The 57,671-nt window shown below is 49.6% G+C and carries 52 protein-coding genes and 1 tRNA gene (2 of these 53 cut by a window edge); 25 read left to right on the top strand and 28 right to left on the bottom strand.

The window, feature by feature from the left end; translation table 11 throughout:
- The 12 genes from METH5_RS14880 to METH5_RS0108760 form a co-directional block, all read right to left on the bottom strand.
- Positions 1 to 1,410, bottom strand: the 5' portion of a protein-coding gene (locus METH5_RS14880; protein WP_051412911.1) for a DEAD/DEAH box helicase. Its footprint begins 84 nt before the window's first position; the window shows 1,410 of its 1,494 coding nt (coding positions 1-1,410); it begins with the start codon at positions 1,408 to 1,410; the stop codon falls past the left edge of the window.
- Positions 1,411 to 1,656: 246 nt separating this feature from the next.
- A complete protein-coding gene (locus METH5_RS0108810) occupies positions 1,657 to 3,855 on the bottom strand; it encodes an OsmC domain/YcaO domain-containing protein (protein WP_029148159.1) in 2,199 nt (732 codons plus the stop codon).
- Between the two features lie 71 nt (positions 3,856 to 3,926).
- Positions 3,927 to 4,826 (bottom strand): 23S rRNA (adenine(1618)-N(6))-methyltransferase RlmF, encoded by a 900-nt coding sequence (rlmF, locus tag METH5_RS0108805; RefSeq protein ID WP_029148158.1) that lies wholly within the window; start codon positions 4,824 to 4,826, stop codon positions 3,927 to 3,929.
- Positions 4,827 to 4,896: 70 nt separating this feature from the next.
- Complete coding sequence (locus tag METH5_RS0108800) at positions 4,897 to 6,657, bottom strand: monovalent cation:proton antiporter-2 (CPA2) family protein (RefSeq protein WP_029148157.1); 1,761 nt, start codon at positions 6,655 to 6,657, stop codon at positions 4,897 to 4,899.
- A 333-nt stretch (positions 6,658 to 6,990) separates the two neighbouring features.
- Complete coding sequence (locus tag METH5_RS0108795) at positions 6,991 to 7,635, bottom strand: PEP-CTERM sorting domain-containing protein (protein WP_157381507.1); 645 nt, start codon at positions 7,633 to 7,635, stop codon at positions 6,991 to 6,993.
- A 212-nt stretch (positions 7,636 to 7,847) separates the two neighbouring features.
- On the bottom strand, positions 7,848 to 8,492 hold the full coding sequence (locus METH5_RS0108790) for a PEP-CTERM sorting domain-containing protein (protein ID WP_036307749.1): 645 nt from the start codon (positions 8,490 to 8,492) through the stop codon (positions 7,848 to 7,850).
- Positions 8,493 to 8,717: 225 nt separating this feature from the next.
- Positions 8,718 to 9,605 carry a DUF4394 domain-containing protein gene (locus tag METH5_RS0108785; RefSeq protein WP_029148154.1) on the bottom strand — a complete coding sequence of 296 codons (888 nt, stop codon included), beginning with the start codon at positions 9,603 to 9,605 and terminating at the stop codon, positions 8,718 to 8,720.
- Between the two features lie 440 nt (positions 9,606 to 10,045).
- Positions 10,046 to 11,152 (bottom strand): YheT family hydrolase, encoded by a 1,107-nt coding sequence (locus tag METH5_RS14875; RefSeq protein ID WP_088177787.1) that lies wholly within the window; start codon positions 11,150 to 11,152, stop codon positions 10,046 to 10,048.
- Between the two features lie 20 nt (positions 11,153 to 11,172).
- Complete coding sequence (locus METH5_RS15220; protein WP_157381506.1) at positions 11,173 to 11,622, bottom strand: cupin domain-containing protein; 450 nt, start codon at positions 11,620 to 11,622, stop codon at positions 11,173 to 11,175.
- Positions 11,619 to 12,167, bottom strand: a complete 549-nt coding sequence (locus tag METH5_RS0108770) for an RNA polymerase sigma factor (protein WP_029148153.1) — start codon at positions 12,165 to 12,167, stop codon at positions 11,619 to 11,621. Before METH5_RS0108770 ends, METH5_RS15220 begins: the two co-directional genes overlap by 4 nt.
- A gap of 470 nt (positions 12,168 to 12,637) precedes the next feature.
- Positions 12,638 to 13,798 (bottom strand): hypothetical protein, encoded by a 1,161-nt coding sequence (locus METH5_RS0108765; RefSeq protein ID WP_029148152.1) that lies wholly within the window; start codon positions 13,796 to 13,798, stop codon positions 12,638 to 12,640.
- A 146-nt stretch (positions 13,799 to 13,944) separates the two neighbouring features.
- On the bottom strand, positions 13,945 to 14,850 hold the full coding sequence (locus METH5_RS0108760; RefSeq protein WP_232410993.1) for a LysR family transcriptional regulator: 906 nt from the start codon (positions 14,848 to 14,850) through the stop codon (positions 13,945 to 13,947).
- Positions 14,851 to 14,970: 120 nt separating this feature from the next.
- On the opposite strand from METH5_RS0108760, the gene METH5_RS0108755 reads away from it, so the two are divergent.
- Positions 14,971 to 15,810 carry an oxidoreductase gene (locus METH5_RS0108755; RefSeq protein WP_029148150.1) on the top strand — a complete coding sequence of 280 codons (840 nt, stop codon included), beginning with the start codon at positions 14,971 to 14,973 and terminating at the stop codon, positions 15,808 to 15,810.
- Positions 15,811 to 16,129: 319 nt separating this feature from the next.
- Here METH5_RS0108755 and METH5_RS0108750 read toward each other — a convergent pair whose 3' ends face one another.
- Both METH5_RS0108750 and METH5_RS0108745 read right to left on the bottom strand, forming a co-directional pair.
- Positions 16,130 to 16,501, bottom strand: a complete 372-nt coding sequence (locus METH5_RS0108750) for a hypothetical protein (RefSeq protein ID WP_029148149.1) — start codon at positions 16,499 to 16,501, stop codon at positions 16,130 to 16,132.
- Between the two features lie 16 nt (positions 16,502 to 16,517).
- Positions 16,518 to 17,135, bottom strand: coding sequence for a nucleotidyltransferase domain-containing protein (locus METH5_RS0108745; protein WP_029148148.1), 618 nt, complete (start codon positions 17,133 to 17,135; stop codon positions 16,518 to 16,520).
- 455 nt (positions 17,136 to 17,590) lie between these two features.
- Between METH5_RS0108745 and METH5_RS0108735 the strand changes: the two genes are divergently transcribed.
- Positions 17,591 to 18,628 carry a hypothetical protein gene (locus METH5_RS0108735; protein WP_029148146.1) on the top strand — a complete coding sequence of 346 codons (1,038 nt, stop codon included), beginning with the start codon at positions 17,591 to 17,593 and terminating at the stop codon, positions 18,626 to 18,628.
- A gap of 126 nt (positions 18,629 to 18,754) precedes the next feature.
- Here METH5_RS0108735 and METH5_RS0108730 read toward each other — a convergent pair.
- Both METH5_RS0108730 and ffh read right to left on the bottom strand, forming a co-directional pair.
- A tRNA-Lys gene (locus METH5_RS0108730) sits at positions 18,755 to 18,830 on the bottom strand.
- Positions 18,831 to 18,967: 137 nt separating this feature from the next.
- Positions 18,968 to 20,329 (bottom strand): signal recognition particle protein, encoded by a 1,362-nt coding sequence (gene ffh, locus METH5_RS0108725; RefSeq protein WP_029148145.1) that lies wholly within the window; start codon positions 20,327 to 20,329, stop codon positions 18,968 to 18,970.
- Between the two features lie 141 nt (positions 20,330 to 20,470).
- On the opposite strand from ffh, the gene METH5_RS0108720 reads away from it, so the two are divergent.
- On the top strand, positions 20,471 to 21,304 hold the full coding sequence (locus METH5_RS0108720; protein WP_029148144.1) for an inner membrane protein YpjD: 834 nt from the start codon (positions 20,471 to 20,473) through the stop codon (positions 21,302 to 21,304).
- A 132-nt stretch (positions 21,305 to 21,436) separates the two neighbouring features.
- Positions 21,437 to 22,543: a porin gene (locus METH5_RS0108715; protein WP_029148143.1), complete on the top strand. Its 1,107-nt coding sequence runs from the start codon at positions 21,437 to 21,439 to the stop codon at positions 22,541 to 22,543.
- Positions 22,544 to 22,561: 18 nt separating this feature from the next.
- Here the strand turns inward: METH5_RS0108715 and METH5_RS0108710 are convergent, their stop codons facing one another.
- The 4 genes from METH5_RS0108710 to pssA form a co-directional block, all read right to left on the bottom strand.
- Positions 22,562 to 23,230: an HAD family phosphatase gene (locus METH5_RS0108710; protein ID WP_029148142.1), complete on the bottom strand. Its 669-nt coding sequence runs from the start codon at positions 23,228 to 23,230 to the stop codon at positions 22,562 to 22,564.
- 39 nt (positions 23,231 to 23,269) lie between these two features.
- Entirely contained in the window at positions 23,270 to 24,163 is an 894-nt protein-coding gene (gene yedA / locus METH5_RS0108705; protein WP_029148141.1) for a drug/metabolite exporter YedA, read from the bottom strand.
- Positions 24,164 to 24,258: 95 nt separating this feature from the next.
- Complete coding sequence (locus tag METH5_RS0108700; RefSeq protein ID WP_029148140.1) at positions 24,259 to 25,791, bottom strand: 2-isopropylmalate synthase; 1,533 nt, start codon at positions 25,789 to 25,791, stop codon at positions 24,259 to 24,261.
- A 117-nt stretch (positions 25,792 to 25,908) separates the two neighbouring features.
- On the bottom strand, positions 25,909 to 26,697 hold the full coding sequence (gene pssA, locus METH5_RS0108695) for a CDP-diacylglycerol--serine O-phosphatidyltransferase (protein WP_029148139.1): 789 nt from the start codon (positions 26,695 to 26,697) through the stop codon (positions 25,909 to 25,911).
- A gap of 158 nt (positions 26,698 to 26,855) precedes the next feature.
- Between pssA and tgt the strand changes: the two genes are divergently transcribed.
- Positions 26,856 to 28,046, top strand: a complete 1,191-nt coding sequence (tgt, locus tag METH5_RS0108685; protein WP_029148138.1) for a tRNA guanosine(34) transglycosylase Tgt — start codon at positions 26,856 to 26,858, stop codon at positions 28,044 to 28,046.
- Between the two features lie 837 nt (positions 28,047 to 28,883).
- Here the strand turns inward: tgt and METH5_RS0108680 are convergent.
- Entirely contained in the window at positions 28,884 to 29,531 is a 648-nt protein-coding gene (locus tag METH5_RS0108680) for a PEP-CTERM sorting domain-containing protein (protein ID WP_232410992.1), read from the bottom strand.
- A 194-nt stretch (positions 29,532 to 29,725) separates the two neighbouring features.
- Here METH5_RS0108680 and yajC point away from each other — a divergent pair, with 194 nt between their 5' ends.
- From yajC to METH5_RS0108620, 11 genes are all read left to right on the top strand, one after another.
- The gene (gene yajC, locus METH5_RS0108675) at positions 29,726 to 30,040 is read left to right on the top strand and encodes a preprotein translocase subunit YajC (RefSeq protein ID WP_029148136.1); all 315 of its coding nucleotides are present in this window, start codon (positions 29,726 to 29,728) and stop codon (positions 30,038 to 30,040) included.
- A gap of 45 nt (positions 30,041 to 30,085) precedes the next feature.
- Positions 30,086 to 31,915 carry a protein translocase subunit SecD gene (secD, locus tag METH5_RS0108670; protein ID WP_029148135.1) on the top strand — a complete coding sequence of 610 codons (1,830 nt, stop codon included), beginning with the start codon at positions 30,086 to 30,088 and terminating at the stop codon, positions 31,913 to 31,915.
- Between the two features lie 42 nt (positions 31,916 to 31,957).
- Entirely contained in the window at positions 31,958 to 32,902 is a 945-nt protein-coding gene (gene secF / locus METH5_RS0108665) for a protein translocase subunit SecF (protein WP_029148134.1), read from the top strand.
- Positions 32,903 to 33,023: 121 nt separating this feature from the next.
- A complete protein-coding gene (locus tag METH5_RS0108660) occupies positions 33,024 to 34,295 on the top strand; it encodes an HlyC/CorC family transporter (protein ID WP_029148133.1) in 1,272 nt (423 codons plus the stop codon).
- 82 nt (positions 34,296 to 34,377) lie between these two features.
- Positions 34,378 to 34,689 (top strand): ATP-dependent Clp protease adapter ClpS, encoded by a 312-nt coding sequence (gene clpS, locus METH5_RS0108655; protein WP_029148132.1) that lies wholly within the window; start codon positions 34,378 to 34,380, stop codon positions 34,687 to 34,689.
- A 305-nt stretch (positions 34,690 to 34,994) separates the two neighbouring features.
- Entirely contained in the window at positions 34,995 to 37,250 is a 2,256-nt protein-coding gene (gene clpA / locus METH5_RS0108645) for an ATP-dependent Clp protease ATP-binding subunit ClpA (protein WP_029148130.1), read from the top strand.
- Positions 37,251 to 37,456: 206 nt separating this feature from the next.
- Positions 37,457 to 37,792, top strand: coding sequence for a hypothetical protein (locus METH5_RS0108640; protein WP_029148129.1), 336 nt, complete (start codon positions 37,457 to 37,459; stop codon positions 37,790 to 37,792).
- 159 nt (positions 37,793 to 37,951) lie between these two features.
- Positions 37,952 to 39,145: a TolC family protein gene (locus tag METH5_RS0108635; RefSeq protein WP_232410991.1), complete on the top strand. Its 1,194-nt coding sequence runs from the start codon at positions 37,952 to 37,954 to the stop codon at positions 39,143 to 39,145.
- A gap of 10 nt (positions 39,146 to 39,155) precedes the next feature.
- Entirely contained in the window at positions 39,156 to 40,307 is a 1,152-nt protein-coding gene (locus tag METH5_RS0108630) for an efflux RND transporter periplasmic adaptor subunit (RefSeq protein WP_029148127.1), read from the top strand.
- Positions 40,308 to 40,310: 3 nt separating this feature from the next.
- Positions 40,311 to 43,412, top strand: a complete 3,102-nt coding sequence (locus tag METH5_RS0108625; protein WP_029148126.1) for an efflux RND transporter permease subunit — start codon at positions 40,311 to 40,313, stop codon at positions 43,410 to 43,412.
- Positions 43,413 to 43,450: 38 nt separating this feature from the next.
- Positions 43,451 to 43,783: a P-II family nitrogen regulator gene (locus tag METH5_RS0108620; protein WP_029148125.1), complete on the top strand. Its 333-nt coding sequence runs from the start codon at positions 43,451 to 43,453 to the stop codon at positions 43,781 to 43,783.
- Between the two features lie 4 nt (positions 43,784 to 43,787).
- Here the strand turns inward: METH5_RS0108620 and METH5_RS0108615 are convergent, their stop codons facing one another.
- Genes METH5_RS0108615 through dapA form a run of 3 tightly spaced genes read right to left on the bottom strand, consistent with a single transcriptional unit; the run spans position 43,788 to position 46,742 of the window.
- The gene (locus tag METH5_RS0108615) at positions 43,788 to 44,555 is read right to left on the bottom strand and encodes an MBL fold metallo-hydrolase (protein ID WP_029148124.1); all 768 of its coding nucleotides are present in this window, start codon (positions 44,553 to 44,555) and stop codon (positions 43,788 to 43,790) included.
- Positions 44,556 to 44,567: 12 nt separating this feature from the next.
- Positions 44,568 to 45,824 carry an outer membrane protein assembly factor BamC gene (gene bamC, locus METH5_RS0108610; RefSeq protein ID WP_029148123.1) on the bottom strand — a complete coding sequence of 419 codons (1,257 nt, stop codon included), beginning with the start codon at positions 45,822 to 45,824 and terminating at the stop codon, positions 44,568 to 44,570.
- Positions 45,825 to 45,863: 39 nt separating this feature from the next.
- On the bottom strand, positions 45,864 to 46,742 hold the full coding sequence (gene dapA, locus METH5_RS0108605; RefSeq protein WP_029148122.1) for a 4-hydroxy-tetrahydrodipicolinate synthase: 879 nt from the start codon (positions 46,740 to 46,742) through the stop codon (positions 45,864 to 45,866).
- A gap of 170 nt (positions 46,743 to 46,912) precedes the next feature.
- Between dapA and METH5_RS0108600 the strand changes: the two genes are divergently transcribed.
- From METH5_RS0108600 to METH5_RS0108590, 3 genes are read left to right on the top strand one after another with little or no spacing between them, the layout of a single operon-like run.
- On the top strand, positions 46,913 to 47,662 hold the full coding sequence (locus tag METH5_RS0108600) for an RnfABCDGE type electron transport complex subunit B (protein WP_081726720.1): 750 nt from the start codon (positions 46,913 to 46,915) through the stop codon (positions 47,660 to 47,662).
- A 22-nt stretch (positions 47,663 to 47,684) separates the two neighbouring features.
- Positions 47,685 to 48,344 carry an endonuclease III gene (gene nth / locus METH5_RS0108595; protein WP_029148120.1) on the top strand — a complete coding sequence of 220 codons (660 nt, stop codon included), beginning with the start codon at positions 47,685 to 47,687 and terminating at the stop codon, positions 48,342 to 48,344.
- A gap of 2 nt (positions 48,345 to 48,346) precedes the next feature.
- Positions 48,347 to 48,799: a DUF1841 family protein gene (locus METH5_RS0108590; RefSeq protein WP_029148119.1), complete on the top strand. Its 453-nt coding sequence runs from the start codon at positions 48,347 to 48,349 to the stop codon at positions 48,797 to 48,799.
- A gap of 138 nt (positions 48,800 to 48,937) precedes the next feature.
- Here the strand turns inward: METH5_RS0108590 and METH5_RS0108585 are convergent, their stop codons facing one another.
- Positions 48,938 to 49,984, bottom strand: coding sequence for an AI-2E family transporter (locus METH5_RS0108585; protein WP_029148118.1), 1,047 nt, complete (start codon positions 49,982 to 49,984; stop codon positions 48,938 to 48,940).
- A 188-nt stretch (positions 49,985 to 50,172) separates the two neighbouring features.
- Here METH5_RS0108585 and METH5_RS0108580 point away from each other — a divergent pair, with 188 nt between their 5' ends.
- From METH5_RS0108580 to METH5_RS0108555, 6 genes are all read left to right on the top strand, one after another.
- Complete coding sequence (locus tag METH5_RS0108580; RefSeq protein ID WP_029148117.1) at positions 50,173 to 50,715, top strand: sigma-70 family RNA polymerase sigma factor; 543 nt, start codon at positions 50,173 to 50,175, stop codon at positions 50,713 to 50,715.
- A 16-nt stretch (positions 50,716 to 50,731) separates the two neighbouring features.
- Positions 50,732 to 50,980 carry a zf-HC2 domain-containing protein gene (locus tag METH5_RS0108575; protein WP_029148116.1) on the top strand — a complete coding sequence of 83 codons (249 nt, stop codon included), beginning with the start codon at positions 50,732 to 50,734 and terminating at the stop codon, positions 50,978 to 50,980.
- A 37-nt stretch (positions 50,981 to 51,017) separates the two neighbouring features.
- Entirely contained in the window at positions 51,018 to 51,362 is a 345-nt protein-coding gene (locus METH5_RS0108570) for a hypothetical protein (RefSeq protein WP_029148115.1), read from the top strand.
- A gap of 18 nt (positions 51,363 to 51,380) precedes the next feature.
- On the top strand, positions 51,381 to 52,259 hold the full coding sequence (locus tag METH5_RS0108565; protein ID WP_029148114.1) for a DUF692 domain-containing protein: 879 nt from the start codon (positions 51,381 to 51,383) through the stop codon (positions 52,257 to 52,259).
- Positions 52,259 to 53,044 (top strand): DUF2063 domain-containing protein, encoded by a 786-nt coding sequence (locus tag METH5_RS0108560; RefSeq protein ID WP_029148113.1) that lies wholly within the window; start codon positions 52,259 to 52,261, stop codon positions 53,042 to 53,044. The genes METH5_RS0108565 and METH5_RS0108560 overlap by 1 nt, the downstream gene beginning before the upstream one ends.
- A 187-nt stretch (positions 53,045 to 53,231) precedes the next feature.
- Positions 53,232 to 53,699: a MarR family winged helix-turn-helix transcriptional regulator gene (locus METH5_RS0108555; RefSeq protein ID WP_036307747.1), complete on the top strand. Its 468-nt coding sequence runs from the start codon at positions 53,232 to 53,234 to the stop codon at positions 53,697 to 53,699.
- 76 nt (positions 53,700 to 53,775) lie between these two features.
- Here METH5_RS0108555 and METH5_RS0108550 read toward each other — a convergent pair whose 3' ends face one another.
- The 3 genes from METH5_RS0108550 to METH5_RS0108540 form a co-directional block, all read right to left on the bottom strand.
- A complete protein-coding gene (locus METH5_RS0108550; protein WP_029148111.1) occupies positions 53,776 to 53,961 on the bottom strand; it encodes a DUF1289 domain-containing protein in 186 nt (61 codons plus the stop codon).
- Positions 53,962 to 53,984: 23 nt separating this feature from the next.
- Positions 53,985 to 56,708, bottom strand: coding sequence for a preprotein translocase subunit SecA (gene secA, locus METH5_RS0108545; protein WP_029148110.1), 2,724 nt, complete (start codon positions 56,706 to 56,708; stop codon positions 53,985 to 53,987).
- A gap of 136 nt (positions 56,709 to 56,844) precedes the next feature.
- Positions 56,845 to 57,671, bottom strand: the 3' portion of a protein-coding gene (locus tag METH5_RS0108540; protein ID WP_036307743.1) for a M23 family metallopeptidase. Its footprint extends 91 nt past the window's final position; the window shows 827 of its 918 coding nt (coding positions 92-918); its start codon lies beyond the right edge, outside the window — the gene reads right to left on this strand; its stop codon occupies positions 56,845 to 56,847.

Genomic DNA, 57,671 nt, shown 5'->3' with positions numbered 1-57,671 from the left:
ATTAGCACTCGCATGCCCAGACTTTTGCTGGTTGGGCTGAGCTTGCCCCTGCTTGTTTTGTCCAGGTTTACCGTGGCCCGCCTGGCCTTGTGCCGAGCGCGGGTGATTCGCTTGCGACTGACGAGGCTGTGCTTGCCCTTGCTTGCTTGCAGCAGGCTTGTGCTGTTTACCTTGAGCTTGCCCCTGGCGCTGACGCCCTTGGTTTTGCCCACGAGGTGGCCGGTCTGGCTCTTCGCTGCCTTTTTCCGGTGCCACAAAGCCCTCTACCGGCACTCTGGGGATCTCGCGTTTAATCAGTTTTTCAATGTCTTTCAACATTCCCAGCTCTTCGCGATCGACCAGTGAAATCGCCGCACCGCTGGCACCTGCACGCCCGGTACGCCCAATACGATGCACATAATCTTCTGGCACATTGGGTAGCTCAAAATTGACCACTTGCGGCAATTGGTCAATATCCAGCCCACGGGCAGCAATGTCGGTCGCCACCAGTGCCGGAATCGTGCCTGCTTTAAACTGGGCCAGGGCCGCCGTGCGCGCATTCTGGCTCTTGTTGCCATGAATCGCCATCGCCGGAATGCCATCTTTCACCAGTTTTTCTGCCAATCGGTTAGCCCCATGCTTGGTGCGCGTAAAAATCAGCACTTGTTGCCACTGATGATGCTTGATCAGATAGCTGACCATTTCACGCTTGTGGGCTTGCGGCACCATGTGCACGCTTTGCTCAATCAGTGCATTTGAGGTGTTGCGGCGCGCCACTTCCACCAGGTCTGGCGTATTGAGCAGGTTATCTGCCAACCGCTTGATTTCATTCGAAAAAGTGGCCGAAAACAGCAGGTTTTGGCGTTTTTTTGGCAACATGGCCAACACTTTTTTAATGTCATGGATAAAGCCCATGTCCAGCATACGGTCAGCTTCGTCCAGCACCAGAATTTCAATGCCAGACAAATCGAGCGCCTTTTGCTGCACCAGGTCGAGCAGGCGGCCCGGGGTTGCTACCAGAATATCCACTGGTTTGCTTAAGCGGTTGATTTGCGGATTAATGCTCACGCCACCAAACACCACCATACTTTTGAGTGGCAAATATTTGCCGTAAGTGGTCACTGACTCGCCAATTTGCGCTGCCAGCTCACGCGTTGGTGACAAAATCAAACAACGTGGCTTGCCCTTAACGGCCTGCGCCAAGGGCGACTCAGACAAACGATGCAAAATCGGCAAAGTAAAGCCGGCCGTTTTACCGGTGCCGGTTTGCGCACCAGCCAGCAAATCGCCGCCGCGCAGTACATAAGGAATCGCCTGCGCCTGAATCGGCGTTGGCGAGGTGTAGCCGGCATCGGCAATCGCGCGCTGCACTGGCTCGCATAAATTTAAATCAGCAAACGTCAGGTTTGCAGGGGTGTTTTCTAATGACAAATTAATTCAACTTTTAAAGGTTGCATGGCATGCCGCCATGCAAAATTAATAGGCGTTGGTCTGTTGCAAGTGGCAACACCAATCTGGACAAACGAGATAATACTGATGAAGTATGACAGAGCCGCTACGTTGATTGGTTGACCGTAGGGTGCTGGCATTATACGCGCTATTCGCCAATATTCTAATCTATTGAATATATTTGAATTTTTCGCGCCTGCACAGCCCCATCACCCGCAAAGCACGCGGTTAAGTGCTCGCCACCATGGCGCGTGCCGCATGCAATTTTTTGTAGCTGTCGATCAGGCGGTGGTGCCTGTCTAGCCCCTCCAGTTTCATGCTGGTAGGCGTCAAGCCGTAAAAGCACACGCTGCCGTCCACCGAGCCTAAAACAGCATCCATCCGTGCATCACCAAACATTTTGCGAAAGTTGACTGCGTAATCGTCTAGCGCCAAGTCGTCATCCAGCACCACTTCTAACACCACATTCAAGGCCTGATAAAACAAGCCGCGCGCGGCCGAGTTGTCGTTATATTGCAAAAAGGCCCCCACTAGCTCATGCGCCTCTTCAAATTGCTGCAAGGCTAGATTGATCAGCAGTTTCAACTCCAATACGGTGAGCTGGCCCCAGTCCGTATTCTCGTCAAAGGCAATACCGATCAAGGTGGCGATGTCACCGTAATCATCCAGCTCGTTATTCTCCAAGCGCTCAAGCAGGGCTTCCAGGCCGTCATCGTCCAGTGTATGCAAAGTCAAAATATCTTCACGGAACAACAATGCCTTGTTGGTGTTATCCCACACTAAATCTTCTACAGGATACACTTCAGAATAGCCAGGCACCAAAATGCGGCAGGCCGTGGCGCCTAGCTGGTCAACCACCGCCACGTACACTTCTTTGCCCATGTCTGCCAGCATGCCAAACATGGTCGCAGCCTCTTCGGCACTGGCATGTTCACCTTCACCGGAAAAATCCCACGCGACAAACTCGTAATCTGACTTGGCACTGAAAAAGCGCCACGACACAATGCCGCTAGAATCAATAAAGTGCTCAACAAAGTTGTTTGGCTCAGTCACCGCTTCACTGGCAAACGTCGGTTGCGGCAAATCATTCAAGCCCTCAAAACTGCGGCCTTGCAGCAACTCGGTCAGGCTGCGTTCCAGCGCGACTTCTAATGTTGGGTGCGCGCCGAACGAAGCAAACACACCACCGGTGCGCGGGTTCATGAGGGTCACACACATCACCGGATATTGCCCGCCCAGTGAGGCATCTTTCACCAGCACCGGGAAGCCTTGCTCTTCCAGGCCCTTAATTCCGGCCACAATGCCAGGGTATTTTGCCAGCACGGCTTGCGGCACGTCTGGCAAGGCAATTTCGCCCTCGATGATTTCGCGTTTCACCGCGCGCTCAAAAATCTCCGATAAACATTGCACTTGCGCCTCGACCAACGTATTGCCTGCGCTCATGCCATTGCTCACGTACAGGTTTTCAATCAGGTTAGACGGAAAATAAACAATCTCGCCATCTGACTGCCGCACAAACGGCAGCGAACAGATACCGCGCTCAGCATTACCAGAATTAGTATCTATCAGATGCGACCCACGCAACTCGCCGTCCGGGTTGTATATCTCCAGGCAGTAGTCATCCAAAATTTCCTTTGGCAACGCATCTTTGCGGCCTGGTTTGAACCAGCGCTCATTCGGATAATGCACAAACGCGGCATTGGCGATCTCTTCGCCCCAATATGACCCGGCATAAAAATGGTTGTTACTCAGCCGCTCAATATACTCACCCAAGGCTGACGCCAGCGCGCTTTCTTTGGTGGCACCTTTTCCGTTAGTGAAGCACATCGGCGAATGCGCATCGCGAATATGCAGCGACCACACATTGGGCACAATATTGCGCCAAGAGGCAATTTCAATTTTGATGCCCAACCTGGCCAGCACGGCTGACATATTGGCAATAGTTTGTTCTAACGGCAGGTCTTTGCCGGCAATATAAGTGAGCGCATCACCAGTGGTATCCATCGTCAGCAAAGCTTGCGCATCGGCATCCAGGTTTGCCACTTCTTCAATGATAAACTCAGGGCCGGCTTGCACCACTTTTTTCACCGTGCAGCGATCTATCGAACGCAAAATACCGACACGGTCTTTTTCTGAAAGATCGGTCGGCAATTCAATCTGGATTTTAAAAATCTGCTTGTAGCGGTCTTCGGGGTCGACGATATTGTTGTGCGACAGACGGATATTATCGGTAGGGATATTGCGCGTGCTGCAGTACAGCTTTACAAAATAAGCAGCACATAAGGCAGAAGATGCCAGAAAGTAATCGAACGGGCCAGGCGCCGAGCCATCGCCTTTATAGCGGATAGGCTGATCAGCAATCACCGTGAAGTCATCGAACTTGGCCTCAAGACGTAGCTTATCGAGAAAGTTGACTTTGACTTCCATAATGAGACTCCAAATACTGCAAAAAAGATAAGGGCGCTATTATCTCCCACAATGCCAGTGCCGTGTAATGCCTATTTCGCCGGAGGTTGAAACGTCCATGCCACAAAACGGCTCTGCTTTTGCCCCTGCGCCATCTCCACCGTTTTCACCGTCACCGCCTGCACCTTGTTTAATTGACGATAGACCAACGGCAAATTAGCCGCCTTGGAGACTAGCGTGGTAAACCACACACACTGTTTGGCAAACAATTTACTTTCACTAATCATGGCGCTTAAAAACGCTGCTTCGCCACCAGCACACACCAGCTCATTCGATTGTCCGCCAAAATTAAGCGCCTGTGGCGGTTGCTTGCCCAAGCCGCGCCATTTACGCTGCGTGCCCGCCTGCGCCTCTGCGGCCGAGGCATGAAAAGGTGGATTACACACCGTGAGCATAAACTGCTCGCCAGGCAAAATCACCCCTTTAAAAATAGAGGTCGGCTGAGCCTGTTGACGCACACTAATCTGCTGCTGCAAACCATTCGCCTCAATCATCTGCTGTGCATTACGCAGGGCTTTTAGATCAATATCCACGCCCACACACTGCCAGCCATACGCATGCGCCGCAATCAGCGGATACACCAGATTGGCACCGGTGCCAATATCCAGCATGCGCACTGGTTGAGTATTGCCAGTGCTCGTCGCCAACAAATCTGCCAGATAATGCACATAATCTGCCCGGCCAGGGATGGGTGGACATAAGTAATTCTTTGGAATATCCCACTCCGCCACGCCGTAATACTGCTTAAGTAACGCCTGGTTCAACGCCTTCACCGCTTGCGGATTAGCAAAATCTATCGACGCATCGCCATAGGCATTGGGGCGCACAAAGGCGGATAACGCCGGCTGCGCTTGCACCAGCACAACAAAGTCATAGCCAGCGCGATGCAGGTTACGCGGATGCAAGGTAGAAGAAGAGTGATCAGGTTTCATGACAGATTCAATAACAACAACGCTGACTAGGGTAGCAGACCAAGCACTGTTTAAAAAAAACAAGGCTAGATCAAACCGCCGGATTCTCTAACTCGAGCAAGGTTTTGAGGTCTTCTCGCCCTTGCTCCATCACGCTGGATAACGCTTTGCGGTCATGCCTGATCTTGCGTGTTGCTTCCAGTTGTTCAATATCGTGCTTTTCAAATTGCTTGATGATTTTTGCGGCGGCGCTGGCGGTTTCGCCAATGGCCATCAATGCTTGCCTGGCGGCCTCTAATGACGAATAAAAAGTCTCCCTCACCGGGTTTAGCTCTAAATCACGCAACTCAAAAGCGTCTGACCGGCTTCTGGCTCTAACCACAATATTGACATGCGGCCAGCGTTGTTTGACTAACTTAGCCATCTCTACTGTGGCTGCCGCATCATTAACAGCAATCACAAACAATTTGGCTTCAGCAATGCCGGCTTCTTCTAGCACGTCCAGTCGCGACGCATCGCCGTAATAGCATCGCCAGCCAAATTGGCGCGTTAAATCGACCTGATTTGGGTCGTTATCAATCAAGGTAACGGCAATGCCTTTGGCCATTAATACGCGGCCTACAATTTGCCCAAAACGCCCAAACCCGGCGATGATGACTGCGTTATTTTCAGTGATGGCGTCTTTGGGCGGCTCACCACACTGCATCGTCAAAAAGCGGTCATACAGCAATAGCAACACCGGCGTGATCAACATAGAAACAGCGACAATCGCATTGAGGATATTGTAGGTGTCGCGTGAAATAGAGTCTTGCGTTAAGGCCACGCCAAAAATCACAAACGCAAACTCACCGACTTGTGAAATGGCAACGCCGAATAATAATTTGTCACGCAGCGGATAATGAAACAGTGCACCTAAACCAACCAGCACCAACAGCTTCACAGCAACAATAAGCAACGCAAAGCCAAAAATCAAGCCAGGCTGGTTCGCCACTAAAGACAAATCGACCGTCATACCGACCGAAATAAAAAACAGGCCCAGCAACAAGCCCTTCACCGGCTCAATGTCTAACCGTAACTCGTAGCGATACTCTGAGTCAGCCAGCAACACCCCGGCCAAAAAGGTCCCCAGCGCCATCGACAAGCCTACAGACGCCATTGCTAACGACACGCCGATCACCAGCAATAATGAAAACGCGACAAACACCTCACGTATGCCGGTTTGCGCCACGATGCGCATAATGGGCCGCAAGATGGTTTTGCTCGCCAGAACAATGGCCAAAATCACTGCAATCGACTGCGTTACCGCCCACAAATCGAACCCCGATGCGGTTTTGTGCGGCGCAATAAATGCCAGCACCATAAACAACGGAATCACTGATAAGTCTTGAAACAGCAAGGTCGCAAAAGCCGCCTGCCCACCTTGCGTGCGCAACTGTTTTTTTTCAATTAATGCTGTCAAGCCAATCGCTGTGGAAGACATCGCCACCCCCATGCCAATAATCAGCGCTTCGGGCCACGAAAAATGTAATAAATGCGCCACCACAGTCACCAGCGCAATCGTCAGCGTCACCTGCATGCCACCCAGCCCAAACAGCAGCTTGCGCAACTCCCACACCTTTTGTGACTCAAGCTCTAAGCCGATGAGAAACAACATCAACACCACGCCAAACTCAGCAAAATGCAACATATGCTCCGGGTCTGCAATGAGCTTTAATGCATAAGGGCCGATCAAAATACCGGCAATCAAATAGCCAAGCACCGAGCCCAGGCCGAGTCGTTTAAACAGCGGCACTAACAGAATGGCAGATGAGAGATAGATTGCGGCTTGAACAAGAAAACTAGAGGAATCCATGGTGTGCCTTTGTGTGGCTACTGAAAGGAAAAGATTGCGTTGCAAAAGAGATATTATAAATCTGCTGTATCAAACTGCTTTTTTAAAAGCTATAAATCCACAACAAATAACGCTACATTCTAACGCATAAATCAACCATGTTTTTAGCGCCAGAGACGTCACTGAGAGGCCTATCATTAAGGTCTTGTCAGTATTTAAGTGCCAGCTAAAGCCCAGCTTACCCGAATTAAAGACATCAGCATTCACCAATGCTTAACCGTCAATGCCATAAGAATATCAATAAAAAGGCCGACAATTTAGTCGGCCCTTTACTACCCCATCAGAATCGCCTAATTATTGACGACTACGTCTGACAACAAATGCGGTCAACAGCAAACCAGCTAACAACATGCCGTAACTTTCTGGCTCAGGCACAGGCGCAGCAACAGCAGGCCCGACTGATAAATTATCTAAAGCAGGATAAGGTTGCCCGGTAATCTTCAGTGTGTTGAACGCTGTCGTAGAAACTGCACCAAAGAAAGCATAAGCAGTATTACCAGTCAGCGTGAAAGAGTCGCCATTGCCCAGTGTCACTGTGAAAGGCTGTACATCACCGTAGAGCTGGCCAAAATTAAAACCAATCGCATTTGTATAAGAGGCGAAAGTAATCGTCAGCGTGCTTGCGGAGCCTGCATTTTGCCATTCCAGATAATTTGATTTGTGATAAGCAGCATCGTAATTCAGGTTTTTATTAACACCAAAGATCTGACCATACGTCTCCAGTGTGTAGGTAATTCCACCTAAAGTGGTGCTTGTTCCATAATCAACATAATTCAAACCACCGCCAGTAAAGTCGTAGCCGTTATAGGTTTCAGTGGTGATCAGGCCAGAGACATCATCAGACCAGCTTGAGAAGTCCGAATACTCAACCGTCGCAGCCAATACAGAGTTGGCAAATAACGATAGCAAGCCTGCCATAAAGATTGATTTAATGCTCATATAAGCCTCATTAGTATTAAAGGAAAGAATTTTTTATAGAATACGTAGATTATCAGTGGCATCCCCCCCATCAATAGCCATTACGGGCTACGGCGGATGACTGAAGACGAACCAAAATGCGTCAATGATAGACTCGGCAATAGGCAGGCGACCGCCAATAAAAAAGTCACGCTAAAATATTAGCGTGACTTTTTCCCAGCCTAATAAAACGCTTAAGCTGTGTTTTTGCGACGTGCAACCAAGCCCATCAAGCCAAAACCAGCCAGCATCAACGCATAAGTATCAGCTTCTGGCACGGTGGCGACGTTTGAAGTCAAGAATTCAACACGCAAGCCAGTTGGGTTGCCAAAATCCTGTGCCTGATTAGTGACAACAAATGACAAAGTGTTTACACCTGCCACAAAGTTACCCGCAGTGGCTGAAAATGTGCTCCATGATGAAAAGCCACTTGAAGTGCCAATCTGATTGCCATTCAGGTAAACGATGGCAGAGTTATCCGCAGCAAATTGCGCATTAAAGCTGGCTGAGGCTGCGTCATAACCGGTCAGATCAAATGTGGTCGTCCAAGTGTAGAGACCATCAACGGAAGGGTCCAATGTCTCACCCTGGCTTGCAGTCGGTGTTAACCATGAAGAAGTGGCCGTGTTAGCCAGCCAGTTACCTGCAAGTGGAAATGAACCATTTGCAGTCACATAACCATTTGAACCCACAGTAGTAGTCGTGCTTGATAATGCGTAGTTAGTATCTTGTGCGCCTGCTGAAAAGCTAGCGCCAGTATTGTATAAGCCAACAATATCAACCGCGTATGCGTTGACTGAGGCCAAACCCATTGCTGCAACTAAAACTAAATTTTTCATCGCTACCCCCTGTTTATTAATTAACATTTACCAACGTCTTATAAATCATAAATACTACATACGATAATCATTCTAGTATCAAACTATTATCGTGTCGTTAGCCTGTTTGGGTCAATCGCTTAAGATGAAAATGATGCGCCATTCACCCGCATCACAGCGATTGCAAAAAAGGCCAATGTTGAGCAACACCAGCCTGTGAGTATGACATCACTATTTAGTAGGTACTTATTGGCGTTGACGAGACTGACGTCTTGCCGCACCGGCCATCAGACCCAAACCAACCAATACCAGTGCATAGCTTTCAGGTTCTGGCACTGTCGCTACGCCAGTCAGACCGTTGAAGGTACCATCCAGTGTCGTGAGATAAGTCGCGGTGCCCGTCGCCAGATTAATCGAAAACAACTGTGAATCCAGAGTGCCATCATCCAGGTTAAACAAGGCATAGGCATTGCCGTTACCTAAAACATCAAAGCCACCGGCAGACAGCGCATTGACACCCAGTGAGCCAACCAACTGAATGCCACCTGCACCAGCAGGGTTGTTAAACCCGGATGCCAAAAAATGTAGCAAGTCGCTGTTGGTATTCACGTAATACAATCCGGTGCTGGCTGGCGCCATACCAGGCATTGAATTGATATAGGAAACTGCCGTGTAACCACTGCCAATATTTGCACCGGCGGCATTTCCCACCACGCCTGTATTCGCGTTTACCGCATAGTTGTTGCCTGTGCCTGTAATGACACGTAGCGAAGCATTACCGGCAAAATCAGCCACTGGATTAAAATCAATCCCAATCGACTGCCCCGCCACAGAAGTCCCGCTAAGGGTGCTCTTGAATGTGGCTGCACCAGTCGTCGTGTCTAGGGTATACAGCCTATTCTGGCTGGTCAGACCATAGACCAAACCATCCGTCGGCCTGAGATCAACGCCAAGTAAGCGCTCGCCAGCAGATAAGCCTGAAATATTGATATAAGAAACCGCACCCAGATTCAATGAATCGATCACAGCAATCTTGCTACTGTTGAATCCATACAACGTATCTGCATTGACCTGGGCAGCCCCTGCCAGCAAACTGGCACCTAATACCGTGCTATAAAAAAAACCAATCTTCATGTTAAACCTCTCTTCAAAATGACTATTTAGTTATTAAAATCACATCAAAAAATTGTGATTTAGACGCGCGTTAACCGTCCGCGATGACCAGCCTCACAATCAACGTTCCCTGTCGTCCACCACAAACAATCCGTTTTATTACCAGCCTTCAACGGTTTATCTCTATATTGCATTGATCAAAAAAATACTTAGATCAACATTAATTACCGCCTTAACTAATGGCCTTAATGACGCATACATTGGCCTAATTTTGCGGCTGCTACTGAGAGCAATAAACTTCTCTCATTACATATACGTAACGGATTTGAAATTGGATGCACTAAACATACGATTGCTTATGCGCTGTGCAAAAAACCTGAAATTGCCCGATGATGGGAGGTGCTATTTTTTGAATACTTGCAGAAGAATGAGCGCCAAAAGAATGGCTTAACACCTAGGGATTATTGATAAATAGAAGAAGGATGAAAATAAATAAGCGGATCAACAACAGCGTCTAGTTGTACATGCCGTGCCATATCAAAGAAGTTGAATATTCGCTCAGCAAGCCATGGGGATTCTTGGTCACCATCGCCATAAAAACCCGCATGCCCGCCCTCCTCCTGATAATCAAGATGGACAGTGCCTGATACCTCCGTCTTTGAGGGTAAACTTTCAAAAGGAACAAATGGATCATTTTTTGCGTTTAAAATGACTGTCTCGGTTTGTATCGCCGACAACCATGGTTTAGAAGCGTTGATGTCATAGTATTCGTCGGCATTCTTTGCGCCGAACAACACCGAGGTCACCGCGTCATCCATCTCCTGCACAGTGCTGGCTACCTGAATACGTTTTGCATCTAAGTAATCAGGAAACCGCTCAGCCATTTGCAACGCTTTTGGTTTCATCGAGGCGACGAAGTGCTTGCTATATAGCAAATAGTTGAGGCCTTTATCAAGACTGTGCGCCGTCTCTTTCAAAGCAATGGGGGCTGAGATGGCAGCCGCCGCTTTGACTAATCGCCGCGCATCATTCGGATATTGCCCCAGCCACTTCAAAAGTGCGTTGCCACCCAATGACACGCCTGCCGCATAAATCACATTGTCGGGGAGTTTTTGATGAATGATTGAAATAAACGTATTGATCTCATCAGCATCCCCGGCATAGTACACACGCGGCAGTCGATTCGGTTCGCCTGAGCAGCCCCGAAAATGCACCACCACGCCCAGCCATCCACGTTGCCTTGCAGAGGCCATCATCACCCGGGCATAATGACTTTGAGAGTTCCCCTCTAAGCCGTGGAACAGCACTAACACAGGTTTATTTTGCGTGTTATCCAAACGTTCGGGCGATTCGGTCCAATCTACATCGACAAAATCTCCATCGGCTAACTCCCAACGCTCTCTAACATACGCTTGCTTTGCTACTTGCGGAAAAAGAGAAGGAATGATCGTTTGCATATGCCCGCCAACTTGCCAAACCGGCGCTTTAAAATCGTTCACTGCAAAACATGTTGATGCAGACAAAAGTGTGGATGCTGTCATGATCAAAACAAAATAAATAACTTTCATTTTTATAGGCTGATGACGAATCAATAAGTCTTGATCAACAGCGTACAACCGCTTTCGGTACGGATTTCTTTATGAAACGTTCCCGCACCGGCAAAGTGATAATCACCGTTTTTACAATGAATGCCATCGAGCCAGACCTCGCCATCAATCACAAAAGTTTCTTCATTTTTTTGATGGTCGTGATACGGAATAATGGTGTTTTGTTCGAGCTTAAGCAGAAATGATTTAGCTTGGTCATCACTTTTCAAGATTTTCACCTGAATCCCGTGGTTCATTGATTTCCAGTGACCTTGCTCTGAAAATACAAAAAACTGTGCGTCCCGGCTTTGTGCAACGCGTTGCATTAATTTAGTCTTGATATGATTTTTTGCATCGGGAGCAGGCTCCAGCGCTGGCGTTGCCTCAAACAGCTCGATAAATAAATCAAAATCTAAAGACTCAGGTTTGTTGGTTGTCATCTCTTTATTCAAAACTGTTCACCTTTGAGCTTCTCTCTTAATAATTTTTGCGCTCTATTAATCGTTGATTTCACAGAGCCAAGCGGCATATTCATGACATGAGATATTTCTTGATGCGTTAATCCATAATAAAAAACGTGGTGCAATAGTTGCCGCTGCAAGGGTTTAATTTCTGATAATGCTTTAACCACGGCGAGCGACGCCTGCTTGCCCTGTAACATATCGTCTACAGATAGGTCTGCAGACTCTATCGCCCAATCATCATTAACCACCATCTCAGGGATTGCATTCCGTTTCCTCACCGCGTCAATCGCACGGGAGCGGCAAATGACTAAGATCCAGCGAGACAAAGGACACTTATTGAAATCGTAGCGATAAATTTCCTGCCATATCTGGTAATACGTATCTTCGACCACCTCTTCAGAAGTACTTGAGTCTTTTGTAATCTTTAAAGCCAAACTATAGACCTTACTAAAAGTAGCTTCATACAACTCGTTAAAAGCATCCTCATCCTTGTCTATTATTCGAGCCACCAAATCCTCGATGTCATCTCTCACAATTCATTCCAGGTTTTCTTTTAAAATTGATATTGTCATTTGCATTGCGCTTAACGCTATATACGGTAAATGTAATGAATTAGATGCAGATTTCACAAAATATAAATAAGATTACATCTTGGTGAGTAGTCCAACGAAAACGCATCATTACTTAATAAACAGGCGCGCGCGCCACTCATTACCTGTTCTCTTTTGTCTACCGATAGAGCACTCACATCGCCACAAGCGATGATCAGTTTACCCCACCTCAAAACAAAAAGACCCAAGGCCTGATGAACTGACCTCCATGCGCCGAACACATTAGCAGGGGGTATGAATCAGGCACACTCAGTCAATGTTCGGAATTGACCACAAAAAAACGGCCCACATTGCTGCGAGCCGTTCTTTTATAGGTTGATAGTGTGTGTGGCGATAAACCCCACGACAAACAGATTATGCATTTAGGCCTATCTGCCATTAAACACCACCCATCAATGCCCTTGTCCATTCTGAAGAATATTGGTGTTAAAACCAAACACCTTACCCGCCCAGATAAACACTACCCACACCAGCACGCCAAAAGGCAAATAGCCTGCAAAGCCCAGTAGTGGCATTTCAGCATGAATATGAATCACATTCACATAAGGAATATCGTATACCCAGTAATTCGGGTTGGTTACAGGTAATGCAGGATGCGCACTGCCGTAGTTCCAAACCTCCCAGAAAAATCCGTTAAATAATGAGCTGAGCGCCATCAAAAGTACCGGACTCCAATTGCCGTTGGCAACATCGGTAAATGGTGTCCAGATCCCACGCATCATCAAGATACCAGCGATGCCTATCAGCGGCGCGATCCACATTGCCCAGAACAAAGGGTAAGGCCAGAACGGCACGGCGGCAAACAACACAAAACTTAAATACAACATCGGCTTTGCCGGCAGCGCCAGCTTGGGGCCTTGTGCATATCGCCCGGCAATTTTAGGAAAAGCATTCAGCAAGGTATACCACTCAAAAATGGCAGGCCAAACGGTGCTGTAGGCAAAAATAAAGATCCACACAATCGTGGTATGGCTTAAACCAGGGATCTCGGTATTAGGGTAGTACCAGTTACCTAGCGCAAAATAATCAAAATACTCAAAGAAATACCAGCCGCCAATCGACACAACCGCACTGATCAGAAATGTTTTGGGGCGGCTGGCAAACAGTGAGTAGCCATTAGAATAACGGAATGTCAGGCCATCAAGCACAAAGATAAACCCCCACCACATAGGCGTAAAAGCGTAATACACCAAATCACCAAACGGTGTCGTGCGCGTCCACATCAACCACCAAAAAAACAGTGTGACAACCGCCCCTGCCCAAAACCACCAAGGCAAGGCACGCAGTGCCGGCCGCGGAGATGGCGCGGGCGGCTTAAAGCCAAACCATTGCGGGAATATTAAAAAAACAGCAAATGCTGCTTCGAGCAGGGCAACCCCAATAAAAACAATCAGATTAAACCCTGGCGGGTCTGCCACAAACTGTGGCGGGAAAACACCAAAGCCTGGAGGCAGATGCGTGGATGGATAAGCAAACCAGGACGCTATTAACGGAATCAATAACATCGCCACAATGGTCATCACCAACACAGAACGTGTTGTCGTTTTAAACATAGATTACCCCTTATTGAGTTATAAACACTTATTACCCAATGATGAGCCCTTAACTTCACCGCCTATCTCTTTAGCAGAAGGACATAAGAGCTCTTGCTTGCGCTTTTGTGACATGTGCTATATCTCAGCGCCCCCAAACAAAAAACTCAATGTGACTGATTATTATTGGTCATTTTTGACATACAAAAGTCAATAAATTGTCTTACTCGGATGGGTATCTTGGTGCGCTCGGAGTAATACATGTATATGCCCAGTCTTGGCACCCGCCCCTCTGGAATAATTTTTATCAGCTCACCACTTTCTAATTCATCTTTAATCAGATATTCGCTAAGCTGCCCAATACCCATCGCTCGTTTAACCGCGTCAATCTCGGCTTCTATATTGTTGAATCTAGCGACTGAAGGCACATGGATGTAGCTGACTTCGCCATTCACATTGATTTCCCACGGAAGCTCTTTGCCGGTTTGGGGATGCAAGAAGCCAGTACATCGATGTGTTTGAAGGTCATTTAAGTCGAGAGGCAATCCATGCTTTTCAATATATTTGGGTGATGCACAGATCACAGAAACAATGTCACCCAGTTTGCGAGAAATCACATTTTTGTCTGGTGACTTGCCTGCCCTAAAACCAATATCAATTCTAAGCGTGACGATGTCTACAAACTCATCACTCAGCATTAGATCAAAGTGCACGTCTGGATTTATTGACTGAAACTCGTCTATTAAGGGCAATAAAATTCGATTGCCTAACGCTAATGGGGCAGCTAACCTGATGACGCCCGCCATGCCCTGTTTACTTTGTTCGAGCCCAACGATTGCATCCGTTAAAAGCTGCATTCCTTGATTAGCACTTTGAAATAGTTGCTCGCCGTCCTCCGTCAAACTCAAGTGCCTTGTCGTTCGATGAAGCAGCTTCAAACCAAGATGCATCTCAAGTTGTTTGACTGCCTTACTGACGGCTTGAGGAGACACTCCCTGGTCAATAGCAGCCTTTCTAAAACTCATGGCATTAGCCACAGCAAGAAACATCGTTAAAGGTCTGATCATCTGCATATAGGCAACTTTAAGTTGATAATAAATCAATTATATTGAATATTTTATTACTTTTGAATACTCATTATGATGGCCTCCATGTTCTGCATATCGCGGTTCATTTAATTAAAGGAGATTGTCATGAGCACCAAGTCGAAAGTATGGTTTATCACCGGCGCATCAAGAGGTTTTGGCGCCTTAATCGCAAAAGATGCATTGGAACGTGGCGATAAAGTCGTTGCAACCGCACGCAATCCAACAACAGTGATTGAGGCATTGGGCAATCATCCCAACCTGCTTGCCTTGAAACTTGATGTGACAGATGAGGCGGCATCCATTCAGGCTGCTAAAGATGCGATTACCCAATTCTCACAAATTGACATCCTTGTGAATAATTCCGGTTATGGCTTACTGGGGGCCGTTGAAGAGTCTGGCGACAAAGAAGTCAAAGACCTCTTCAATACCAATGTATTCGGCTTACTAAATGTTATTCGTGCGGTAGTGCCTTATATGCGTAAACAGAACAGCGGCCACATCATTAACATTTCCTCAATCGGTGGTTATGCCTCTTATCCAGGATGGGGAGCCTATTGCGCAACCAAATTTGCTGTAGAAGCTTTGACTGAATCACTGGCATATGAACTGCAACCTTTCGGAATCAAAGCCACAACAGTTGAACCTGGCTTTTTCCGTACAGACTTTCTCGACAGTACTTCGCTGGTTTCCACCGAGAAATCTTTCCCGGAATACGCTGCGACAGTGGGAGCGATGCGAGAGTTTGCTGCGTCAGCCAATCATGCGCAACCTGGAGACCCTACTAAGCTATCCAAAGCAATCTTGGCGTTGGTCGATAGTGAAGAGCCACCTCTGAGATTGCCATTAGGCTCAGACACCGTACATAAGATCACGGAAAAAAATCAATTCGTACAGAAAGAATTAGATGCCTGGAAAGACCTGGCAGTTTCTACTGATTATGTTTGATGATAAACCCCTAGCACTCCTTGCTGGGGATACTCTTGCCGATTCAAGTAAACAAAGACATAACAAGAGATAACTATGAAAACAGGCAGCAGTATTTTGAAATGCTAAAAAGAAAAACGGCTCACATTTCTGCGAGCCGTCTTTTATATTTTGGTAGGGTGTGTGGGGATCGAACCCACGACAAACGGATTAAAAAAAGCACTAAAAAAAATATTTATTTATCAATCACTTGGAAAAAATCCCCAAGGTGTTTCCTAGTGTTTTTCAATCCAAATTCAGCCTGCTTTAAAGCAATTAGTTACATTTTAGAGACAGTGTTTTAAATGCCAAGATCTTTACGATTTTCTCTAATCCATGTTTCTAGGTGATTGAGCAAATAGTCAGCCTGCTTAATGCATTCAGTGACAGCCTCATCGCTTATAGGGTCACCCTCGTAATCACTTACGTTCCTTTGCTTACGCAAGGCATCTAAAATAATCACTACCGATTTTTCAACGCCTAGCGTCGTTGATAGTGATTGAATCGCCGTTTGATGATGTCCAGGTTGGCTTGTAGAGGTGCGATAACCATTCAACCATAATCCCAGCATAGCACTCTGCATAATCGCTTTATAAGCTGCATCAAAACGGGTTTCACCACTCACAACTTCAACCTGTGAGTCTTCAATATTGCGCTTGATTGCATCTAACAAACGAAGCAGCGCATCGTTAGTCGGATGATGTAATTAAAGCAGCTTGATTTTCAGTAAGTTGTCTAAGCTCATATTCGGTGCCGATTATAAATAACTTCGGCTTATTTAAAACTGCTTGTATAAACGAGTCATTTTTTTCAACACGACTTTTAAAACTAGCCATCGAGTACACGACCGGGTTAATTTCACGCTTTAAAATAGCTTGGCTATCGTGCAGCAAAGTGACCACATCACCAAAACCAATATCGCCAATCACCATCACATCAATATCACTATTCGCCTGCTGCTCACCACGCGCGACAGAGCCAAACACAATTGCAAACTGAATCTGATTTTTAACACTGGATAAAGCCCCCGCAATCACATCAACCAAACCCGAAGTTTTGCGAAAAATACTCGCAAGCTCTTCAAAAATTGGGCACTGTACATTTGCGCTATAGTGCTGCTGATTACCCACCCTTTTACCCTGCAGAATCCCAGCATCCGATAACTTGCTCAGCTCTTTATGCAAGGTTCCCGCACTCGTATGAGTCAGCCTGGCCAGCTCACGCACGTGATAACTTTGCTCGGGATGCAATAAAAGCAACCCCAAGATACGCTTTCTATACTCACTAAACAATACATCAGACAACATAAATGTTTTCTTTTAAGCTACGAATGTAGCAAACAATGCTACATTTTAAACAAAAAATCAAGTGTTCTCTGTATGTATGAAGATGGTCTAATGCACCTTTTTTTGCCATTATTACGGCTTAAAGGTGTCTAGTACATTAGTGGCGATTCAAGCTTCTCCGCATGGACATATCCAATTCCACACCAAGCCAACATAAAGGCCAACGATCTAAGTCGGGATTACCCGACATCGGCCAGCCACTGTTTGCAAGCCTAAGGCTCAAGATACGTGAATATGGGTATGATATGAGGCTACAGTGTATGCATTTCGGAGCGAGCGGGAATATGGTAGTCGCAAAGCTAAAAACTGAGATAGCATCTTTAGGAACAGAGTTCAGGGGCTATGATTTACAGTAGTGGACGCAGCAAATTAACTAACTCTAAATTAAGAAACTCATTGAAGGAGAATTAATAATCATGGGTGAGGCACGGAGAAGAGGGGCATTTGATATTCGCAAAAAAAGTGCTATCAAAAGAAATAAAGAGAAATTACTAAGTCAGCTGAGCGAAAGAAATGAGCGGCCACCCATGTGGTTCGGTCCCGTTCTAATAACCACGGATGAAAATGGTTATCCTGACATTGCTGCCAGTGTTTCTAACTCGTCCATGAAGCAGGAGGCCTATCGTGATAAAGCTCACATGGAGACTGATCATATTACTCACTTTAAAAACCTATTAAACATTCAATTACCAGAACATGACTTTCGAATTCTAGGCGCAGAAAAGAATGATCCTCCAGATTTCTGGATTGAGAGAAACGGTGAGACTATAGGTTTAGAACTAACCATGTTCATGTTTCAAGACTTGCGGCAAGAGGTGAAATTTTTTGATGAAATTCAAAATAAAATCCTCGATAGATATATAAGTGGTGAAATAGCTGATATCCAGGGCATTGAGATTGAATTGTGGTTTGGAAAAAATGGTGCTAATCGTCCTCGTAAAATCGAGCCGGATGAACTAGAGCAGTTAATCACTCAATTGAATAATTTAGCATCCCGACCTTTTGGTCAGCCCGGGCCCTTATTTGATGATCCAGCTCATGGTTTAAAAGCTACTCCATTTCCTTACCCAAGTGAAGAGGAAGGCTCTGTAGGGGATGGTTTTATAAGCTGGAGAGTAATTAATGTTGGCTATACCCCCACTAAAACCAATCTAGGAAGAATTGCTGGATTTGAGATTTCCCATACATTGAAATCTTATCGAAAGACCGATTTTTTCAATCGCCTACAAGCAACCATTAATGCCAAAGATAAAGAGAAAAATAAAGGGCACGAACTATTGATTTCGGTTGGAATGAAGGATATGGATGGCTGGATCACTTCAGTAGAGTCAGTGTGCTTAGCAATAATTCTTGATGAGTGGCTGACAATCCAGAAAGAACCTAAATTTCTGAGTAAAATTTATCTAGACTGCTGGAGAACAGCAACACTAAAAGTACTTTATGACAGACACTAGCTTGGAAACCGGAATAGGATATTGCAACTAAAAACTACTTTATGTGAAAAGCTGGAATTCTGAAACGCTGTTCAGTATAGAGAAAAGAAAAACGGCTCACATTTCTGCGAGCCGTCTTTTATATTTTGGTAGGGTGTGCGGGGATCGAACCCACGACAAACGGATTAAAAGTCCGCTGCTCTACCAGCTGAGCTAACACCCCTCTGTTTCTTGTCTGCCGCTTGTTTTGCGTCAAATTTGAAAGAACGCGATTATGGGGGATGAATTAACTTTGGTCAATGCTGTTTTGGCTTTTTTTGTATAAAAAGTTTATTTTTCTATTCATCCCGTTTTTTCGCTTTACATTCCTGGGAATTTACCGCCCATCATGCCGCCCATGCCTCGCATCATTTTAGCCATGCCACCTTTGCTAAACATCTTCATCATCTTTTGTGTTTCTTCAAACTGATTGAGCAGGCGGTTTACATCCTGCACTTGCACACCGCTACCGGCGGCAATGCGTTTTTTACGGGTGGCTTTAATCAGCTCGGGTTTGCGGCGCTCTTCGGGCGTCATGCTATTAATAATGCCTTCTAGGCGGCGCAGTGATTTATCTACGTCGTCGGTGTTGATCTTTTGCGCCATGCCGGATATCTGGCTAGGCATTTTGTCCATGAGTGACGCCATGCCGCCCATTTTTTGCATTTGCATCATTTGCGACTTAAAGTCTTCGAGGTCAAACTTGGCACCAGACTTGATTTTGTCGGCGACTTTTTGCGCTTCGGCCATGTCGACCTTTTTATGCGCTTCTTCAATCAGGCTTAATACGTCGCCCATGCCCAAAATACGGCCAGCCATGCGGTCAGGGTGAAAAGGCTCGAGGCCATCGACCTTTTCGCTCACACCAATAAATTTGATTGGTTTGCCGGTGACATGGCGCACAGAGAGTGCGGCACCGCCGCGCGCATCGCCGTCGAGCTTGGTGACAATCACACCGGTAAGCGGCAGTGTTTCGCCAAACGCCTTGGCGGTATTGACGGCATCCTGGCCTTGCATGGCGTCAACCACGAACAAGGTTTCGGTGGGCTTGAGGTAAGCATGCAGGTCTTTGATTTCGGCCATCATGGCCTCATCAATGGCTAAACGACCGGCCGTATCGAAAATAACTACATCGTAATAGCTCTTTCTGGCTTGCTCCATCACCTGCGCGGCAATGTCTAGCGGCTTTTGCTGCGGATTGCTGTCAAAGCAGTCTATCTCCAGCTGCTTGGCCAGGGTTTGTAGCTGCGTGATCGCCGCCGGACGGTAAACGTCGGCACTGGCGAGCAATACTTTTTTCTTTTGTTCTTTGAGCAGTTTGGCCAGCTTGCCTGAGGTGGTGGTTTTACCCGCACCTTGCAAACCCGCCATTAAAATTACCACCGGCGGCACCGCTGCCAGGTTGAGGCCTTCGTTGGCTTTGCCCATGAGCGCGGTAAGCTCTTCGTTCACCACTTCAATCACGGCCTGGCCTGGCGTTAAGCTTTGCAATACGTCACGGCCACTGGCGCGCTCTTTGACGCGGGCAATAAAGTCTTTCACTACCGGCAAGGCGACGTCAGCCTCCAGCAGAACCATACGCACTTCGCGCATGGCATCGGCAATGTTGTCTTCGGTTAAACGCGCTTGGCCGCGCAGGTTTTTAATCACGCCCTGTAAACGGCCGGTCAGGTTTTCCAGCATGGAATGCCTTTCTTTTACAATTCATCAATATGCTATGCGCACAATTTTACCTCATGCCAGCCCAAGCCTAAAATAAACTATTGGCAAACATCGCCATGCGCAGTGTCGCCACGCTGGTCGAATGCAGCGAGTTTTGCCATAATGCCAGGCATGACTCAACACCTGCTTCCTTACCTGATTGTCGCGTTTGTCTATATGGCGGTGGCGCTGGATTACTGGCGCATTGCCAAACAGGACAAAGCGGTCAATGAACATGCGTTTCCGTTTCAGCTACATAGCGCCATGGTGGCATTGGGTTTGGTGATGCATGGCGGGCTGCTGTATCGCGATATTTTTGCGGTCAATCTGCCCAACTTAGGCATTTATTATTCGCTCTCGGCCATCTTATGGCTGACGGTACTCATTTACTGGCTAGCAGATTTAAAACACTCACTACGCAGCCTGCAAGCGTTTGTGTTGCCGCCTGCAGCCTTATTTGTGTTGATCCCTGGCTTTGCCGTTAAAGACTATTATGTTGATACGCATGGCTTCACCCTGTTTAACCTGCATATACTCATTGCTGTGGTGGCCTACAGCCTGTTTACTTTTGCCGCCTTGCACGCCTGCCTGATGCGTATGGCCGAGCGTGCGTTGCACCAAAAAAACAGCTGGCTGGCTTTGCCTGATTTTCCACCGTTAATGGTGCTGGATGCGTTGCTGTTTAAAGTGTTGCATATCGGCTTTGTGTTGCTCACCATCACCCTGATTAGCGGCATGCTGTTTAGCGAAGAGATTTTCGGCAAGCCGTTACAGCTTAATCACAAAACCATCTTTTCAATTGCCTCGTGGCTGATTTATGCCTGGCTGCTGTTTGGCCGTTTTAAATATGGCTGGCGCGGCAAAATCGCAACACGCTGGACCCTGCTGGGCTTTGCCTTATTGCTGCTGGCCTATATTGGCAGCCGGTTTGTGCTACACGTGGTATTGGGCCGCTAACAGCCCACCCTGAACTACCCTGCTTTTGCCTTGCTTTCCGGCACAATCATTCAAGCGCTTTTGCGTTATGTTTATGTGATTGATAGGTGCAGCACTTTATTCTGCTGGCACCTTTTAGTTTGGACTGTGCGTATGAAATCATTTCTACTCCCTGCGGCTTTGCTCCCTGTAGTGCCTTTATTCTGCCTGGCTTTAACCGCCCAGGCAGAGGAAACCGTGGCCGCGGCCAGCACCACGCCCCTGCAACTAAGCGCCTACCTTGAAAGCTACCTGATACACGACTTTAACCAGCCGGCCAACCACAGGCGGCCGGGCTTTGTGTATAGCCACAACATCACTGATGACCCCAGCATCAACCTGGCCATGCTAAAAGCGGCATTGAGCACCGAGCGCGTGCGCGGCAACCTGGCACTGGGCGCAGGCACTTATATGCGGGCCAACTATGCCGCCGAGCCGCATGGCTTGCGCAATATATATGAGGCCAATATCGGCCTCAAACTGTCAACCGAAAATAACCTGTGGCTCGATATTGGTGTGATGCCGTCGCATATCGGTTTTGAGAGTGCGGTGGGCATAGATAACTGGACGCTGACGCGCAGCCTGATGGCAGATAACTCACCCTACTTTGAAACCGGCGCCAAACTGAGCTATACCAGCCAGGATGGTCAATGGCTCGTGAGCGGCCTGTTGCTCACGGGCTGGCAGCGTATTCAACGGCCAGACGGTAACACCACGCCCGCCATTGGCCACCAGCTCACCTATAAACCCAGCAACACGCTCACTATTAATAGCAGCTCGTTTATTGGCAATGACACATCTGACGCGCAACGCCAGATGCGCTATTTTCATGATTTTTATGTGCAGTGGCGGCTCAACGAACAGTGGGGATTAATCACCGCGTTTGATATTGGTGCCGAACAGGCCGCCTCTGGCAAGGGCTACAACGTCTGGTTTAGCCCAAATATGGTGCTGCGTTATACGTATTCAGAGCGGCTGCAATTTGCGGCACGGCTGGAATACTATCAAGACAAACATGGTGTGATTATTAACACAGGCACTGCGCATGGCTTTGCCACCACCGGTTACTCAGTGAATATGGATTACCGACTCAATCCGCGCATGGTATGGCGCAACGAATTACGTCAGTTAAATAGTCGTGATGCCATCTTCAACAAAGACGGCTCACAGCAAATTGATAACAATTTGATGGCTGTGACCGCGCTAACCGTCAGCTTTTAAGGTCAGCGCGACTAGAGATTAACGCAGGCTGATTAACGGCCAGCCATGCTCACGGGCATATGCGGTCAATGTCGGGTCAGCATCCACCGCAACAGGCTTGGTGACCAGTTTCATCAAGGGCAAGTCGTTGTGTGAGTCACTATAAAAATAGCTGGTTTCAAAGTCATCTAGCGTTTGGCCACGCGCGGCCAGCCAGTCATTGAGGCGGGTCACCTTGCCCTGCTGAAAGCTAGGCGTGCCACTGACGCCGCCGGTAAATTGGCCATCGACCATTTCCGGGTCGGTGCCGATCAGGTGCTCAATGCCATAAGCGGTGGCAATCGGCTTGGTGACAAAGCTGTTGGTGGCGGTAATCACCATGCATAAATCGCCATTGGCTTTATGCTGGTCAACCAGTGCTTGCGCTTTTGGCGTCATCATCGGCCGGATCACATTGGCCATATATTTTGTGTGCAGTTCGTCTAAAAAGGCTTTTGTGTGCTGCGACAACGGCTGTAACTGAAACTTGAGAAAGGCATAAATATCCAGGCAGCCGTTTTTATAGTCTTCATAAAACTGCTCATTACGCGCTTTGTGTTGCTCGGCATCGAGCAAGCCTTCGCTAATCAGAAATACGCTCCAGTTATAGTCACTATCCCCGGCCAGCAGGGTGTTGTCCAAATCAAATAACGCCAGGTTTTGTTTCATACAATCAGTTTCTTTACTTAGATAATCAAACAATGATAATTAAACGATCTGTTCGTCCGGCACCGCTTCTTTGGTCGCGGTGAGCACCAAAAACACACCGACCAGAATCACCGCCAGCGCAATATATTCCATCAGATGAATCTGCTCATCGGCAAACCAGACGCCAACCACAAAGGCGACGATAGGATTAACGAACGTATTACTGCTGGCGACCATGGGCCGCACATGATGCAACAGCCAGTGATACGCCGAGAACGCCACCATAGAGCCGAGCACAATCAAAAATGCAATCGCTGCCCATGAACGCGCTGACACTTGGGCAGGCAAATGTTCGCCAAACGCCGCACCAAACAGCAGGGCAATCAGGCCGCCGCACAACATTTGGCTGGCTGCGCCCATCAGCCCTTGCGGCATAGCCATATGCTTGCTCCATACCGAGCCCAGCGACCACGAAGCCGCCGCAAACATCAGCAAACCGGCACTGAGCCAATCACCTTGCAGGCTTCCGCGGGTGTTTAATAACAAAATACCCACCAGGCCAATGGCGATGCCAACCCACTCGCGGCGACTGATTTTATGCCCCCACAGGCTGGAGAAAATCGCCATCCAGATCGGTGCAGTGGCAATGGCCAGCGCCGCCACGCTGGACGACACATGCAGTTGCACATGCGACACCGTGCCATTACCTAACACTGGCAACAACAACCCGACCCAGGCAGCACCACGCCATTGCACCAGCGTAGGTGCCGCGTGGCCCATGCCACGCAAAATCATATAAAGCAAAGAGCCGGCAATGGTAAACCGTATGCCCACCATGACAAATGGCGGAAAGCTCTCAATGGCATACTTGATTGCCAGGTAAGTAGAGCCCCAGATAAAGTAGGTACAGGTCAGCGCAATGATCACCAGCAACCAATGATTTCTTTGCGACATGACGAGCTACCCCAACCTTTCATCCACACATAACGATTACGTACAAAAGAAAACGCTTGCCACCCAACGGCAGCAAGCGTTAACTCAGAGCCTGCTTAAACCTGCGGGTTCAATTTTTCTACTTTGGCGTAGAGTTTGTTCAAACCGTTTAAATAAGCCTTGGCTGAAGCCACGACAATGTCTGTATCCGCACCCTGGCCATTCACAATCCGGCCGCCTTTGGATAAACGCACCGTGACTTCACCTTGCGCGTCAGTGCCGCTGGTAATGTTATTCACCGAGTACAACTGCAGTTCAGCGTCACTGTTCACCACGTTTTCAATGGCTTTAAACGTCGCATCGACCGGGCCACCGCCATCTGCTTCAGTACGCTGCTCGGCACCATCCACACTCAGGGTCAAAATCGCATGCGGGATTTCACCGGTTTGCGAAGCCACTTGCAGGTAAGTCAGCTTAAACATTTCGCGGCTCTCTTGCACCACTTCATCACTCACCAATGCATGCAAATCTTCATCAAAGATTTCAGACTTTTTATCTGCCAACTCTTTAAAGCGCGCAAATGCCGCGTTTAAGGCATCTTCGCTGTCCAGCTCTATGCCCAGCTCTTTCAAGCGGGTGCGAAAAGCGTTACGGCCAGACAATTTGCCCAGGGTGAGTTTATTCGCGCCCCAACCCACATCTTCGGCACGCATAATTTCGTAGGTTTCGCGGTGTTTAAGCACACCATCCTGATGAATGCCAGACTCATGCGCAAACGCGTTAGCGCCAACAATCGCCTTGTTAGGCTGCACTGGGTAACCTGTAATGGTAGACACCAGCTTAGAAGACGGCACGATTTGCGTGGTGTCGATACGTGTGGTCAGGTTAAAAATATCGCTGCGGGTTTTAATCGCCATCACGATTTCTTCGAGGCTAGCGTTACCGGCCCGCTCGCCCAGGCCATTGATGGTGCACTCGACCTGACGCGCACCATTCATCACCGCAGACAGCGAGTTAGCGACCGCCATGCCAAGGTCGTTATGGCAATGGGTAGACCAGATAACTTTATCTGCCCCTTTAACGCGTTTGATCAGCTCAGCCATGCGCTCACCCCAGACTTCGGGGATGCTGTAACCCACGGTATCCGGCACATTGATGGTTTTGGCGCCCGCCTCAATCACCGCTTCAAACACGCGCACCAAAAAATCAATCTCAGAGCGCACCGCATCTTCGGCTGAAAATTCGACGTCGTCGGTATATTCACGCGCCCATGTCACGGCTTGCACTGCTCGCGCGACCACCTGGTCTTCGGTCATGCGCAACTTGTTTTCCATATGGATTTTGCTGGTGGCAATAAACGTATGAATACGACCATTGGCCGCATGTTTAATCGCCTCACCAGCTCTACGCACATCGTTTTCACTGGCACGCGCCAGTGAGCAAACGGTAGAGGTCTTAATCACTTTGGCAATCTCGGAAATCGCGTCAAAGTCGCCAGGGCTGGCCGCCGCAAACCCTGCTTCAATCACGTCTACGCCCAGCTTTTCAAGCTGACGGGCGATACGGATTTTTTCTTCTTTGGTCATCGCCGCGCCCGGGCTTTGCTCGCCATCACGCAACGTGGTATCAAAAATAATAATTTGTTCCATGAGTTTTCCTAAAACTAACCATTCAATTTTACTCGCTTGTCCTACAATTGACCACACGCGGATGTATGCATAAAAAAACGCGCTGGAAAGCGCGTTTTTATCAACTTGCTTAATGACTTAAGCTGCGTTTTTTGCCGCCAACCGTTCGCGCGCCCACATATAATAGCCAGACAAGGCATACACAAACACCACGCTAAACAACACTTCCGGCGGACTGTAGGAGATAAGCACAAAGGCCAGCACCACCGCCAAAATCGCCACAAACGGCACCGAGTGCTTGAGGTTGATATCTTTGCCGCTATAAAACTTGAGGTCAGACACCATAGAACCGGCAGCAAACACCGTAATCGTCCACGCGATCCATTTCATCTGTAACACGCCAAAGAAAATTTCGCGGCCATCAACATTGTATTCGTAAGACACCCAGACAAAGCCTGCCAGCAAAGCCGCCGCCGCCGGGCTAGGCAAGCCCTGGAAAAAGCGCTTATCCTGAAACGGGTCATCCAGCTTGGTGTTAAAGCGCGCTAAACGCAACGCGGCACAAGCACAGTAAATAAACGCCGCAATCCAGCCCAGCTTGTTCATAGGCTGCAAGGCCCACACATAGACAATCAGCGCTGGCGCCACACCAAACGACACCATGTCGGCCAGGCTGTCATACTCAGCGCCAAACGCACTCTGGGTATTGGTCATGCGTGCCACGCGGCCATCGAGGCCATCCATCACCATGGCAATAAAAATCGCAATCGCCGATTGCTCAAAATGCAGGTTCATCGCCTGCACAATGGCGTAAAAACCGCCGAATAGTGAGGCAGAAGTAAACAAATTAGGCAGCAGATAAATACCACGCTGACGCAAGCTGGTATGTTGTTCGCGGCGTGACAGGCGGTTTTGCGGTTCAACCATAAGGGACTTTTTTAGAATTGCGGAATACCAGCATTGTTGCGGGCAATCACAAAAAATGCAAGCGTATCCCACCCGTTTACCTCACGCGCCACCGCCATAAGCAACTGGCATGGCTGTGTTAAAATAGGCGTTTATTTCAGTTAGTTATTGCACACTTCATGCAGTTCTCATTACACAATACCGACGGCCTCGCCAGGCGCGGCACCGTCAGCCTGCCGCATGGCGAGGTACAAACCCCGGCCTTTATGCCAGTGGGCACTTATGGCACCGTTAAAGCCATGTCTCCGCTGGAGCTCGAAGAGATTCAGGCGCATATCGTGCTGGGCAACACTTTTCACCTCTGGCTACGCCCCGGGCTGGAGGTGGTCGCCGCCCACGAAGGCCTGCACAAATTCATGGGCTGGGACAAACCGATTCTCACCGACTCTGGCGGCTTTCAGGTCTGGAGCCTCGGTGACCTGCGCAAAATTTCAGAAGCAGGCGTCAAATTCAAGTCCCCCATTAATGGCGATAGCTGCTTTTTAACACCAGAAGAGTCCATGCGCATCCAGCGCGTACTCAATAGCGACATCGTCATGATTTTTGACGAATGTACGCCCTACCCGGCCAGCCACGATGAGGCGCGCAAATCTATGGAGCTCAGCCAGCGCTGGGCCAAACGCAGCCGCGATGCGTTTAACGTGTACCAAACAAAATCCATAGAACACACTCTCACCATGCTGGGCGGCCCTGAAGAAGTCGATCAACAAAGTTCGGACATTGCGCCCACTAATGGCAATGCCTTGTTTGGCATTATTCAAGGCGGCATGTACGAAGACCTGCGCGACGTGTCAAGACTCGGACTGGAAGCCATCGGCTTTGACGGTTACGCCATTGGCGGCTTGTCGGTTGGGGAGCCTAAAGAAGATATGCTGCGTATTTTGGCGCACACAGCACCGCAAATGCCTAAAGACAAACCGCGTTATTTAATGGGTGTTGGCACACCCGAAGACCTGGTCGACGCCGTGAGCTACGGCATCGATATGTTTGACTGCGTCATGCCGACCCGCAACGCCCGTAATGGCTGGCTATTCACGCAATATGGTGACGTTAAAATCAAAAACGCCAGTTATAAAACAGATACACGCCCACTGGATGCTGAGTGTGAATGCTACACCTGCCAGAACTTCAGCCGCGCTTACTTACACCATTTGTACCGCATTGGCGAGATTCTGGGCGCGCGCTTAAACACCATTCATAATCTGCATTATTATCAGGTGTTGATGCAAAGCATGCGGGCAGCGATTGAAGAAAATCGTTTTGAGGCGTTTAAGACGGAGTTTGCTCGGAAGCGGGCAGAGAAACGTTAAGCTCTTCGCGGCGCAGACCTGAATCCAGTCTTGATCAAATATTGAGTCACAAGTTGTTTGTGACTTTAGCGTTAGCGGATTAATGTGACATTTTCTTTCGCCTGTTGGCGAGTCACTTTCTGGTGCTTGTCCCCCAGAAAGTAACCAAAGAGGACGACACCCAGCCATCACGGCCTTCGGCTCCCTTGCGTTGCTCAACAAAGTGGGCGTCCATCGAAACTCGCCCTGACAAGCCACACGAAACGTGGCTTGTTGCGGAGCTCAAACAGCCGATGGCCGACTACCCCCACTTCGTCTCCGCTACTCAGCGTGATGGGATGGGATTACTCTCATTTAAGTAGCAGCGTGAAAGTTTGGACGTTTCAAAAACCAAATTGTTTTTTTCTTTAATTCGCTAACGGTTGCAGTCGCATGGTGTTCGGGGTCCCCATCTGCCGCGCCGAGCAACGCAGGATTGGCGGGAGCAGTCGGCCATCGGCTGTCCGAATCCCGCAGCAGCTCACGCTTTGTGTGAGCTGCCAGGTTGAGTTTCGATGGACGCCCGACAAGTCGAGTAGCACAGGAATCAAGCGGAAGCTGGGGTGCACTTTCTTTTGGTTACTTGTTCTTTGTGCAAGCAAAGAAAAGTAACTCGCCAAAAAGGCGAAACGCAACCTAACAAACAACCATAAACGTGTGAGCATCCATACCCACCCTACAACAACCAATCAAAGAACAACCTTTATTTCTAATCACACCACGCGCAGACTCCCCCGCCCCCGAAACAACAAAAAAGCCAGCACGCAAAACACGCACTGGCTTTTAAACTTGACTAGCCTCATCCACTAAAATCGCCAATCAAGCTTTTCTACGCAAGCGTAACCAAACCGGAATCAACCCGGCAGCAAACAAAGCCAACGGCTCAGGCTCGGGTACCATGGTCGCCGTACGGAAAATAACTTCACCCAACCCCGGTTGGGCACCGCCATCGGTTGTCAGAATCTCCATATGCACATAACGGGTGGATACCTCGCCGAAAGTAAATGCCTGACCAGGATCTGCCACCGTGTAATTGGAGCCTACCGCAGTAAAACCGCCCAGCAAACCGCTATTGCCATTGCTAAAGTCATTGTCATTATCGGCATATAGGTTAAAGTTCAAGACCGATCCGGTATTGGCGGTCGCCCATAACCCAATCGCATCAATATCGTAGACGGCTCCGAGGTCATAGCTAAAGCTGCCAAAAGGACCCACACTAAAACCGGAATTAAAGGCAGCCTGGCCATTGTGGGTGGTAGTTGCGACAAAACTGTCAAAATCCGTGACGCCTGCGACATAACCAGCGGATAACCCTGACTGGTTGATCTGATTAACCAAGGCATACGAACCGCCAAAGTCTGGGTTCGAGGCGCTAATTGACGTTGCCTGCACAATCACCCCGGCTTGGGCGACCTGGCACGAAATGGCTAATGAGACTGCTGCGATACACTTTATATACATTTGCATATGCTTCTCCAATATCAAAAATGTTGTCATCAAATACCTGGACGCCAAACAATAGCGGCGAACAAACATTAAAATATCTTTACAATATATAGTCAAGTCTTTATTACAATGCACCCAGGCGGACGGCTGGTGACAGATTAAGAAGGCTCTATGATAGAATCATGCGTTATTTTCAGTATGACCTAGGAACAGATATGTTTATTAGCAACGCCTACGCGGCCAGCGCCCCAGCCACCGACATCATGAGCTTCTTGCCTATGGTGGTGATTTTTGTCTTGTTTTACTTTATGTTGATTCGCCCGCAAATGAAGCAGGCCAAGCAACACAAGTCTATGCTGGAGACATTGAAAGCTGGCGATGAAGTGGCAACCACTGGCGGCATTGTCGGCAAGGTAACCAAGGTGAGTGAACACTTTGTCAGCATTGAGATTGCTGCCAATACCGTTGTTAATGTGCAAAAACACACTGTGCAGACCTTGCTGCCAGCTGGCACCCTGAAATCCATTTAACCCGCACAAGACGCGCTAGTCTTTCATTCTGAGCAAGAGTTTGTTATGAACCGTTATCCGATATGGAAATTCGCACTGATAGGCACTGTGTTTATCATTGGCCTGCTGTACACGATCCCCAACTTTTTTGGTGAATCGCCAGCAGTGCAAATCAGCCCGGCCAAAGCCTCACTAAAATTAGATGAGAGTCTGCTGCAAAAAGTGGAAGACACGCTAAAACTGGCCAACATTCCGTTTGACGGTTTGTTTATGGATGCCAGCGGCGTCAAAGTGCGTTTTGCTAATACCGATACGCAATTGCTGGCTAAAGATAAGCTGGTTGGCAACTTGGGTAAAGACTACACCGTCGCACTGAACCTAGTGCCACAAACGCCAAACTGGCTGCAAAGCATTGGTGCCAAGCCGATGTATTTGGGCCTGGACTTGCGTGGTGGTGTGCACTTTTTGCTGCAGGTAGACATGAAAGCCGCGCTGGATAAAGCGGCCGAAAGCACGGTGGGTGATTTCCGCATGTCTTTGCGCAAAGAAAAAATCAACTACTACGGCATTGAGCGCCAAGGCCAGGTGGTGGTGATTAAGTTTGAGTCAGAAGCAGAAGCGACTAAAGCACGCAACCTGCTGGCTAAAGACTTTTCTGACCTCACCTATAAAATTGGCGGCAGTGACAAAGATTTTAACTTAACCGCCAGCATGAGCGTGATGGCGCAAAAGCGCATTCAGGAGTTTGCGCTCAAGCAAAACCTGCAAACCCTGCACAACCGGATTAACGAGCTGGGTGTGGCTGAGCCTATCGTGCAGCAACAAGGCCTGGACCGTATTGTGGTGCAATTGCCTGGTGTGCAAGATACCGCCAAAGCCAAAGAGATTCTCGGCCGCACGGCGACCTTGGAAATCCGCATGGTGGATGAAGAAAAATCCGACATGGCTACCTTGCAAAAAGCCCAGAGCGGCCAGGTGCCTTTTGGTGACGAGCTGTTTTCTGATCGTGAAGGCCGCCCGGTATTAGTGAAAAAGAGCGTGGTGCTGACCGGTGACCGCATCACCGATGCTGGCCCTGGCGTCAATGGTCAAAACGGTTCTTCCGTGGTTAACGTGACGCTGGATGGTCGCGGCGCAGGCATCTTTAAAAATGTGACGCGTGAAAACGTGGGCAAGCGCATGGCGATTTTGCTGATTGAAAAAGGCAGCACTGAAGTCGTCACCGCGCCGGTGATTAACGAAGAAATTGGTGGCGGTCGCGTACAGATTTCTGGCATGGCCAATGCGCAAGAAGCCACTGACATTTCATTGCTGTTACGCGCAGGTGCGCTGGCAGCACCGATGGAAATCATCGAAGAACGTACGGTGGGCCCAAGCATGGGGGAAGAAAACATCAAACGCGGCGTGCACTCTACGCTGTGGGGCTTTGCGGCCATTGCCGTGATGATGATTGCCTACTATATGGTATTTGGTGGTGTGTCGGTGATGGCGTTGGGCGTTAACTTGCTGTTGCTGGTGGCGATTTTGTCTATGCTGCAAGCGACACTGACCTTGCCTGGTCTGGCAGCAATTGCGCTGGCACTGGGGATGGCGATTGATGCCAACGTGCTGATTAATGAACGTATCCGTGAAGAGCTGCGTAACGGCAACACGCCACAAGCCAGCATTCATGCCGGTTATGACCGCGCATTTGATACGATTTTAGACTCCAACGTCACGACCCTGATCGCCGGCCTGGCGCTATTTATGTTTGGCACCGGCCCGATCAAAGGCTTTGCCGTGGTACACGTGCTGGGCATTATGACCTCCATGTTTAGCGCCGTACTGGTCTCTCGTGCACTGGTCAATCTGTTGTACGGCTATCGCCGCAAGATCGAGCATCTGCGGATTGGTTAATCGCCGCCCGCACGCTGACAACGCATACTAAGAGAATAGATTATGGAATTATTCAGAATTAAAAAAGACATCCCGTTTATGAGCTACGGGCGTCTGACCACCTCAATTTCGCTGATTACGTTTGTGCTGGCGATCTTTTTCCTACTGCATCGCGGCCTGAATTACGGCGTCGACTTTACCGGCGGCACGGTGATGGAGGTGCATTACCCGACGGCGGCCAACATTGAGCAGATCCGCCAGGTGATGGATGGTGTGGGCCTGAAAGATGTCACAGTGCAAAACTTTGGCTCTAGCCAGGATGTACTGATTCGCCTGCCGGTAAAAAAAGAGCTGTCTATTGCACAGTTGTCAGAAAAAATCTCCGGCGCATTAAAAGCGGCCGATGCTGGTGCTGAAATACGCCGCGTTGAATCGGTTGGCTCACAAGTGGGCGAAGAGTTGTATGAAAACGGCGCGCTGGCATTATTGCTGGTGTGTGCAGGCATCATGGGTTACCTGGCATTGCGCTTTGAGTGGCGGTTTGCGGTGGCGGCCATTATCGCCAACATGCATGACGTCATCATTATTCTTGGCTTTTTTGCCTTTTTTCAGTGGGAGTTTAACCTCACGGTGCTGGCGGCGATTCTTGCCGTATTAGGTTACTCAGTAAATGAATCCGTGGTGGTATTTGACCGCGTGCGCGAAAACTTCAAAAAAATGCGCAAAGCCAGTGCGGTGCATGTGATCGACAATGCGATTACCCGCACCATGTCACGCACCATCATCACCCACATGATGACGCAAACCATGGTCTGCTCCATGCTGTTTTTTGGCGGTGAAACCCTGCACAACTTTTCGCTGGCGCTGACCATTGGTATTTTGTTCGGCATTTACTCTTCAGTCTTGGTGGCTTGCCCAATCGCCATGTGGCTGGGCGTGAGTCGCGCCAATCTGATAGGCGACACAGAGAAAAAACCTAAAGAGGACGAAGCCGCTGTTGCGCCTTAATCGCTAACCAGATGAAAAATCTCCCACAGGCACTGACCTATGGGGGGCTTAGTCTGTCTTTTTCTTGATTTTTAGCCACTGGTGGGTACACTAGTGGCTTCTTGTTTTTAATCCCACTCTTTTGGACAACATCCCGTTAAGCTGGCAGATTGGTCTGCTACTGCTCTTGCTGTCTCTGACAGCTTTTTTCTCCATTGCCGAAACCAGCCTCATGTCGCTCAACCGTTACCGGATGCGGCATATGGCCAAAGAAGGTCACCGTGGCGCCAAGCTGGCCAGCCGCCTGATTGCACAAACCGATAAAACACTGGGCGCCATTCTGCTCGGCAACACCCTTTGTATCGTCAGCTCCTCCACCTTAGAAGTCGTGATTTCTGAGCGCCTGTTTGGTGAGGGCGACTATGTGCTGATGTTTGGTTCGCTTGCGATTACATTTGCCATTCTGGTCTTTAGTGAAATCTCCCCCAAGGTGATTGCTGCCGCGCATGCCGAAAAACTCGGCTTTGCCACCAGTTACTTGCTATATCCGCTGATATGGCTGTTCACGCCTGTGGTCTGGTTTGTCAATCTGTTCGTCAAAGCGTTTCTCAAGTTGCTGGGGGTACGCGTCAACTTCGATGGTCAAGCGCAATCGGTGACCACCGAAGAGTTACGCAGCATTGTCAGCGATGCCGGGCAATACATTCCTTCGCAAAGCCGTGCCATTTTACTCAATCTGCTAGACCTGGAAGACGTCATCGTTGACGATGCGATGACCGCGCACACCATGGTTGAGTTTTTGGACCTCGACCACACCATTGAGCAGATGATGGAGCAGTTGGCGCGCAGCCATCACTCGCGCCTGCCGGTAAGACAGGGCGACCACGAAGACATTGTCGGCATTTTGCATGTGCGTAAAGTATTGCCGTTGCTGCGCGACTTTCATATTGGCAAAGCGCCGACCAAAGCCTTGTTGCAGGCCGCCATGAGCCTGCCCTACTATATTCCGTCTGGCACCCCGCTTTACACCCAGTTGCAACAGTTTCAAAAACGGCACGAGCGTATTGCACTGGTTGTGGATGAATATGGTGAATTTAAAGGCTTGCTGACACTAGAAGACATTCTGGAAGAAGTCGTCGGCGAATTCACCACCCAGTCGCCGGAGCATGCCAACCACTTTCACCAACATGAGGACGGCAGCTGGCTGGTCGATGGCGGCAGTTTGTTACGCGACCTCAACCGTAAATTGAAACTCTCCCTGCCTACCGATGGTCCACGCACATTGAATGGTTTAATTCTTGAGCACTTTGAAGGGATTCCAGAACCTGACACCAGCTTCAAAATGGGTGAACACAAACTGGAAATCCTTGACGTTCAGGACCATATCGTCAAGCGCGTCAAAATTTATCTTTAAAAAGCGGCCATTCTGCCGCATCAAACCCTTGAATTTTTCAATACAAGGCGCAAAATAGGTTTTAAGACAGGTATACAAAACTATGGTACGACCCAAGCGTGAAGGTGATCTGGCTCTTGAATCCCAAGTCGCCAAACCCAAGCCTCCTGAACTATATAAGGTGTTGTTGCTTAATGACGACTACACCCCGATGGAGTTTGTCGTCGCCGTCATTGAACGTTTTTTTAACAAGTCTCGTGAACAAGCGACGCAAATCATGCTCCAAGTACATACAGAAGGCATGGGAGTATGTGGCGTTTACCCACAAGATATTGCAGAAACCAAAATGCACCATGTGTTGGAGTCTGCCCGTGAAGCACAACACCCGCTGCAATGTGTGATTGAAGCCGCTTAACACGCGACGCATGCGCGCCAAAAGTGTTTGCGCCATCGTCGTTGCCCTACCCTGGCATCCACAGAATATCGGGCAAATACACTGACATACTGGCGGTTCGAGTCGTACGTCATAGTGGTAGCATGGTAATGAGATGGTTCTGTGCGGCTTGACTCATATAAACTTGAGCAAAAAGCGGCCACGGAGCATTGAATTTTTTGAAAAAAAGCACGATAACAATAAACAGGCAGGTTTTTGCCGGATTGCATGGATTTGCATCTGTGAATGAGGCGTTTTTGTAGTGTAGTGTATTAAGGAAAGTCATCATGATTGCTCAAGAACTTGAAGTTAGCCTGCACATGGCGTTTATGGACGCGAGACAAAAGCGTCACGAATTGATTACGGTTGAGCATCTGTTACTGGCTATGTTGGATAACCCAACCGCCGCAGAAGTCTTGCGTGCGTGCGGCGCCAAATTTGACACACTGCGTAGTGAGCTCACCCAATATATTGAAGAACACACGCCAACGGTGGCGGGCACTGAAGAAGTGGACACCCAACCGACACTGGGCTTTCAGCGTGTGATCCAGCGTGCCATGCTGCACGTACAATCATCCGGCAAAAAAGAAGTGACTGGCGCTAACGTGCTGGTCGCCATTTATGGCGAAAAAGACTCCCACGCGGTGTTCTTCCTGCATCAACAAGGCGTAACACGCCTCGATGTAGTCAATTTCATTTCGCATGGCGTGGCAAAAATTCAGGAAAACGAATCAAAAGCGGCCAGCCCTGAACAAGAAACTGAAGGCGAAAGCGTCAGCACCGGTGCGCTGGAAAGCTTTACCTTAAACCTGAATGCGCAAGTGATTGCTGGCAAAATTGACCCGTTGATTGGGCGTGGCCTGGAGTTAGAGCGCGTGATTCAGACCTTGTGCCGCCGTCGCAAAAACAATCCTTTGCTGGTTGGTGAAGCTGGTGTGGGTAAAACTGCAATCGCCGAAGGCCTGGCCTCACGCATCGTGAGCAACGAGATCCCAGAAGTGCTGGCAAATGCAACCGTCTACTCATTAGACATGGGTGCGCTGCTGGCTGGCACCAAATATCGTGGTGATTTTGAGCAACGCCTGAAAGCAGTGATGAAACAGCTGGCTGAAAAACCGGATGCGATTTTATTTATTGATGAAATCCACACCCTGATTGGCGCTGGCTCTGCCAGTGGTGGTACGCTGGATGCCAGCAACCTGCTAAAACCAGCGTTATCCAATGGCTCGCTCAAGTGCATAGGCGCGACCACTTATCAAGAGTATCGCGGCATCTTTGAAAAAGACCATGCCTTGTCACGCCGTTTCCAGAAGATTGATGTGCAAGAGCCTAGTGTGGCCGAAACCATCGAGATTCTAAAAGGCCTGAAAACCAGATTTGAAGAGCATCACAGCGTCAAATACAGTGCCAGCGCCTTGACCGTGGCAGCGGAGCTGTCGGCCAAATATATCAATGACCGCCACTTGCCGGACAAGGCGATTGACGTGATTGATGAAGCAGGTGCTGCACAACGTATTCTGCCAAAAAGCAAACAGAAAAAAATCATTGGCAATAAAGAGATTGAAGAAATCATTGCCAAAATTGCGCGCATTCCGCCCAAAAACATTTCCAGTGATGATCGCAATGCACTGAAAACACTGGAACGTGACCTGAAAGCGGTGGTGTTTGGTCAGGACAAAGCGATTGAAGTGCTGGCGTCTGCCGTTAAAATGGCGCGCAGCGGCTTGGGCAACAGCAGCAAACCAATCGGTAGCTTTTTGTTTGCGGGCCCAACCGGCGTCGGTAAAACCGAGGTGGCCAAACAATTGGCTTATGTACTCGGCATTGAGCTACTGCGTTTTGACATGTCAGAATATATGGAGCGTCACGCGGTTTCGCGCCTGATTGGTGCACCTCCGGGCTACGTTGGTTTTGATCAGGGCGGACTCTTGACCGAGGCCGTCACTAAACAGCCTTATTGCGTCTTGTTACTGGACGAAATTGAGAAAGCGCACCCGGATATTTTCAACATTTTGTTGCAAGTGATGGACCATGGCACCTTGACGGACAATAATGGCCGCAAAGCGGATTTCCGCAATGTGACGATTATCATGACCACCAATGCGGGCGCTGAAAACCTGTCTAAATCGAGCATAGGCTTTACCAACAGTAAAGACAGCTCCGATGAAGCGGCTGACCTCAAACGTTTCTTTAGCCCCGAGTTCCGTAACCGGTTGGATGCCACCGTGTCATTTGGTGCACTCAACCAAGAGGTTATCTTGCGCGTGGTCGACAAGTTCCTCATGCAACTTGAAGATCAATTGCACGAGAAAAAAGTCGAGGTCACGTTCAGTGATGAGCTTAAAGCCTATCTGGGCAAAAAAGGCTTTGACCCGAAAATGGGCGCACGCCCGATGGCCAGACTCATTCAAGATACCATTCGTAAAGCATTGGCTGATGAGCTGTTGTTTGGTCGTTTGAACGAGGGTGGCCATGTCCATATCGACATGGATGACAACGATCAGATCAAACTGATTTTTAAAGAAGAGACTATTTCGGCCTAGTCTGGCTGGAACTTTGACACCACAGTGACATCTACTACAATGTCACTGTGGCTTTCCAGCACCATCTTGGTGCAAAATCCCCTTCAACGCGTAATCAGATCTGCCTATATTGGCCACGGGTGACATAAAATCAATATGTTAGGTGTGTTCGCATTACTGGTATAATTATTGCTGTAAATGTATTGCCTGACAGATATGATTTTGTAATGCAAAAGATATTTTATTTTCTACATGCGTTGTGTTTGCTGTTTGCCTTGCAAACAACGGCTGCCGAACCGGCAGTCACAACTACGCTATTAGAAACTGGCATTTCCGCGACCAGCCTTTCCAATGCCATTGATGACAGCTTATCTGCTGACTTTGGTGTAGTGAATTGTTGCGTCGACATGCTGGAAATCGCTGAAGTTGATGTCGATAAAATCTTGCTACCAGGGTTTAGCTATCCACTGCATAAAACCACCTACCTCGCCCCTGAACACCACTTATCTTCCTACCACCTGCTACTCAGCTTCTGGCTCGACCGGCCGCCACAACTCGCTTAACAGCTTTCCATCGCTCCCGGCCCCGCTGCGAGCGTCATTTTAATTACAAATTAAGGTGGCTGTGACATCATGATATGAACAGTCACCTGAAAAAGGATCGTTATGTTAAGTCAGACCCGCTGGCGGAAAGCATGCAGGCTATTGTGCTTATATTGCTGTATGACACCCGTCGCATTTGCAGGTGCTACATTTGACCTGAAAACCCTGCTTGATCAGGCTGTGGCCGAAAACCCGATGCTGGCAGTGAGCAAAGCGCAAGTTGAAGCTGCTGCGGCAGGGATCACCGTTGCAAGATCGTTCTACAATCCAGATATGGAAGTGATGGCAGGTCCGGCTAGATACCGTGGTGTGCCGACACCAGGCGCCAGCGAGAGAAACTATGGTGTCACTATTTCGCAACCACTGGACTTCCCTGGCACCCGCACCTCGCGCCGAGAGCTGGCCGAACAGCAGTTCAATTATGCAGAAAAAGGCATACACACCACCAGCTTCGACCTGCGCAACCAGATCAAACAGGCTTACCTGAATGTATTGTTGCGGCAGCAAATCCTGAGCATGCTGGGTGCCAATCTGGCCCTATTGCAGCAAGTGCAAGGCAAGGTAAAACGTAAAGTAGATATCGGGGAAGCCCCCAGATATGAGCTGATCAAGGCCGATACAGAAGTGCTGGCTGCCGAGCGTGACTACGCCAGTGCGCAAACCCGCATTGACGAGTCTAAAGCCATCTTGCGCGGCATGATAGGCAATATGCCGGACAGTTTTGAAATCAAATCTGAATTGCCGACCATCTCCAACCTGCCCAACATCACTGATTTAAGGCAGTCTGCCGAGAACAATCCATACTTGCAACAGTTGCTCAGTGCCAAAGACAGCGCAGAGGCCAAGTTAAAACTGGAGCAAGCTTTGCGCTTTCCAGGCCTGACCGTGAAGTCTGACTTCACACAGGATCCTGATCTCAATACCTTTCGCCTTGGCGTAGTACTGCCGTTACCGGTCTGGAACCGCCGTGAAGGGCAGATTGCGCAAGCGGCAGCCGGGATTGAGGAAGCCAACGCCAACATCAAGTTGCAACAACAGATACTGCGCAAAGAAATAGACAGCGCCTATCAACGCAACCTGATTGCCAGCAATCAGCTCAAAGTGTTCGAGAACGGCTTATTGCAACAGTCAGAAGCGACCTTGAGTCGCGCAGAAGCGGCCTATAAATTCGGAGAACGCGGCATCCTGGAATATCTGGATGCGCAACGCGTCAATCGTGATGTCAAACGTGACTATCTGATTGCCAAATTTGATTATTTTTTCAGTGTATTGCAAATCGAACGCTTCATCGGTTCGGATTTGGTCCAACCATAAGGGGATGGTCATGTCTCGTGTTTTATTTTCAACTTTGCTCGCTGCCGCGCTGGCTGTGATGTCCACCGCGTGCACCGAAAAACCTGCCCCGGCGCCAGAAACCAAAGAAGTGGTCGACCCTAGCCTGGTCACCCTGACCAAAGAGCTGATGGCAACGGTTAGCACCGGCCCGGTAGCAGAGCTTGCCTTTGTCGATACCTTGCGCATTCCCGGCCGTATTCAGGTTGATGAACAATATGAATCCAGGGCCGGGGCGTCCATCACTGGCCGCATTAGTACGTTAGATGTCAACCTGGGCGATGAAGTGAAAGCAGGCCAGCGACTGGCTATGATTAAAAGTACCGAGCTGGCGCAATATCAGCTTAGCTATATCAAGGCCAGCCAGCAAATGCAATTGCAAACCAAAGCGGTTGACCGCGCCAAGCAACTGCTTGAAGCCGATGTGATCAGCCTGGCGGAGCTACAACGCCGCGAAGGTGAGCTCAATGCCGCCAATGCCGAATTAAATGCCGCGCGTGACCAGTTGCTGGTGCTTGGTATGCCGCCTGCCAGCATCTCCCAATTGGGCTTGCACAACAGTGGCATGTCTACCAGCCAGGTCAACTCTAAAATCACCGGCACGGTGATTGCACGTAAAGCCAGACTGGGCCAGGTTGTTGCACCCGCAGAAGAACTGTTTGTGATTGCCGATTTGTCACACGTGTGGGCGGTGGCAGAAATTCCTGAGCAACAAATTGCGCATATTAAAGAAGGTCAGTCGCTGGATATTGAAGTGCCCGCACTAGACGATGCCGAACTCACTGGCACACTGGCTTTTGTCGGTGACATTGTGAACCCGGCCACGCGTACGGTGATGGCACGCGCCAACATCAGCAATGAAAAAATGCTGTTAAAACCTGACATGCTGATTACGATTCTGCTCGAGGCAAAACCTGAAAAAGTCATTGCTATCCCCGCTACTGCAGTGGTGCGTGAAAACAATGCTGACCATGTGTTTGTACAAACCTTAAAGCCAACGCAATATAAATTGCTGCCAATCACACTGGGCCGGACTTACCAGGGCCATAGAGAAGTGCTGCAAGGCTTGCAACCCGGTGATCAAATCGTGCTCGATGGCGCGTTTCATGTCAACAATGAACGCAAGCGCAAAGAAATGGAGTAAAGCATGATTGAATCCCTCATTAGAGGCGCGCTCAAGCAGCGCCTAATTGTGCTGGTATTGGCTGTAGGGCTGATTCTTGCAGGCTTGTTTGCAGTGAATAAACTGTCGGTAGATGCGTTTCCTGACGTCACCAATGTACAGGTGATGATTGCCACGCAGGCCACCGGCAAGTCGCCTGAAGAAGTCGAACGCTTTATTACCGTGCCGCTAGAAATCGCCATGACAGGCTTGCCTAGCCTGACAGAAATGCGCTCGGTCAATAAAAATGCCTTATCGCTGATCACACTGGTTTTTACCGACAGCACCGATGTTTATTTTGCGCGACAACTGGTGATGGAGCGCTTGATGGAGGTGATGGAGCGCATGCCGCAAGGGGTCACGCCGATTCTGGGGCCGGTCTCGACTGGCCTGGGTGAGGTGTACCAGTTCACACTGGATAAACCAGATGACGGCAAAAAAGAGTTAACGCAAGCTGACCTGACTGAGCGGCGCGCGATTCAGGACTGGGTGGTACGCCCATTATTGCGTGGGATTCCCGGCGTTGCCGAAATCAACTCGCAAGGCGGTTACGTCAAACAGTACCAGGTACTGGTTAACCCTGACCGCATGACACATTTCTCAATCAAACTCAAAGATGTGTATGAAGCGTTGGCGCGTAACAACGCTAACAGCGGCGGCGGCATTCTGCCACATTATGCCGAACAGTATCTGATTCGCGGCGTGGGCCTGGTGCAAAACCTGGACGACATCCGCAACATGGTGCTCAAGGAAGAAAACGGCATTCCCGTTTATGTCCGTGATGTGGCAGAAGTCACTATCGGCCACGAAGTCCGCGTCGGTGTCGTGCTCAAAAACGGCGACACGGAGTCTGTTGGCGGCATTGTCATTATGATGCGTGGCGGCAACGCCAAAGAGGTGGTCAGCCGCATCAAAGCCCGCGTTGAAGAAATCAACAGTAAAGGCATGCTGCCACATGGCCTGCAAATTGTACCTTACTACGACCGTAGCGAACTGGTGGATGCTGCCCTGCACACGGTGACCAAAGTGCTGATTGAAGGCATTATTCTGGTGATTGTGATTTTGTTCCTGTTCTTGGGCGATGTCCGCTCCAGCCTGATTGTGGTCGGCACCTTGATTCTGACACCGCTGATTACGTTTATGGTGATGAATCACTACGGTATTTCTGCCAATCTGATGTCATTGGGCGGGCTAGCAATCGCGATTGGCCTGATGGTCGATGGCTCGGTGGTCGTGGTTGAAAACACTTTTCACCATTTGGGTCACCGCAAAGACGAAAGCAGAATTCGCGTGGCGTTAGAAGCGGCCACCGAAGTCGCAACGCCGGTACTGTTTGGCGTAGGCATCATCATTTTGGTGTTCTTACCATTGATGACGCTGGAAGGCATGGAGGGCAAAATGTTTGCCCCATTGGCCTATACCATCGCCATTGCGCTGTTTGTGTCTCTGGTATTGTCACTCACGCTAACGCCTGCCCTGTGCTCATACATGCTCAAAGGCGGCAGTGGTGATGACACCCGACTGATACAGGCGATCAAACGCCCTTATCTTTCAGCACTAAACTGGGTGCTCGACAATGAGAAAAAAACCATTTTAGCCTCCGCACTGGTATTTGTTGGCACGATTGGGCTGTTTCCACTGCTGGGTACTTCATTTATCCCAGAAATGAAAGAAGGCTCCATTGTGCCGGGCATTAACCGTGTGCCCAATATCTCGCTTGAGGAATCCATGAAAATGGAGAGTAAAGCGATGAAGCTGATTATGGAGCAAGTGCCTGGCGTCAAATCGGCAATCTCAGGCCTGGGCCGTGGTGAAAGCCCGGCAGATGCGCAAGCACAAAACGAGTCTACACCTATCATCAGCCTCAAGCCGCGGGCAGAATGGCCTGAAGGCTGGTCGCAGGATGACATCGCAGAAAAAATGCGCGTGGTGCTGGAAAAATACATTCCGGGTGTACAAATCATCATGGCACAGCCGATTTCTGACCGTGTTGATGAACTGCTAACAGGCGTGCGTGCAGATGTGGCGGTCAAAATCTTTGGTGAAGACCTGGATGCGCTCAAGCAAAAAGCGGATGAAATCGCCAAAATTGCCGGTTCGGTAAAAGGCGCGACTGAAATCAAGGTGGAGAAAGTGTCAGGCCAACAATACCTGAATATCACCATCGACCGTCAGGCGATTGCCCGTCATGGCATCAATGCGTCAGATGTGCATGACGTGATTGAAACCGCGATTGGCGGCAAGATTGCCACCGAGATTTTTGAAGGCCAACGCCGCTTCTCAGCTGCCGTCCGTTACCCGGAAGCTTTCCGTAATAACGAAGAGGCGATCCGCAACATTATGCTGACCTCACCCAATGGCTCACGCGTTGCACTCGAAGACCTGGCGGAGATTGAAATCAAGGATGGCCCGGCACAAATCAGCCGTGAATTGGCCAAACGCCGCATCGTGATTGGCGTCAACGTCAAAGACCGTGATCTGGGTGGCTTTGTCGCTGAGCTGCAACAGGTATTAGGACAAAAACTGCAGTTGCCTGATGGCTATTATTTGGAGTACGGTGGCCAGTTCCAGAACATGGAGCGCGCCATGGGCCATTTGATGATCATTATCCCGGTCACCGTTGCAGCTATCTTCTTCCTGCTGTTCTTGCTGTTTCAGTCGTTGCGTTTTGCCACCATGATTATTTTGGTGCTGCCATTTGCCTCAATTGGTGGCGTGATCGCCCTGTTTGTGACAGGAGAATATTTGTCGGTGCCGGCGTCAGTAGGTTTTATTGCCTTATGGGGCATTGCCGTGCTGAATGCGGTGGTGTTGGTGTCTTATATCCGCACGCTGCGTGAAGAAGGCCTGAGTCAGTTGGAAGCGATCCGCAAAGGCTGCGCCCAGCGTTTTAGGCCGGTGATGATGACCGCCACCGTGGCCATGCTGGGGCTGGTGCCATTCTTGTTTGCCACTGGCCCTGGTGCCGAAGTGCAACGGCCATTAGCCATTGTGGTGATTGGCGGCTTGATTACGTCTACCCTGCTCACCCTGATTGTGGTGCCCACACTCTATCGTAAGTTTGAAGAAAGTAAGATAGAGGCATAATGCCGACCTAGTGAGTCTATGCACATAAGGATACTTTTATGAAAGAAATTAAAGCAGTCATACAACCAGCGAGATTGGCAAAAATACGCTCAGCGCTGCGCAATATCAAAGGCTTTCCCGGCATGTCGGTCAACAAGGTAGAGGGCTGCGGCCAGCACTTGCAAAAGCCCAGCATCGGCGTCAGGGAAGAGCTGACCGACTATAGCCCCAAAGTGTACCTTTACATGGTGGTGCCGGATGACCTGGTAGAGGGCGTGTTACAAATCATCGTCGAAGTGGCGCATACCGGCAATATCGGTGATGGTATTGTCTGGGTCACGCCGGTCGAACGCATGATCCGTTTATCTGAACAGATTATGGTTTTGGATTAAATAGCTATAACGAACGCCAGTCCAGCCCTGTTTGCTGGCTGGCGATTTGCACCCAGTCATGGGCGCAATTTAACACCTCACTCAACGCCTGCTGTGCTAATGCAGGCGTATTATTTTTTTCGCTTAAATGTGCAGCTACCAATTGGGTTAGCCTGCTGTTATCCAACTGACTCAGCAATTGCGCACTCGATTGATTATCCAGATGCCCCAACCAGCCGCCCACGCGCTTTTTAAGTGAATGCGCATACGGGCCAGTGCGCAACATATTGAGGTCGTGATTACACTCCAGCAGCAAACCATCACAGCCTTGCAGCATGCTCACAATATGTGGTGTGACGCTGCCCACATCCGTCAACACGCCCAACTTGCGTGCACCATCGCCAAACACAAATTGCGCAGGCTCACGCGCATCGTGCGGCACCGGATAAGGCTTTACCTCAATGGCTTGCAATGCAAAGGTGGTATGCGCATCAATAATGTTAATCGTGATAGATTGTGTTGGCAGGTAGCGCTGGCACATGCTGTAAGTGCCATGCGTGAGCCAGACTGGAATCTGGTAACGGGCTGCTAGCTTAAACGCGCCGCGGGCATGGTCGTCATGTTCGTGCGTGACCAGTATCCCCGCCAGTTGCTCCGGTTGCAGGTTCAAGCGTGCCAGGCGGTGCACGGTTTCCTTGACACTAAAGCCGCAGTCAAGCAAAAGCCGGGTTTCCCCGGCTTCTACCACAGTGGCATTACCTGCGCTGCCACTGCCTAATGATGCAAATCGCACACTTAGTCCCGATTATTTCAGCTGTTCATAAAGCAATGAAATAATCCGGTTGGCGGTGGTCGACGTGTTACGTTTGTTGTCAGAGGTCAACACATACACATCGGTGGTGTCATCTGCATTTTCCAGCACCTGAATATGGTATTGCTTGCTCGATTTGTCGCCGTCAGACGTGCCTTTCCAAAACCTGGTTTTATCGCCTGGTTTGACTTCAGAAGGTGTCGCCGCTTTTTCATCCTCATCACTACCCCAGAATTTCAGGCGCTCCAGCAAGCCTTTCTTCTGTTTGATCGGGTCTTCTGCATCAGTATCGGCATAGCGTACATAAAAGATGCCTTCAGAACGGTTTTTATCTTCAGTGACAAAACCAATACGATCCAGCGCCAAGCCCACACGGCGCCAGGCACGGTCAAACGGCTCGTTCAGCTTTAAAGTCACGCTCTGGTCAGACTCTTTAAGCACGTCTGCACGTTTGTCAGAAGCCGCTTGCGTCATCACCTGGTCGGCTTTTTGCTCATCCAGACCCAATTTCACCATCATACGGCGTAGTAATTCGGCATCGAGGTCAGCGTCAAACTCTTGTCCGGCATTGTTTTTATTATCAGCAGCGTTGGCACGATAGCCGGTATCAATCTTACCCAATTGCGTATTGACGTAATTCTTACCGTCATCCGGTGCACCTGCCACCGTACGATGCGTCATATAAATTTCGGTCGTACCGTCTTTTTCCCCACGCTCCAGGCGCGTACGGAATTTACGTCTGTCAGCAAAACCAGACAACTTGTCTAGCCAGGCATCAAACTTTTCGCCATAACCACGGTTATCTTCTTTGAGCTTAATCACATCCGACTGCAACCATTCGGTTTCAATCACACCTAGCTCAGGGTTTTCTACCTTGACTGCAAAGCCTTGGTCCAGCCAAAAATCGCGCACGACAGGCCAGATTTTTTCAGCGGGCTCATTCACCACCAGCCAGCGCTGTTGTCCAGCCTTGACCATACGCACATTCTTCATATCGGCCAGTACCGGCTGCGGGCCGTTCTGCTCTTGCACTTCCTGATTTTGGCTATAAGCAGAATAGCTGGTGCTGCCCGGCACATTATAAGTGCTGCTGGTGCGAACCGCTGTCAGGTCTGGCGGCACTTCCAGTGGCTTGGAGCGGCCTGCCCCTTTGTAATCAGAGCTGTTATTCATAAACGGGATAGAATCGCACGCCGTCAGCGCCGTCACCAGGCTGGCCAGCACGGCCCGTTGTAACCAAACATGATTCATGTATTTCACTTATTTCACCCTAAATTAGTCTTAGCGCAATCAAGCGGCAATCTCAGCCTGCTTCATGGCACTGCGTAATACTTCATGGTATTGGCTGGACAAATTCACCAGCGGCAAACGAATGCCAGTGGCAATCAAGCCCATTTGCTGTAATACCCACTTCACCGGAATTGGATTCGCCTCTACAAACAATTTTTGATGCAGGGCAAACAACTTGGCATTCGCCGCCTTGGCCGCAGCGATGTCACCATTCAAGGCATGCACGCACATCTCGTGCATGAGTTGCGGCGCCACATTGGCAGTGACTGAAATCACGCCTTTGCCGCCCAGCAACATCAAGGCCAGTGCCGTCGCATCATCACCGCTATACACCGCAAACTCGGCCGGCACACGCAACAGCAAGTCTGTGCCGCGCTCAATACCACCCGTGGCATCTTTAATGCCCACAATATTAGGCACCTGCGCCAAACGCAATACGGTGTCATTGCTTAAATCGCAGCCGGTGCGGCCAGGCACATTGTATAAAATCTGGGGAATATCAACCGCGTCAGCCACCGCTTTAAAATGCTGATACAAGCCTTCCTGCGATGGCTTGTTGTAGTAAGGCGCCACCAGCAAACAGGCATCCGCACCCAGGCTTTTGGCTTTGGCGGTCAGTTCAATCGCCTCAGCGGTAGAATTAGCGCCAGTGCCAGCGATCACGGCAACACGCTTGGCCACATGCTCAATGGTTGTTTTGATTAGCAAGCAATGTTCGTCAACATTAACGGTAGGAGACTCGCCCGTCGTACCGACAATGACAATACCATCGGTACCAGCCTCGACATGAAAATCGATCAGCTTTTTGAGCGCGTCCAGGTCCAAACGACCATCTTCAAACATCGGGGTTACAATTGCGACCAAACTGCCCGTAAACATACCTAGCGCCATTCAATAATAAAGCGAATATTTTAACTGATTATGCGCCTGAACGCCAAAGAACCCGCGGACAAGGCAGACAAGGCCTGCCAGCCCGTCGCCAAACGCGGTTTCGGTTATAATAAGCGCCTTTGCAACAGGGATTAAATAACGCTTTTTGCTGTGATGACATGCAGACTATTAGCCCACACAAGCAGGCGCTCGCCGACGTGAATGCTGATGCGCAAGCAACCAGGCACGGCCTCGAGGCACTGATTGTGCAAATTGATGCACTGCTGCCACAAACCCAGTGTCGCCAATGTGGCTATGAGGGTTGCAAACCTTATGCCACCGCCATTGCCGCGGGCGAGGCTGATATTAACCAGTGCCCGCCAGGCGGTGAACCTGGCTTGCACGCCCTGGCAGACTTACTGCAGCGCCCCTATCAAGCACTAAACCTAGCGCATGGCATCACCAAAGCCAAGGCCGTGGCCATCATTGATGAAGCAACATGCATCGGCTGCACGCTGTGCATTAACGCGTGCCCGGTCGATGCCATTCTCGGCGCCTCCAAATACATGCATACAGTCATCAGCCAGGAATGCACCGGCTGTGAGTTATGCCTACCCCCCTGCCCGGTGGATTGTATTAGTATGCAAACGGTAGAGGGTCGCGCGCTTGCCATGAACACTGCAGAAGCTGATCTGGCGAGAAACCGCCACCAGCAGCGTCTCAGCCGGCAAGCGCTTGAAAAACACCACAAAGCCCAAACCTATAGCAAGCGCTCACCTGCGCCAGGCGCCACAACCGCGCGAACGACAGCAGAGCCAATGACAGCAGAGCCAATGACAGCCGAACAAACCACCACAGACGCCATTAAAAAAGCCGCCATTGCCGCGGCGATGGCGCGTGTAAAAGCGCAAAAAGCAGATCAAACGTGACTAAGCAGATGAAGCCTTTGTAATGAATGCCCAAAAAAGACTGGCGATTTTCGAGAGGTTGGCGCAAGCCATCCCCAACCCCACCACAGAGCTTGAGCACAGCTCGACGTTTGAATTACTGATTGCAGTGATTTTATCGGCTCAAGCCACCGACAAAGGCGTGAATATCGCCACCCGAAAACTGTTTAAAGTGGCCAACACACCACAAGCCATATTGGACTTAGGCCTGGAAGGGCTCGAAAGCTACATTAAAACCATAGGCCTCTATCACGCCAAAGCCAACAACGTGCTCAAATGCTGCCAGCAGCTGATTAGCCTGCATGACGCTGAAGTCCCTGACAATCGTGCAGCGCTGGAGGCACTGGCCGGGGTCGGCCGCAAAACGGCCAACGTCATTCTCAACACAGCATTTGGCCAACCCACTATTGCCGTCGACACACATTTGTTCCGCGTCGGCAACCGTACCAGACTGGCGCCCGGCAAAAATGTGCTTGAGGTCGAGCAACGGTTTTTAAGCACCACCCCCAAGCAGTTTTTGCAAGATGCCCATCACCTGCTGATTTTGCATGGCCGTTATACCTGCACCGCCCGCAACCCCAAATGCGGCGAATGTTGCATCGCCGATTTATGCGAATTTAAAGACAAGCAAATACATCCGGTGCAACCACCGGCAGAGAGTTAATCATGGCCTTATTCAACCCGAGCCGCGACGAAGTGCGCCAGTTTTTCTTTGACGCCTGGGCCAAGTTTAAACAGAAACAAAGCACACTGACCGACCTCGAAAAAATGGCGGTAGGCATTATGCATATGCACCCGGAATACCATGTGATTCTGGACCAGCCCGAACACTATCTGGCACAAGCCTATTACCCGGAAATGGGCGAAACCAACCCGTTTTTACACATGAGCTTGCACCTTTCCATTCAAGAGCAAATCAGTATTAACCAGCCCATCGGCATCACCCAGGCCTACGGCAAACTATGCACGCGTTTTCAGCAAGAGCATGAAGCACAACATGCCTTACTAGAATGCCTGGCCGAAACCATCTGGCTGGCGCAACGCAATCAAACCGGGCTGGATGCCGCGCATTACCTGCAACTGATAGAACAACGGGCGGGGATTGAGCCTACGGCCTAAACACCGGCGGCAAAAGGCTGGTCGCGTTAGAAGCTTTACTTCACCTCAACACACACCTCTGAGCATGCACGTAATGGGCGGCGAACATATTGGAATGCAAGTGATGTCCTTGCCAAGGCCCTGGCGATTGCGCACCATTTAATCTGTGCGCTTATTTTGTAATGCCACCCAATGTGAAATCAGTGTCAAGCCAACGGCTAACAATGTGGGCCCCAGAAAAATACCAATGAAGCCAAAGGCGAGCGCGCCACCCAGCACGCCTAACACTACCAGCAACATGGGCAAATGTGAAGAGTGGCTGATGAGAATTGGCTTGACCACATTATCAACGCTACTAATCGCGAGTAGCCCGTAAAGACCTAAAAATATCGCCCAGCCATGATCACCCTGGTTAAATAACCAAAGTGCAGCGCTGCCCCAGACCAAAGGCGGCCCAACCGGGACCACAGATAAAAAGAAGGTTGCTAAAGCCAACAGTAACGGCATCGGCGCGCCTGCCAGCCAAAAACCAAACAGGGCGACGGTTGATTGCGCAACAGCAGTGCCAAATATGCCCAGCATCACGCCTTTGACGGTCATGCAGGACAACTGCAACATCTCTTCCCCCAATGCCCCGCCCAGCCTTCTGACCATGGCAATGACACTGCGTGCCAGTCGTGCGCCATCGCGATAGAAAAAGAAAGCAATAAACACGACGAATACTAATTGCAGAAAGCCGCCCATGACTAACTGAATAGCGCCCAATAAGTATTTACGCAATGGCTCGGCATACTGGCTCGTCAGCCGCATCAATTCTTCGTGGCTCACAAATGCGCGTTGCCACGACTCAGCGAGCTGTCTGCCCACAATAGGGATGTTCTCTACCCATTGCGGCGCGGTGGCGGGCAGGCTTTGCATGATTTTGCGGGCTTCACCTAACAACACAGTGGCTGAATCGGCTAGGTTCACGGCGAGATAGGCCATGGGTAAAATTAATGCGAGCAGTAAGAATAAGGTCATGATCACGGCAGCTAATGCATCCCGCTGCCCCAACATTAACCAGATACGCTGATAGAGCGGCCAGGTAAACACGCAGATCACGGCTGCAAAGAGCATGGCCGCCATAAAAGGATGCAAAACGAACACGCAGCCAATAATCAATAAGGCAATCAGGGAGATACGGGCGATCTGGTTAGTGTTAATCATGTATAGCCTGGCTCATTTATTCACTCACTGGATTATCTCGCAGGATGTTGTGTTGTTGGCAAACTTTATGCGCGTATGGTGAGACGACACGATGTGGCCTGTTTGACTAGGCCTCATGCAAGCAGAAAACCCTAAATTCCATGGCTCAAATATTCCGTCTTGCTGCAAACTATGCTTCAATAGCCAGCATGGCAGCTAACCCGCACGACTGGCTCAATGAGCATGGCAATTACTTATATCGTTTTGCACTGACGCGACTGCGTGACCCGCATCTGGCGGAAGACGTTGTTCAAGAAACCTTGCTGGCAGCGATTAAAAATCCCAACTATGCACAACAATCCAGCCCACGTACCTGGTTAACCGGGATACTTAAACACAAAATTATCGACTGCATGCGTAAGCAGATCCGTGAAACGCCCGCCTCTGAGCTCATGACTGAAGAGGATGCCAATATGGACGAGTTTTTTGACGCCACTGGGCATTGGGCAGAAAAACCGCAAGCATGGGACGTCCCGCAAGACGCCCTGCAGCAAAAACAGTTTTTACAGGTATTACAGCAATGTATGGACCGTTTACCGCAGAAACTGGCCACCATTTTCTCCATGCGTGACGTTGACGATATGGACAACGAAGAAATTTGTAAGGCACTGGCGATTACGGCGACCAATGCTTGGGTCATGTTATACCGGGCCAGAATGGGGCTGCGGAAATGTCTGGAAATACATTGGTAAACGCGGTGGAGTCAATATGTTGAATTGCAAACAAACCAGCGTGCTGGTCTCGCAATCACTTGACCGCCGGTTAACCTGGCGTGAAAGGATGGCAGTCCGCATGCACCTGTGGATATGTGTCTATTGCCGACGCTTTACACAACAGCTCAACTTGATTCGGCGCATGATGCAGGCTTGGCAGCAACAAGCGACCGATCAGAGCGAGCTTGCGTTATCACAAGCGGCACGGGAGCGCATTGCGCAACAATTGGACCAGTTTTACTGATGTCCGCTTTTAAACCCTGTTTTAAAAAGGAACTAACATGACAACACATAAATTGGCAGTAATGACTGGCGCAGTTGCTTTAACAATTGCAGCGACGGCGGCCCATGCAGGTAGCAACCCGTTTGAATTAAAAAGCCTGGGCCAGGGCTACCAAGTGGCAGATGCGACAGACAGCAAAGCCAAAGACGGTAAATGTAGCAGCGGAAAATGTGGCGCAAACAAGCAAAAAATGAAAGAAGGCAGCTGTTCAGCCGAAAAAATGAAGGAAGGTTCTTGTCATCACGACAAAGCCAAAGAGGGCTCTTGCTCAGCAGACAAAATGAAGGAAGGCAGTTGCTCGGCTGAGAAAATGAAAGAAGGCGCTTGCCACGCCAACAAGTAATCGTTTGCGGGCGTCTTCATGGCACAGCTAGCAGAGATTCACGGGGCAGGCCTGGGGCTAAAGCGGGAACTGCTGCCCCAGTTGATGCAGCAACACGGGCAAGCCTTGCTCGCACAGTTGCAGTTTCTAGAAATTGCGCCCGAAAACTGGCTTCAGGCCGGGGGTAAATATGCCGTCGAACTGGATTGGCTGGCTCAACGCTATCCGATCGCGTGCCATGGTTTATGTTTGTCTTTGGGCGGGCCAGACCCGCTCAATGTCGGCTTTCTCAAACAGGTCAAACAGTTTTTGGCCGATTTTGAAATCCCGCTCTATACCGAACATTTAAGCTATTGCAGCGACATTGCCAATGGCTATATTTACGACTTGCTGCCCATCCCTTTTACTGAAGAAGCGGTAAACTATGTGGCGCAACGCATCCGTCAAACCCAAGATATTCTGCAACGCCGCATTGCGGTAGAAAACACGTCTTTTTACCTGGCCGCGCCAATCTCAGACATGGATGAGATCACTTTTATCAATGCGGTGCTGACAGAGGCAGACTGTGACTTGCATCTTGATATTAATAATGTCTATGTGAATAGCGTCAACTTTGGCTTTGACCCTGCTACGTTTCTGGCCAGTATTCCGGCCGAACGTATTGTGTACGGCCATATGGCAGGCCACCTGCAAGTAGCGCCCGACTTATTGGTTGATACACACGGCGAGGCCATTATTGACCCGGTATGGCAGTTGCTCGAGCATGCCTACCGCACGCTTGGCATGTTCCCCACCCTGCTGGAGCGTGACAGCAATATGCCGCCGCTACCGGCCCTGATGCAAGAGGTTGATCGCATCGCGGCATTACAACAACAGGCACTGCAAAAGTCCGCACAAGCCGTGCACAAGGTCGCCTGATGCGTTCGTTTCAAGCCTACCAAACGGCGTTTACGGCGCACTTGCGCCACCCGGCGCAGCATGCCAAACCTGCCGGGGTGAACGCGCAACGCATGCGCATCTACCGTGAAATCGTCTTTAACAACTTTTTAGCCAGTGTCAGCGCCTGCTTTCCGGTGTTGCACGATATTTTAGGTAAACGCCGCTTTAGCAAACTGGTGCGCCAATGCTTTTTTTCCCAGCATTTTGGCAGCCCCTTATTTGCTGACATCCCTAAAACCTTTGTTGATTTTTTGCAAACGCTGGCGCTGGCCAACCTGGAGTTACCGGCTTTTACAGCACAACTGGCACATTACGAATGGGTAGAACTGGCCCTGAGCCAACAAGTAGAGCCTGCACCACAGGAGTCACGCGCTGAGCCGATCACAAATGCCCACGCGCTAAGCCACTTTGTGGTGCGGCTGCCAGTAACACACCGCTTATTGCAGTATGACTTTGCAGTGCAACAGCTGTCTAAAAAAAACCGCCATATGAGGCCCATCGCCACGTATCTACTGGTTTATCGCACACCTGCGTTTCAGGTAAGGTTTATGTTGTTAAATGCCGTCACCTATCAACTATTGCAGCAATTACAAACGCACACCGCCACCTCACAGGCACACCTTCACCAGCTGTCGCAAGCCATGCCGCAATTAGCGGCCGACACCGTCATCAGTTTTGGCCTGGAAACCTTGTATACGCTTTACCAGCAACAGGCGCTTATTGTAGAAAGCACGACGATTACGGCGCGCTCAACGGCATTTTAAATCGCATCACGCTTTACAGCTGGCCGTGCACAGCAGAGAAATCGCACCAGACTTGTCGTAAAAACAACTTTTTCATCAAAAACCATACACTGACAAGGGAATTTTTATCGCGATAAACATCACGAAGCCTTGTTATTGATAGGAAGCTGGTAAAATGAATATATAAAATATTTACATTAAATTAATCATGCAAAACTCACTCGCAAAAGAAGCTTTAAAACAATTTCGAATTATTTTTGGCACCGTCAGACAACACTTTAGAGAAATTGAAGCTTCGTGCGGTATCTCTGGTTCACAATTATGGCTGCTGCATGAAATCGCCACCCACCCTGAGTTAGGTGTCTCCCGCTTGGCAGAAAACCTTGCCATTCACCAATCGACCTGTAGCCTGCTGGTAGAAAAACTGGTCAAAAAACACCTGGTTGAAAAGCAGCGCTTGAGCCAAGACCAGCGTAAAGTAGGCCTGATTGTGACAGAAGCAGGCCATGCGGTACTGGCCAAAGCACCAAAGCCTGTCGATGGCATTTTGCCGCAAGTGCTAGCTACCCTGGACACAGACTCTTTACAAAACTTAAATGTTTCACTCAAAATGGTGATTGGTAAACTCGATGCACAATCGAATAACCTTGGCAATCAACCACTGGCAGATTTATAGCCAACAGGCACAGCGTTTAACGTAAAAAAGTCGGCAATTGCCGACTTTTTTATAGGGTGGATCTTAATTTTAATCGCTACTCGCCAAATACTGCAGACTCTCGTGCCGCAGCCAATTTAACAATCTCGGCTTTACCAGCGTTATCCAACTCCCACCATTGCCGGATTTCATCTATGGTTCTAAAGCAACCCTGACAAAAACCGTTGCCATCATCAATGCTGCACACCCCGACACATGGGGAGGCAATTTCTTGGTCAGACATATTGAAATCCCTTTCTTGCTGGCCTAGCTCAATGCGCCATGACAGTTTTTAAAGCGCTTACCCGAGCCGCATGGGCAAGGATCATTACGACCCACGCGCACGCCTTCTGGCAGGTCCTGCGCAGCTTCACCACTGTTGGTTAACGCTGAATCATAATCGGTATGCTGATATTGCAAGTTACCGACATCGGTGGCACGCATCGCCTCTTCAGCACGGCGCTCCTCCTCTTCCAGCTCTTCGCGAGAGCGCACTTGTACCTGCATGGTGATCTTGGTCACTTCACTCTTGACGGTATTCAGCAATGACTCAAACAGCTCAAATGCTTCGCGCTTGTATTCCTGTTTTGGATTTTTTTGCGCATAGGAGCGTAAATGGATACCCTGACGTAAATGATCCAACGCCGCCAAGTGCTCGCGCCAATGATTGTCCAGGCTTTGCAACATGACCGCGCGCTCAAAATTACGCATATTGTCGTTGCCCGCCATGGTCTCTTTTGAGCCATAGCTCTCATTCGCCGCGTTCATAATGCGCTCACGCAAGGTTTCTTCGTGCAAGTCAGGGTTGCTTTCCAGCCATTCGCCAACCGGCAAGCGCGTACTCAGCTCATCTTGCAAGGCTTGCTCCAGTGCAGGCACCTCCCACTGCTCTTCAACACTGCCAGGCGGAATATACGTATTAAACAGGCTGTTGATCACATCTTCACGCATGGCGCGAATGGTCTGGCCAACATCGACTGACTCTAGCAGCTCATTCCGCTGTTCGTAAATCACCTTGCGCTGGTCGTTAGACACATCATCATATTCCAGCAACTGTTTACGGATATCGAAGTTACGGCCTTCTACCTTGCGCTGGGCGTTTTCAATCGCTCGCGTCACCATAGCATGCTCAATGGCTTCGCCTTCCGGCATATTGAGACGGGTCATGATTGCCGCCACACGCTCACCAGAGAAAATACGCAGTAATTGATCTTCTAGTGATAAGTAAAAACGGCTAGAGCCCGGGTCACCCTGACGGCCAGAACGACCGCGCAACTGGTTGTCGACACGACGTGACTCATGGCGCTCAGTACCGATAATATGCAAGCCACCAGCAGCCAGCACCGCATCGTGGCGCTGCTGCCACTCCGCTTTAAGTTGCGCAATTTTGCTGTCTTTATCTGCGTCACTCAAATTGGCATCGTGACGAATCGCGTGAATCTCACCTTCTGAATTACCACCCAGCACAATATCGGTACCACGACCGGCCATATTGGTCGCAATCGTGATCATGCCAGGACGGCCCGCTTCGGCCACGATGGTGGCTTCGCGCTCATGCTGCTTGGCATTTAACACCTGATGCTCAAGTTTGGCTTGCGTAAGCAGTTGCGAGATCAGCTCAGAGTTTTCAATGGAAGTGGTGCCGACCAAGACTGGCTGGCCTTTGGCTTGGCATTGCTTGATATCTTCAATCACTGCCTTGTACTTTTCCATGCCGGTGCGATACACCTTATCCATCGCATCCAACCGCTGCACAGGTCTGTGCGTCGGAATCACTACCGTTTCCAGTGCATAGATCTGGTTAAACTCATACGCCTCGGTGTCTGCCGTACCAGTCATGCCGCTCAGTTTTTGATACATGCGGAAGTAGTTCTGGAACGTAATTGACGCCAGCGTCTGGTTTTCTTTTTGAATTGCCACGCCTTCTTTGGCTTCAACGGCCTGATGCAAACCGTCTGACCAGCGGCGACCCGGCATCATACGGCCAGAAAACTCATCCACGATGACGATTTCATTGTTGCGCACCACATAATGCTGATCGCGGTGATAGAGGTTTTGCGCACGCAGAGACGCATACAAATGATGCACCAGCGTGATGTTGGCTGGCTCATACAAGCTAGAACCGGCCGTCAGCAAACCCGTTTGTTCAAGCAGTTGCTCAGCATGCTCGTGCCCTGCTTCGCTCATGGTCACGCTTTGTGCTTTTTCGTCGACCCAAAAATCGCCTTCACCGTCTTCAACTTGCTGGCGAACCAGTTGTTTGGCCACTTCATTAATCGCACCATACAAATCAACGCTGTGCTCGGCCTGGCCAGAAATAATCAGCGGCGTACGCGCTTCATCAATCAGAATCGAGTCGACTTCATCCACCAGCGCATAATGCAAAGGACGCTGTACGCGCTCGTCTTTGCTGAACACCATGTTGTCACGCAGGTAGTCAAAGCCAAATTCGTTATTGGTGCCGTAGGTGATGTCAGACGCATAGGCTTGCTGCTTGGCGTCATGCGGCATTTGCGACAGGTTGATACCAACACTCAAACCCAAAAAGTTATAGAGTTGCCCCATCCACTCCGCATCACGCTTGGCCAGGTAATCATTGACCGTCACCACATGCACGCCTCTGCCGGTCAATGCATTCAAATAGGTTGGCAAGGTAGCCACCAGGGTTTTACCCTCGCCGGTACGCATTTCGGCAATCTTGCCCGCATTCAGCACCATACCGCCAATCAACTGCACATCAAAGTGGCGCATGCCCAAAGCACGCTTACTGCCCTCGCGCACCACGGCAAAGGCCTCGGGCAACAATTGCTCCAGAGACTCGCCATTGGCGTAACGCTGCTTAAACTCCTCGGTTTTTGCACGCAGCTGCTCGTCACTCAAAGTCTGAGTAGCGGGTTCTAATGCATTGATTTGTTTGACGGTTTGCTGATATTGCTTGACCAGCCGATCATTACGGCTGCCAAAAACTTTTTTAAACAACGAGGCTAACATGAGTCACACCGATTTCCGCATGCGCGGCGTTAAATTGGAATAAACCGAGATTGTATAAGATATAGAGGGCGGTTGTCTCAATTATTGCATGTGAGCAACCATACCCCTGGTCATGGACGACATTGATTGATTGATCTCAGGAGTGACTTCTGAGGTATTCACGTGGGTCGAGCGGGTTGCCATTGAGGCGAATTTCATAGTGCAAATGCGGGCCGGTAGAGCGGCCGGTGCTGCCAATCAAGGCGATTTTTTGCCCTTTCATCACCCGCTCACCAGACTTCACCAGCAACCTGGAATTGTGCGCATAGCGGGTTTCCAGGCCTGATCCATGGTCAATTTTGAGCAAGTTGCCATAATCTGGCGTTTGCACCGCCGTGGTCACAATCCCATCGGCAGCAGCATAAACCGGCATGCCGACCGAGGCCGGAAAGTCCAACCCTTCATGAAACGCACGGTGCCCATTTAAAGGGTCAATGCGCCAACCATAACTGGATGAACTGTAAGCCGCAGCGACCGGGCTGCTATTAGGCAACATTTCGCGCAGCACACTCTTCTGCAACAATTTAGCCTCAATCTTGCCCTGATACTCATCACGAAAATCCAGGTCTGCCGACATTTGCTCAATGGTGGCTTTTAAGTCTTCTTCACTTAATGGAGAATCTTTCACCAACGGGCCGCCCTGCCCCGGCACGTCACTCTCAGGCACTTCATTCACCGGCGTACGCTCATTGATGGGCTCTGCGGTCGATTTAACCCCTGCTAGTTTGGACAAACGCTGATTCTGTGCATCCAGGCGCAAAATACGCGCCTGTAACTCACCAATTTGCTTGGCGTAGGCATCGAGATGATTTTGAGTAGACAACATGGCACCACGTAAATGCGGCGGCAACATCGCTTTTACGCCTTGCGACTTGATCACCTGTTGCGGCGTGATAAATAATAAGGTTAAGACAACCGGCACCA

Source organism: Methylophilus sp. 5, from assembly GCF_000515275.1.
Taxonomy (GTDB): domain Bacteria; phylum Pseudomonadota; class Gammaproteobacteria; order Burkholderiales; family Methylophilaceae; genus Methylophilus.
This window is presented reverse-complemented; position numbering and strand designations above follow the sequence as displayed.

Excerpts from the sequence above, each read along its gene's own strand:
- secA (WP_029148110.1), bottom strand. The coding sequence starts at position 56,708 with ATGTTAGCCTCGTTGTTTAAAAAAGTTTTTGGCAGCCGTAATGATCGG.
- METH5_RS0108790 (WP_036307749.1), bottom strand. The coding sequence starts at position 8,492 with ATGAAAAATTTAGTTTTAGTTGCAGCAATGGGTTTGGCCTCAGTCAAC.
- METH5_RS0108630 (WP_029148127.1), top strand. The coding sequence starts at position 39,156 with ATGTCTCGTGTTTTATTTTCAACTTTGCTCGCTGCCGCGCTGGCTGTG.
- METH5_RS0108760 (WP_232410993.1), bottom strand. The coding sequence starts at position 14,850 with ATGCAGATGATCAGACCTTTAACGATGTTTCTTGCTGTGGCTAATGCC.
- METH5_RS0108575 (WP_029148116.1), top strand. The coding sequence starts at position 50,732 with ATGTTGAATTGCAAACAAACCAGCGTGCTGGTCTCGCAATCACTTGAC.
- METH5_RS0108590 (WP_029148119.1), top strand. The coding sequence starts at position 48,347 with ATGGCCTTATTCAACCCGAGCCGCGACGAAGTGCGCCAGTTTTTCTTT.
- nth (WP_029148120.1), top strand. The coding sequence starts at position 47,685 with ATGAATGCCCAAAAAAGACTGGCGATTTTCGAGAGGTTGGCGCAAGCC.
- clpS (WP_029148132.1), top strand. The coding sequence starts at position 34,378 with ATGGTACGACCCAAGCGTGAAGGTGATCTGGCTCTTGAATCCCAAGTC.
- METH5_RS0108560 (WP_029148113.1), top strand. The coding sequence starts at position 52,259 with ATGCGTTCGTTTCAAGCCTACCAAACGGCGTTTACGGCGCACTTGCGC.
- secD (WP_029148135.1), top strand. The coding sequence starts at position 30,086 with ATGAACCGTTATCCGATATGGAAATTCGCACTGATAGGCACTGTGTTT.
- METH5_RS0108565 (WP_029148114.1), top strand. The coding sequence starts at position 51,381 with ATGGCACAGCTAGCAGAGATTCACGGGGCAGGCCTGGGGCTAAAGCGG.
- METH5_RS0108680 (WP_232410992.1), bottom strand. The coding sequence starts at position 29,531 with ATGCAAATGTATATAAAGTGTATCGCAGCAGTCTCATTAGCCATTTCG.
- METH5_RS0108715 (WP_029148143.1), top strand. The coding sequence starts at position 21,437 with ATGAAATCATTTCTACTCCCTGCGGCTTTGCTCCCTGTAGTGCCTTTA.
- METH5_RS0108585 (WP_029148118.1), bottom strand. The coding sequence starts at position 49,984 with ATGATTAACACTAACCAGATCGCCCGTATCTCCCTGATTGCCTTATTG.
- METH5_RS0108720 (WP_029148144.1), top strand. The coding sequence starts at position 20,471 with ATGCCAGGCATGACTCAACACCTGCTTCCTTACCTGATTGTCGCGTTT.
- METH5_RS0108755 (WP_029148150.1), top strand. The coding sequence starts at position 14,971 with ATGAGCACCAAGTCGAAAGTATGGTTTATCACCGGCGCATCAAGAGGT.
- ffh (WP_029148145.1), bottom strand. The coding sequence starts at position 20,329 with ATGCTGGAAAACCTGACCGGCCGTTTACAGGGCGTGATTAAAAACCTG.
- METH5_RS0108765 (WP_029148152.1), bottom strand. The coding sequence starts at position 13,798 with ATGTTTAAAACGACAACACGTTCTGTGTTGGTGATGACCATTGTGGCG.
- METH5_RS0108555 (WP_036307747.1), top strand. The coding sequence starts at position 53,232 with ATGCAAAACTCACTCGCAAAAGAAGCTTTAAAACAATTTCGAATTATT.
- secF (WP_029148134.1), top strand. The coding sequence starts at position 31,958 with ATGGAATTATTCAGAATTAAAAAAGACATCCCGTTTATGAGCTACGGG.
- METH5_RS0108710 (WP_029148142.1), bottom strand. The coding sequence starts at position 23,230 with ATGAAACAAAACCTGGCGTTATTTGATTTGGACAACACCCTGCTGGCC.
- pssA (WP_029148139.1), bottom strand. The coding sequence starts at position 26,697 with ATGGTTGAACCGCAAAACCGCCTGTCACGCCGCGAACAACATACCAGC.
- METH5_RS0108580 (WP_029148117.1), top strand. The coding sequence starts at position 50,173 with ATGGCAGCTAACCCGCACGACTGGCTCAATGAGCATGGCAATTACTTA.
- rlmF (WP_029148158.1), bottom strand. The coding sequence starts at position 4,826 with ATGAAACCTGATCACTCTTCTTCTACCTTGCATCCGCGTAACCTGCAT.
- bamC (WP_029148123.1), bottom strand. The coding sequence starts at position 45,824 with ATGAATCATGTTTGGTTACAACGGGCCGTGCTGGCCAGCCTGGTGACG.
- METH5_RS0108785 (WP_029148154.1), bottom strand. The coding sequence starts at position 9,605 with ATGAAGATTGGTTTTTTTTATAGCACGGTATTAGGTGCCAGTTTGCTG.
- dapA (WP_029148122.1), bottom strand. The coding sequence starts at position 46,742 with ATGTTTACGGGCAGTTTGGTCGCAATTGTAACCCCGATGTTTGAAGAT.
- METH5_RS0108735 (WP_029148146.1), top strand. The coding sequence starts at position 17,591 with ATGGGTGAGGCACGGAGAAGAGGGGCATTTGATATTCGCAAAAAAAGT.
- METH5_RS0108700 (WP_029148140.1), bottom strand. The coding sequence starts at position 25,791 with ATGGAACAAATTATTATTTTTGATACCACGTTGCGTGATGGCGAGCAA.
- METH5_RS0108745 (WP_029148148.1), bottom strand. The coding sequence starts at position 17,135 with ATGTTGTCTGATGTATTGTTTAGTGAGTATAGAAAGCGTATCTTGGGG.
- METH5_RS0108620 (WP_029148125.1), top strand. The coding sequence starts at position 43,451 with ATGAAAGAAATTAAAGCAGTCATACAACCAGCGAGATTGGCAAAAATA.
- clpA (WP_029148130.1), top strand. The coding sequence starts at position 34,995 with ATGATTGCTCAAGAACTTGAAGTTAGCCTGCACATGGCGTTTATGGAC.
- yedA (WP_029148141.1), bottom strand. The coding sequence starts at position 24,163 with ATGTCGCAAAGAAATCATTGGTTGCTGGTGATCATTGCGCTGACCTGT.
- METH5_RS0108625 (WP_029148126.1), top strand. The coding sequence starts at position 40,311 with ATGATTGAATCCCTCATTAGAGGCGCGCTCAAGCAGCGCCTAATTGTG.
- METH5_RS0108570 (WP_029148115.1), top strand. The coding sequence starts at position 51,018 with ATGACAACACATAAATTGGCAGTAATGACTGGCGCAGTTGCTTTAACA.
- METH5_RS0108800 (WP_029148157.1), bottom strand. The coding sequence starts at position 6,657 with ATGGATTCCTCTAGTTTTCTTGTTCAAGCCGCAATCTATCTCTCATCT.
- METH5_RS0108550 (WP_029148111.1), bottom strand. The coding sequence starts at position 53,961 with ATGTCTGACCAAGAAATTGCCTCCCCATGTGTCGGGGTGTGCAGCATT.
- METH5_RS0108635 (WP_232410991.1), top strand. The coding sequence starts at position 37,952 with ATGACACCCGTCGCATTTGCAGGTGCTACATTTGACCTGAAAACCCTG.
- METH5_RS14875 (WP_088177787.1), bottom strand. The coding sequence starts at position 11,152 with ATGAAAGTTATTTATTTTGTTTTGATCATGACAGCATCCACACTTTTG.
- yajC (WP_029148136.1), top strand. The coding sequence starts at position 29,726 with ATGTTTATTAGCAACGCCTACGCGGCCAGCGCCCCAGCCACCGACATC.
- METH5_RS0108795 (WP_157381507.1), bottom strand. The coding sequence starts at position 7,635 with ATGAGCATTAAATCAATCTTTATGGCAGGCTTGCTATCGTTATTTGCC.
- METH5_RS0108640 (WP_029148129.1), top strand. The coding sequence starts at position 37,457 with ATGCAAAAGATATTTTATTTTCTACATGCGTTGTGTTTGCTGTTTGCC.
- tgt (WP_029148138.1), top strand. The coding sequence starts at position 26,856 with ATGCAGTTCTCATTACACAATACCGACGGCCTCGCCAGGCGCGGCACC.
- METH5_RS0108810 (WP_029148159.1), bottom strand. The coding sequence starts at position 3,855 with ATGGAAGTCAAAGTCAACTTTCTCGATAAGCTACGTCTTGAGGCCAAG.
- METH5_RS0108600 (WP_081726720.1), top strand. The coding sequence starts at position 46,913 with ATGCAGACTATTAGCCCACACAAGCAGGCGCTCGCCGACGTGAATGCT.